At 32.9% G+C, this 57,671-nt stretch carries 35 protein-coding genes and 20 pseudogenes; 27 read left to right on the top strand and 28 right to left on the bottom strand.

Translation table 11 applies throughout. The annotated features are described in order from the left end of the window. Positions 1-245: 245 nt before the first annotated feature. Positions 246-1,367 (bottom strand): IS200/IS605 family element RNA-guided endonuclease TnpB, encoded by a 1,122-nt coding sequence (gene tnpB, locus NHG49_RS30605; RefSeq protein WP_258127153.1) that lies wholly within the window; start codon positions 1,365-1,367, stop codon positions 246-248. A gap of 411 nt (positions 1,368-1,778) precedes the next feature. Here tnpB (NHG49_RS30605) and NHG49_RS30610 point away from each other — a divergent pair. The 3 genes and pseudogenes from NHG49_RS30610 to NHG49_RS30620 all read left to right on the top strand — a co-directional run. After that, positions 1,779-1,951: pseudogene (locus NHG49_RS30610) on the top strand (IS6 family transposase); the annotation flags it as partial. 513 nt (positions 1,952-2,464) lie between these two features. Then, positions 2,465-3,550: a Fic family protein gene (locus NHG49_RS30615; RefSeq protein WP_258127164.1), complete on the top strand. Its 1,086-nt coding sequence runs from the start codon at positions 2,465-2,467 to the stop codon at positions 3,548-3,550. A gap of 339 nt (positions 3,551-3,889) precedes the next feature. After that, positions 3,890-4,062: pseudogene (locus NHG49_RS30620) on the top strand (helix-turn-helix domain-containing protein); the annotation flags it as partial. 203 nt (positions 4,063-4,265) lie between these two features. On the opposite strand, the pseudogene NHG49_RS30625 reads toward NHG49_RS30620, so the two are convergent. Beyond that, a pseudogene (locus NHG49_RS30625) lies at positions 4,266-5,369 on the bottom strand (RNA-guided endonuclease TnpB family protein); the annotation flags it as partial. Between the two features lie 10 nt (positions 5,370-5,379). After that, a pseudogene (gene tnpA / locus NHG49_RS30630) lies at positions 5,380-5,762 on the bottom strand (IS200/IS605 family transposase). A 146-nt stretch (positions 5,763-5,908) separates the two neighbouring features. Between tnpA and NHG49_RS30635 the strand changes: the two are divergent. Then, positions 5,909-6,764 (top strand): annotated as a pseudogene (locus tag NHG49_RS30635) (RNA-guided endonuclease TnpB family protein); the annotation flags it as partial. 70 nt (positions 6,765-6,834) lie between these two features. Here the strand turns inward: NHG49_RS30635 and NHG49_RS30640 are convergent. Next, positions 6,835-7,293, bottom strand: a complete 459-nt coding sequence (locus NHG49_RS30640) for a MarR family winged helix-turn-helix transcriptional regulator (RefSeq protein WP_374987939.1) — start codon at positions 7,291-7,293, stop codon at positions 6,835-6,837. A gap of 1,939 nt (positions 7,294-9,232) precedes the next feature. On the opposite strand from NHG49_RS30640, the gene NHG49_RS30645 reads away from it, so the two are divergent. The 5 genes from NHG49_RS30645 to NHG49_RS30665 all read left to right on the top strand — a co-directional run bounded on the left by NHG49_RS30645 (position 9,233) and on the right by NHG49_RS30665 (position 15,307). Beyond that, a complete protein-coding gene (locus NHG49_RS30645; RefSeq protein ID WP_258127166.1) occupies positions 9,233-10,111 on the top strand; it encodes a VOC family protein in 879 nt (292 codons plus the stop codon). A 458-nt stretch (positions 10,112-10,569) separates the two neighbouring features. Continuing rightward, positions 10,570-11,547, top strand: a complete 978-nt coding sequence (locus NHG49_RS30650; RefSeq protein WP_258127167.1) for a fumarylacetoacetate hydrolase family protein — start codon at positions 10,570-10,572, stop codon at positions 11,545-11,547. A gap of 402 nt (positions 11,548-11,949) precedes the next feature. After that, positions 11,950-12,612, top strand: a complete 663-nt coding sequence (locus NHG49_RS30655; RefSeq protein ID WP_258127168.1) for an isochorismatase family protein — start codon at positions 11,950-11,952, stop codon at positions 12,610-12,612. A 200-nt stretch (positions 12,613-12,812) separates the two neighbouring features. Next, positions 12,813-14,126 carry an amidohydrolase family protein gene (locus NHG49_RS30660; protein WP_258127170.1) on the top strand — a complete coding sequence of 438 codons (1,314 nt, stop codon included), beginning with the start codon at positions 12,813-12,815 and terminating at the stop codon, positions 14,124-14,126. Positions 14,127-14,674: 548 nt separating this feature from the next. Beyond that, positions 14,675-15,307, top strand: a complete 633-nt coding sequence (locus NHG49_RS30665) for a hydrolase (protein ID WP_258127171.1) — start codon at positions 14,675-14,677, stop codon at positions 15,305-15,307. 362 nt (positions 15,308-15,669) lie between these two features. Here the strand turns inward: NHG49_RS30665 and NHG49_RS30670 are convergent. Further along, a pseudogene (locus NHG49_RS30670) lies at positions 15,670-16,510 on the bottom strand (transposase); the annotation flags it as partial. 257 nt (positions 16,511-16,767) lie between these two features. Here NHG49_RS30670 and NHG49_RS31800 point away from each other — a divergent pair. Together NHG49_RS31800 and NHG49_RS30675 are read left to right on the top strand one after the other, a co-directional pair. After that, on the top strand, positions 16,768-16,899 hold the full coding sequence (locus tag NHG49_RS31800; protein ID WP_374987940.1) for a ChbG/HpnK family deacetylase: 132 nt from the start codon (positions 16,768-16,770) through the stop codon (positions 16,897-16,899). 262 nt (positions 16,900-17,161) lie between these two features. After that, positions 17,162-17,446, top strand: coding sequence for a polysaccharide deacetylase family protein (locus NHG49_RS30675; protein WP_258127172.1), 285 nt, complete (start codon positions 17,162-17,164; stop codon positions 17,444-17,446). A 671-nt stretch (positions 17,447-18,117) separates the two neighbouring features. Here the strand turns inward: NHG49_RS30675 and xerS (NHG49_RS30680) are convergent. After that, positions 18,118-18,953, bottom strand: a pseudogene (xerS, locus tag NHG49_RS30680) (tyrosine recombinase XerS); the annotation flags it as partial. 211 nt (positions 18,954-19,164) lie between these two features. Here xerS (NHG49_RS30680) and NHG49_RS30685 point away from each other — a divergent pair. The 4 genes and pseudogenes from NHG49_RS30685 (at position 19,165) to fliB (ending at position 23,515) form a co-directional block, all read left to right on the top strand. Then, positions 19,165-19,632: a cytochrome b gene (locus NHG49_RS30685; RefSeq protein WP_258127173.1), complete on the top strand. Its 468-nt coding sequence runs from the start codon at positions 19,165-19,167 to the stop codon at positions 19,630-19,632. A 95-nt stretch (positions 19,633-19,727) separates the two neighbouring features. Continuing rightward, positions 19,728-20,834 (top strand): tyrosine recombinase XerS, encoded by a 1,107-nt coding sequence (gene xerS, locus NHG49_RS30690; protein ID WP_258127212.1) that lies wholly within the window; start codon positions 19,728-19,730, stop codon positions 20,832-20,834. Positions 20,835-21,064: 230 nt separating this feature from the next. Continuing rightward, positions 21,065-21,737, top strand: a pseudogene (locus NHG49_RS30695) (transposase); the annotation flags it as partial. 1,202 nt (positions 21,738-22,939) lie between these two features. Then, positions 22,940-23,515 carry a flagellin lysine-N-methylase gene (fliB, locus tag NHG49_RS30700; RefSeq protein WP_258127213.1) on the top strand — a complete coding sequence of 192 codons (576 nt, stop codon included), beginning with the start codon at positions 22,940-22,942 and terminating at the stop codon, positions 23,513-23,515. A 1,091-nt stretch (positions 23,516-24,606) separates the two neighbouring features. Here the strand turns inward: fliB and NHG49_RS30705 are convergent. The 5 genes from NHG49_RS30705 to NHG49_RS30725 form a co-directional block, all read right to left on the bottom strand. Further along, complete coding sequence (locus NHG49_RS30705) at positions 24,607-25,185, bottom strand: ABC transporter permease (RefSeq protein WP_258127174.1); 579 nt, start codon at positions 25,183-25,185, stop codon at positions 24,607-24,609. 105 nt (positions 25,186-25,290) lie between these two features. Further along, on the bottom strand, positions 25,291-26,163 hold the full coding sequence (locus NHG49_RS30710; RefSeq protein WP_258127175.1) for an ETX/MTX2 family pore-forming toxin: 873 nt from the start codon (positions 26,161-26,163) through the stop codon (positions 25,291-25,293). 24 nt (positions 26,164-26,187) lie between these two features. Next, positions 26,188-27,009, bottom strand: a complete 822-nt coding sequence (locus tag NHG49_RS30715) for a hypothetical protein (RefSeq protein ID WP_258127176.1) — start codon at positions 27,007-27,009, stop codon at positions 26,188-26,190. 69 nt (positions 27,010-27,078) lie between these two features. Further along, positions 27,079-27,972: an ETX/MTX2 family pore-forming toxin gene (locus tag NHG49_RS30720; protein ID WP_258127177.1), complete on the bottom strand. Its 894-nt coding sequence runs from the start codon at positions 27,970-27,972 to the stop codon at positions 27,079-27,081. Positions 27,973-27,996: 24 nt separating this feature from the next. Then, the gene (locus NHG49_RS30725; RefSeq protein WP_258127178.1) at positions 27,997-28,827 is read right to left on the bottom strand and encodes a hypothetical protein; all 831 of its coding nucleotides are present in this window, start codon (positions 28,825-28,827) and stop codon (positions 27,997-27,999) included. A 144-nt stretch (positions 28,828-28,971) separates the two neighbouring features. On the opposite strand from NHG49_RS30725, the pseudogene NHG49_RS30730 reads away from it, so the two are divergent. After that, a pseudogene (locus tag NHG49_RS30730) lies at positions 28,972-29,180 on the top strand (IS4 family transposase); the annotation flags it as partial. A gap of 1,848 nt (positions 29,181-31,028) precedes the next feature. On the opposite strand, the gene NHG49_RS30735 reads toward NHG49_RS30730, so the two are convergent. After that, a complete protein-coding gene (locus tag NHG49_RS30735; protein WP_258127179.1) occupies positions 31,029-31,196 on the bottom strand; it encodes a hypothetical protein in 168 nt (55 codons plus the stop codon). Positions 31,197-32,173: 977 nt separating this feature from the next. Further along, positions 32,174-32,596, bottom strand: coding sequence for a hypothetical protein (locus NHG49_RS30740; RefSeq protein WP_258127180.1), 423 nt, complete (start codon positions 32,594-32,596; stop codon positions 32,174-32,176). A 121-nt stretch (positions 32,597-32,717) separates the two neighbouring features. Here NHG49_RS30740 and NHG49_RS30745 point away from each other — a divergent pair, with 121 nt between their 5' ends. The 4 genes and pseudogenes from NHG49_RS30745 to NHG49_RS30755 all read left to right on the top strand — a co-directional run bounded on the left by NHG49_RS30745 (position 32,718) and on the right by NHG49_RS30755 (position 35,744). Then, positions 32,718-33,014 carry a transposase gene (locus NHG49_RS30745; RefSeq protein ID WP_258127181.1) on the top strand — a complete coding sequence of 99 codons (297 nt, stop codon included), beginning with the start codon at positions 32,718-32,720 and terminating at the stop codon, positions 33,012-33,014. An 8-nt stretch (positions 33,015-33,022) separates the two neighbouring features. Next, positions 33,023-33,685, top strand: a complete 663-nt coding sequence (locus tag NHG49_RS30750; protein WP_258127182.1) for an IS3 family transposase — start codon at positions 33,023-33,025, stop codon at positions 33,683-33,685. A 44-nt stretch (positions 33,686-33,729) separates the two neighbouring features. After that, a complete protein-coding gene (locus NHG49_RS31805; RefSeq protein ID WP_374987941.1) occupies positions 33,730-33,903 on the top strand; it encodes an IS3 family transposase in 174 nt (57 codons plus the stop codon). A gap of 650 nt (positions 33,904-34,553) precedes the next feature. Continuing rightward, positions 34,554-35,744: pseudogene (locus NHG49_RS30755) on the top strand (IS110 family RNA-guided transposase). Positions 35,745-36,773: 1,029 nt separating this feature from the next. On the opposite strand, the gene NHG49_RS30760 reads toward NHG49_RS30755, so the two are convergent. After that, on the bottom strand, positions 36,774-37,424 hold the full coding sequence (locus tag NHG49_RS30760; RefSeq protein ID WP_308665809.1) for a replication-relaxation family protein: 651 nt from the start codon (positions 37,422-37,424) through the stop codon (positions 36,774-36,776). Between the two features lie 1,154 nt (positions 37,425-38,578). On the opposite strand from NHG49_RS30760, the gene NHG49_RS30765 reads away from it, so the two are divergent. Beyond that, positions 38,579-38,959, top strand: a complete 381-nt coding sequence (locus NHG49_RS30765) for a helix-turn-helix domain-containing protein (RefSeq protein WP_258127184.1) — start codon at positions 38,579-38,581, stop codon at positions 38,957-38,959. Positions 38,960-39,741: 782 nt separating this feature from the next. Here the strand turns inward: NHG49_RS30765 and NHG49_RS31960 are convergent. From NHG49_RS31960 to NHG49_RS30780, 3 genes and pseudogenes are all read right to left on the bottom strand, one after another. Next, positions 39,742-40,105, bottom strand: a pseudogene (locus tag NHG49_RS31960) (ATP-binding protein); the annotation flags it as partial. After that, the gene (locus NHG49_RS31965) at positions 40,059-40,445 is read right to left on the bottom strand and encodes a Mu transposase domain-containing protein (RefSeq protein WP_483861639.1); all 387 of its coding nucleotides are present in this window, start codon (positions 40,443-40,445) and stop codon (positions 40,059-40,061) included. The gene NHG49_RS31965 and the pseudogene NHG49_RS31960, both read right to left, overlap by 47 nt. Before the next feature lie 562 nt (positions 40,446-41,007). After that, positions 41,008-41,328, bottom strand: coding sequence for a hypothetical protein (locus NHG49_RS30780; protein WP_258127187.1), 321 nt, complete (start codon positions 41,326-41,328; stop codon positions 41,008-41,010). 469 nt (positions 41,329-41,797) lie between these two features. On the opposite strand from NHG49_RS30780, the gene NHG49_RS31970 reads away from it, so the two are divergent. Both NHG49_RS31970 and NHG49_RS30800 read left to right on the top strand, forming a co-directional pair. After that, positions 41,798-43,306, top strand: coding sequence for an exosporium leader peptide-containing protein (locus tag NHG49_RS31970; protein WP_483861638.1), 1,509 nt, complete (start codon positions 41,798-41,800; stop codon positions 43,304-43,306). Between the two features lie 342 nt (positions 43,307-43,648). Further along, a pseudogene (locus NHG49_RS30800) lies at positions 43,649-44,194 on the top strand (ISNCY family transposase); the annotation flags it as partial. Positions 44,195-45,175: 981 nt separating this feature from the next. Here the strand turns inward: NHG49_RS30800 and NHG49_RS30805 are convergent. The 4 genes and pseudogenes from NHG49_RS30805 to NHG49_RS30820 all read right to left on the bottom strand — a co-directional run. Beyond that, positions 45,176-45,352 (bottom strand): hypothetical protein, encoded by a 177-nt coding sequence (locus NHG49_RS30805; protein ID WP_258127188.1) that lies wholly within the window; start codon positions 45,350-45,352, stop codon positions 45,176-45,178. 61 nt (positions 45,353-45,413) lie between these two features. Continuing rightward, the gene (locus NHG49_RS30810) at positions 45,414-45,614 is read right to left on the bottom strand and encodes a hypothetical protein (RefSeq protein ID WP_258127189.1); all 201 of its coding nucleotides are present in this window, start codon (positions 45,612-45,614) and stop codon (positions 45,414-45,416) included. Then, on the bottom strand, positions 45,592-45,921 hold the full coding sequence (locus tag NHG49_RS30815) for a hypothetical protein (protein ID WP_258127190.1): 330 nt from the start codon (positions 45,919-45,921) through the stop codon (positions 45,592-45,594). The genes NHG49_RS30810 and NHG49_RS30815 overlap by 23 nt, the downstream gene beginning before the upstream one ends. Positions 45,922-46,081: 160 nt before the next feature. Further along, a pseudogene (locus NHG49_RS30820) lies at positions 46,082-46,741 on the bottom strand (IS4 family transposase); the annotation flags it as partial. Between the two features lie 53 nt (positions 46,742-46,794). Here NHG49_RS30820 and NHG49_RS31820 point away from each other — a divergent pair. After that, positions 46,795-46,893: pseudogene (locus tag NHG49_RS31820) on the top strand (IS3 family transposase); the annotation flags it as partial. On the opposite strand, the pseudogene NHG49_RS30825 reads toward NHG49_RS31820, so the two are convergent. Then, positions 46,885-47,911: pseudogene (locus NHG49_RS30825) on the bottom strand (DDE-type integrase/transposase/recombinase); the annotation flags it as partial. The pseudogenes NHG49_RS31820 and NHG49_RS30825 overlap by 9 nt on opposite strands. Before the next feature lie 180 nt (positions 47,912-48,091). After that, positions 48,092-49,855 (bottom strand): collagen-like repeat preface domain-containing protein, encoded by a 1,764-nt coding sequence (locus NHG49_RS31590; RefSeq protein ID WP_308665813.1) that lies wholly within the window; start codon positions 49,853-49,855, stop codon positions 48,092-48,094. A 1,532-nt stretch (positions 49,856-51,387) separates the two neighbouring features. Between NHG49_RS31590 and NHG49_RS30850 the strand changes: the two are divergent. The 3 genes and pseudogenes from NHG49_RS30850 to NHG49_RS30860 all read left to right on the top strand — a co-directional run bounded on the left by NHG49_RS30850 (position 51,388) and on the right by NHG49_RS30860 (position 53,268). After that, a pseudogene (locus tag NHG49_RS30850) lies at positions 51,388-51,601 on the top strand (hypothetical protein). A gap of 88 nt (positions 51,602-51,689) precedes the next feature. After that, complete coding sequence (locus NHG49_RS30855; RefSeq protein ID WP_258127191.1) at positions 51,690-51,896, top strand: hypothetical protein; 207 nt, start codon at positions 51,690-51,692, stop codon at positions 51,894-51,896. 445 nt (positions 51,897-52,341) lie between these two features. Next, a complete protein-coding gene (locus tag NHG49_RS30860) occupies positions 52,342-53,268 on the top strand; it encodes an Rpn family recombination-promoting nuclease/putative transposase (RefSeq protein WP_258127192.1) in 927 nt (308 codons plus the stop codon). Positions 53,269-53,495: 227 nt separating this feature from the next. On the opposite strand, the pseudogene NHG49_RS31825 reads toward NHG49_RS30860, so the two are convergent. From NHG49_RS31825 to NHG49_RS30885, 5 genes and pseudogenes are all read right to left on the bottom strand, one after another. Further along, positions 53,496-53,687: pseudogene (locus NHG49_RS31825) on the bottom strand (IS5/IS1182 family transposase); the annotation flags it as partial. A 196-nt stretch (positions 53,688-53,883) separates the two neighbouring features. Continuing rightward, positions 53,884-53,964, bottom strand: a pseudogene (locus tag NHG49_RS30870) (IS6 family transposase); the annotation flags it as partial. A 181-nt stretch (positions 53,965-54,145) separates the two neighbouring features. Next, positions 54,146-55,227 (bottom strand): annotated as a pseudogene (tnpB, locus tag NHG49_RS30875) (IS200/IS605 family element RNA-guided endonuclease TnpB). Between the two features lie 283 nt (positions 55,228-55,510). Continuing rightward, complete coding sequence (locus NHG49_RS30880; protein WP_258127193.1) at positions 55,511-56,944, bottom strand: IS4 family transposase; 1,434 nt, start codon at positions 56,942-56,944, stop codon at positions 55,511-55,513. 145 nt (positions 56,945-57,089) lie between these two features. Further along, positions 57,090-57,611 (bottom strand): annotated as a pseudogene (locus NHG49_RS30885) (GrpB family protein). Between the last annotated feature and the right edge of the window lie 60 nt (positions 57,612-57,671).

Below are 57,671 nucleotides of genomic sequence, written 5' to 3' on the forward strand. Positions count from 1 at the left end.
TTGTAAGTAATGTAATCAATTGGGAAAGTTGTTGTTGTGTAATCGGAATTGTTTGACAGCAACTATTGCAACTGTTCGACCCAGATGACGGTGAAAACGGATAAAATCGCTGATTACAAGGATCTTTACAATCCATATATAAAATCTCTCCTTATAGAAAATAGTTTCTCTTGAACTACCCCCACTTTCACTTCGTGTAGAAGAGGGGGATTCCTAAGTAAAGAGTTCTATCGAACTCTAATTTATTAGGCTATCTCCACAGTCCCTGCGGTTAGAAGCCTTATCGCTTCATTCTTTAGATTGATACTTGCGTTAATATCCCTATCATGATGTGTACGACAAGAAGGGCAGTCCCATTCACGTAGGTTTAGATTTTTAACGTCTTTGTTTTGATATCCACAACAAGAACATAATTGGCTGGAAGCAAATGTTTTCGATACGACAATGACTTGTTTGCCGTACCATTTTGCTTTATATTCCAACATAGTTCGAAACTGTGACCATGATACCTCACTAATTGCTTTTGCTAACTTATGATTCTTTAGCATATTCGATACTTGTAAATTCTCTATACCAATAACATCGTGGTTTTTGATGATTTCAGTTGAGACTTTGTCCAAGTAATCTTTTCTAGCATTCGTCATGTATTCATGAATTCTAGCTACTTTTACTCGTTGTTTATTCCAGCGAGAAGATCCTTTCGTTCTTCTAGAAAGAACACGCTGTACTTTCGCCAACTTCTCTTCTAATGATCGAAAAAACTTCGGATTTTTATAGATTGTTCCATCTGACAAAATGGCGAAATCTTTTAGTCCCACATCCATTCCAATATAAGATCGTGTTTTTGGAAGTTCTTGCACTTCTGTTTCAACTAACAATGACACAAAGTATCTACCAGAATGGTTCCGTCTAACTGTAGCATTTAAAATACGTCCCTTTACTTCACGACTTTTGGCAAATCGAACAAGACCTAGTTTTGGCAATTTCATTTTGTTTCCTACAACGGCAATGTTTTCATTTGTTTGTTTTGTGGTATAAGATTGTACGTTGTTCTTCTTAGATTTGAAACGCGGGGCACTGTTTTGTTTTTTGAAAAAGCGTGTATAAGCATCCGCAAGGTTGCGAACAGAAGACTGAATCGCAATACTATCCACTTCTTTTAGCCAAACAAACTCTTTCTTCATGGCAGGAAGTTTGGCAGAGCATGTACCATATGTCAAACCTTTCCCTGTCTCTTTGTATGCGTTATCCCATAGAGATAGGAAATGATTGAATACAAAACGAGAACAGCCAATCGTTTTATTGATTAGGGTTGCCTGTGCTCTATTTGGATAGATACGAAATTTATATGCTTTATTGATTATCATTCGCTTCACCTCCATTTCGATATACATCCATTATACAACAAACATACATTCGATAGGTAGTGAATGAAGTAACACTTTATGTATGTCGAACAATTAAGATGGCATCCTGCCATCCCTTGTCCGAAGCCAATTCATCTCCCACCTACTCACTTCGCGTTCCTTGAGGAAGGAGTCTTCTTGGCTAAAATGATAAAAAAATAAAGGTATAGTATAGAAAATGCTTCGAATAAAAATGCTACTGGTTTAATCAAAGTGATTTTATTACACCTCCAAAATAAAATTATATTTCACCTTTATTTATTCATGAATTTATACTACTTTACTATTCTACAAAATAGTCTTAAGTTTGCTTGTAAAAAATGCCTATTATCATAATTAAAATATTTTAAAGGAAAGCAATTTAAACAGGATATTATTTTGGTAGCCGTTTTTCTTTAAGCTATCGTGATGTCTCTGAAATTTTGAATGAACGTGGTGTTTCAGTCCATCCAACAACGATTATGCGCTGGGTTCATGAATATGGCCACCTGATCTATCAAATTTGGAAGAAGAAAAATAAAAGAGTACACTTATCTTGGAACATAGGCATGTATAACGCTGCTTTTCCAAATTTGCAGGATTTCAAAGTCTTCGCCATGCTTCGCGTACCTTGAAAGGAATCGAAACGATGCATACTATATATAAACAAAAACGTACAATGAATTACAGCAATTACTTACAATTGCATAAGATTTAACTGTACTTACCCTAACTTTCTATCTGTTAAAAAAACTTTGCAATAGAACCCTTCTTAGTGCTAGTTCGAAAACATTCAAATAGGTGGTGGGCTTGTGTATTTTTTGTTTTTTCGGAATTTTCATATCTAATCTCTAGTTGCTGTTATTACCTAATTTTTTGAGTATAGTTTCAAATTATTTCAAAAAGGAATAGCATCCACTTTTAAATCAAATCCTACCTTTTATTACCTAATCTAACAAAAGACATAAAATATTTTAAAATAATATTCCTGTAATGTCATTCTGATAGAATTTACTTTATAATCGATGATGAAATAACTTACCACAAATATAAAGGATTTAATTCATAGGGGGATTAGGATGCAAATATATTTTAATGATAATTTCAAAAGTTTGTTACTAAGTTTGGATTTAGTAAAGTCAATTGGTCAAATTAATGAGTATAAGGGGAAAATTGATGTTTATCATAAAACGTATCCAGGGATTTTTAAAGAATTACAAAAATCCACTAAAATAAAGTATATAGAAACTCAGATTAAAACACATCCAAAAACTAAAATAGTAAATAAAAGAATACAGCAATTGATAAGATCTGAAGTCTTTCCTAAGACAAAAATTGAAGATGAGATATTTTGTTATAATGAAGTACTTTCCCTCATTCATGATAACCATAAAAAACTAAAGTTAAGTTCAGAATTTATTTCAGAACTGCATTTTCAACTTTTTAAATATCATTCTTCAGATAGTGGTAGGTGGAGACAAAAAGATCTAATAATACCTAACTCTCCTATGATTACTTTTTTTCTTCATGCATACAAATTTAAACCTCATGTAGAGATTCAGAGTTCTATAAATCAATTATGCAATGAATATAATGTTTGGGATAAAGATAATCACTTAGAACCTATTACATCAATTTGCAATTTCATTTTGACCCTTGCATATATTATTCCATTTGATTTTGGAAATATTAAATTAGCTCGCTTATTATTTCACTTATTTCTTTTACAAAAAGGCCATATATTTATAAAATATATTTGTCTTGACAATTTTATACAAAAATATGAACGTGAATATTTAAATGCCTTTTATAAATCTTCCGCTAATTTATATGATAAAGAACATAATATTACCTTTTGGTTAGAAGTTTTAGTGAAAATTATTTTAGAAGCTTATGAAGAATTAGTTAATTATATTGAAATATCCTGTTCGAAAAATTGTAAAATCCAAAGAATTAGGGATTTTATTAACCGTCACGAAGGAGCTTTTACGAAAGAAATAATCAGACAAAAAAATCCCGATATTGGAGAAAGTACTATTAATAGGGCTCTTAAATCTTTACAGAATCAAGGGAATATTCAGCTGGTATGTAGGGGAAGAACAGCTCAATGGATGAAAATCCCGGCTAATCATATTGCACTTAAAAGGACAGACGCTGAACTATAAGAAAATTAGCGCTGTGTGTAGAATAATCTTTTGAGCACCAACGACATAGGTATGTCTCCTTCGACCCTGAGGATAAATTCCCTGGATATATGCCCAACCTCTAATCGAGGTTGGGTTGGGGGATTCTTGTATTGTTGTCAAAACAATATCCTTTTTTTCGATTAACATAGAGGACACAAAGATATAGAAGAGCGATAGTGTCCTTTGTTATTGGTAACATGCCTTTTTTTCTGTTTCCTGAAGGGGGAAACACCAATTTTAGGTGGTAGTTGATGTTGGTAGGCGTAAGCCTACTTTTTTATACTATTAAGAAGAATACTAGAAAATAAGGTGTAATCCATGTTAATCAATAAGGCATATAAATTTCGCATCTACCCAAATCAAGAACACCAAGTTTTGCTTGCGAAAATGCTTGGTTGCAGTCGTTTTGTATGTAATCGCTTTCTTGTGATATTTACAAAGAAACAGGGAAAGGATTAACATATCATTATTGCTCTGCTAAGTTCGCTAAATTTTAAAAATAGAATAATACAATATATTTAAAAGAAGTAGATAGTATTGTCTTTCAATCTACAGTGAACTACCCCCCACTTAACGTCCTAACGGACTGTTTGAAGTGGGGGCTTCTCGGTTAGTTGTTACTTTTTATAGCTAACGAATTAGTCTTAAGACAGCCGAGTTAAGTCCCTTGTTCTAAAGGTTATTTTATTGCTATTTACGCTAGCGCTAATTGGAGTATTGCTTCATTTTTGATATTGATAGCTGCTTTATAATCTCTATCGAGATTTACACCGCATACACAAGAATATACTCGTTCAGACAATGACATACTTTTTACATTTCCACAACCGTTACATGTTTTTGTGGAGGGAAACCATTTGTCTATTTTCACAAGTTGTTTTCCTTGTTCGTGTAGTTTATAAGCTAAGAAAGAAGTGAACATACCCCAACCATTATCAGCGACACTTTTTCCAAAATGAAGTGATTGCGACATTCCTTTCATGCTTAGATCCTCAATAGCTACAACATCAAAATGAGTAGCTAACTTTTTAGACTCATGATGAAGGGAATTCTTACGTTGGTTAACTACTTTCTCCTGTAATTTCGCTACACGAATACGTTGTTTGTTCCAACGTTCTGAACTTTTAGCACGTCTTGATAATATTCGTTGTGCCTTTGCTAATCGGTCTAACATGTTACGGTAGAACTGAGGATAATTGGCTTTCTCATCCTCAGTTCTATCGTATAATCCCTCCATTGCAAAGTCTAATCCAACAACTGTTTCTACTTCTTTTTGTACAATTTCTTTTTCGTATGCAGTCAAGATGGACACATAGTATTTACCAGTAGGTGCCATAGAAATCGTACATGACTTAATCATATGGTCTTGTGGTATTTTTCTATGCTGTTTGATACGTACCATTTTCAGTTTTGGCAATTTGATATGACCATTAAGCAACATAATATTTCCATTTACTAGATTCGTTGCATAAGACTTTCTGTCTTTTTTGTTTTTGAATGTTGGGAAGTCATTTTGACCTCTAAAGAAATTATTATAGGCAGTTTGTAAGTTTAGTAGCGCATTTGCCAAAGCTAATGAATCAACTTCTTTTAACCACTCAAATTCTGCTTTGTATTTCGCAGGAGTTGGAGGCTTTTGTTTATTTAATTGTTCCTTATCATCTTTGTATTTTTCGTACGCTTCTTTACGTTCTGCTAACATTCTGTTATACACGAAACGTACACAACCAAAGGTTTTACGCATAAGGGATGCTTGCTCTTCTGTTGGATACAAACGAAATTTATATGCTTTGTCATATCATTTCACCTCATTTTTCACCTTGATTTTCAATATACTTCTTTACCACGTCTATGGGTGAACCACCAGTAGTTAGTAAAAACTTCTTGACAAAAACAGTTCTTTCCAAAGTTTCTTTTTTACTTGTGAAAAATCCCTTTTAATGAGTCGAGAACTTGCATCTTATAAGCATTGACGAATTTTGTCATTTCTGTATTCGGATATGCTTTAAACAACATATGAACATGGTCTACATTATGATTCCACTCATCTAATGTGATGTTATAGTTTTCAGAAAATCGCACGAACATGTCTTTTGCATAGTCTGACCTATCATTAACAAACACATTTTTTCTGTATTTTACGACCATAATACAACAAGAACACTGAATGATTATTACTGTCTAATTTCATTTGTATAACACCCTTTATACATTATAAAACTAATTATATTATGGAGAAAATAATAAGAACAGTTAAGTGCTTTTTGGTTACACCAAACCGAAATTCATCTTCCACCTATCACTGGGCTAAGCCCTTCACACGCTTGAGGAAGGAGGATCCTTTCGAGGAATTCGTTAAAAAATCGAGCAGATGCTTTTTTCGCTTTTTTAAGAAATAGATCGATTTTCCACAATCCAATTCTAAACGGAATAAAATCCAACCTTACACAACAAAACAAACAAATGACAATATTGCTGTAATAGACAATAGAATTAAACTACCTAAATTCGGATTTGTGAAGTTTACAAAGAGCCATGAGATAACAGGGCTTATTTTGAATGCTACTATTAGACAGGATTCAAGTAGTAAATACTTTGTACCTTTGTTAGTTGAGACAGACGTACATGATTTACCGAAAACAGGCTCTTTTGTTGGGGTGGATGTGATATGAAAGGATTTTTCTATTCTTTCAAATGGAACTATACACAAAAAAAGTTAGCAGAAGCACAACGCATTCTTTTCAGAAGAACGAGAGGTTCTTTGAACTGGAATAAACAACGTATAAAGTAGCACGAATCCAGGAACATATTACTAATGCAAGAAAAAATTACTTGGATAAAATCTCAACCAAAATCATCAAAAACCACGATTTAATTGGTATTGAGGATCTATAAGTAAGCAATATGCTAAAAAACGGTAAACTTGCCAAAGCAATTAGTGAAGTATCTTGGCCACAATTCCGAAATATGTTGGAGTACAAGGCAAGATAGTATAGGAAGCAAGTTGTGGTTACCAAAATAAAAATGTTAAAAATCTAATTCTTCGTAAGTGGGATTGTCCGTCTTGTGGCACACATCACGATAGAGACGTTATGCAGGACTTAATCTTAGAAACGAAGTTATTCGTCTCTTAATCGTAGGAAATTCCCACTTCAAAGAGTTCGTGAGGGCGTTAAGTGGTGAGCAGGGATGAATTAGATGCATTAATAGCATTGTATACCAAGGTTTGATACATCTTTTGTATTAGGAATAATATTTTGCAATTACTCTAATGTCTTTTTTTGAATGTGTTGGTTAAGTTTTCGTAAAGTATTTAAAAATTGCTTCTTTTCTTCTTCATCTAAACAATCGAACATGGAAGCTTGGAAGTCGGATTGCTCTGGAAGGGAGAGATTTAAGATTTTTTGTCCGCTGTCTGTTAAAGAAATGAGCTTGGTTCTCCAAGTTTGAGAGCGCTCTATCAGTCCGTCTTTTTCAAGTCTTGCGAGCATTTGTGTAACGCCACCCTTTGTCACTAATAATTTAGCACCTAATTCTTTTTGAGAAATTGGCTGATGGGTCATAATCTGTACAAGAACATCAAACTGAGATACAGAGATGCTGAATTTTCGTAAGTGTAAATGAGACAATTGGTTGCTTTCTTGATAAAACCTAGCTAATCGAAACCAGATTAATAAGCTTAGACGATTTTTGTCTTTCATAAGATGATTTTTTTTGAACATAATTAGTCACTTCTTTCGTTTTATATAAGATTTAAGTATACCATTTTACAAAGAGAAGGTGTTGTAAAATTCATAAACATTCAATACTAGATACATAAAAGAAATCTTTCTTTTTAGAAGAATGATAGTATCATGCTACTTCTAGAGATTATCAATTCAATAGTAGGATAATTAATTTTGAAGAAAATCAATCCCATTTTCACGTTTTATTTGCTTACGTAGACAGTTTAAAATAGAATCTGTTCCCACTGGATAGGTTGTTCAATTACTTGTCGTAAAGCCTTACTCAAATATTTTTTATTAAATTGTTTCTTATATCAATATCCTTTATTTTGCGAAAAATCCATTTCTAATTCATAAACAGGTTCCTAAAGAAATGAATTTCAGAGCTAATTCCTTATGTTTTAATCGATAGCATTGTCTCGCGGAATAGGTTTTGATTATAAGGAAAATGTGGGAAATCTACTCGTAACATTAGTATAAGGGATATAAAAATCATATATATTTTACACCGTAAGGTGTGATTTTGTCATATGGTTTTACAGCAACGAATGTACATGATAGACAGCATATTTATGTGACTGCTGGTGCATAAAATAGCTTATCTGTGTAACCAATGAACCCACAAAAAGGAAACAGACAAAACGCCATTGTTGTGTGCTATCATTTTCCCTTACAAAATTCGGAAGGTAATTGATGGGGGATCGTGGGGGAGATTGAACAACTGTCTAGTTAACTAAAGGATTGAGGGTTGGAAAAATCTCGTTGGTATGGAGGAAATCGCTTTCTATTGCATAGTTATTTTAAATTTTCAATACCCATTATATAAAAATCAAATTTTAATATCACTAGTAAAGGAGTTATTTTGTTGACGAATCGTGTAAAATCAGTTACGATTACATTATAAGTTTATTAGTAAACTTATAATGTAATCGCTCTTATGAGATTAAGGAGGGACAATTATTAAGTAATAAAAAATCTATGGGGGTTAATTATCTATAAATTTCCTATTAATTATTTACCGCCACTAAACAAATCGACTCTAAATATCTAGGCCGTAGAGAATTTAAAATTATAATTACGGGTGTCAGGAAGATTTTGGATAATTGATTTTTATGATTGAAAACTTATGAATTAGTAACATTTAAATCGGGATTATATAATATTTTCCTCTGTAAATCGTAACAATTACGGTTTCGCTAACAACTTCCTTTATTAACATAGTGCAAGTTTAATAGTGCACTTAAAAAAGGACAGATTGCTTTTTACATCCATCGTATGAAACCACTCTTGATTCTTCAAATTTCCGACTATTATCTTTTAATATATTCTCACTGTATTTACTAATATAAATCAAAAATAATATTACATTGATAAAAACTGCTTCTTATTAGAAATATTTTGATACTGGATAACGTATAACAAAAAATACAGGATAAGTTCTTTTATTATTCTTTAGCGTTCTTACAAAAGAAAACTTATGTTTAATTCACCCTAGATTAATTATCTATGATGAGTTTGGTTACTGTATTTTCCAATACTTATTTCATAAACGATTTAGCATTCAAGTATGTTGAAACTTAATTTTCACATCAGTTTTAGAGATTCAACCATAAATTCTTTAAACCCCTAAGTGTTTATTTTGAGTTTAAAAATCTGAAGGTGCTGTTATTGTTAAAGTGAATTTGCTTTAGAGTATAAATAAGTAAATTAAAGTAATTTTATAAGAAGTCAAATTTAATAAGTGTTTATAAATTTGTAATAATCTAAAAACTTTCGGGCAATACAAATATTTTATATCATATTCTTAATTTATGGGTTTTTATAGAGGATAAGAATATTGTATCACTAACATTTAATGTATATATAAATTATGTGTTTAACATCTCCAGTTTTAATCTGGAATAAATTTCATTCATAAAAGGAGGGAACAATTGCAATGGTAAATGTTTTTAAACTTGGATATGTGAATTTTTTTGTGAAAGATTTGGAGGCTATGAAATCTTATTATACAAATATTATGGGCTTCAGTTTGACAGAACAATTAGGTGATGGAAGTATTTACTTTAGTAGTTCTACTGATCATCATAATATTATTTTAACTCCTTCGAATAAGTCTGAAATTAACCAAGTGGGTCTACAGCTTAAAGAGAGTATTTCTATAAAAGAAGCAGCTGCACAATTAAATAAACTTGGTATAAGTACAAAATTTAAAACGGACGCACAGCCAGGAATTAAAGAACAATTAGAATTTATGGATTTAGATGGCTACGTTGTTCAGTTATATTCTAGGATGAATGTAGCTGCTCCGGGTTTTAGAGAAGTTGGAATTACTCCAAATAAATTGGGGCATCTTTCTCTATATGTCAAAAATGCAAAAAAGAGTGTAGATTTTTATAAAAATCTTGGTCTTAAGAATACAGATTGGATTGAAGATTACTTTGGCTTTATGACGTGTAATACAGATCACCATGTTCTTAATTTTTGTACGTCAGAAAAGCATGGTATTCACCATATTGCTTTTGAATTGAGAGACTATACTCATTTAAATAGAAGTTTAGACTTCTTGGGAAAAAAGGGAATACCAATACAATGGGGTCCTTCACGTCATGGAGCAGGGCATAATTTGGCTACGTATCATTATGATCCGGATCATAATATGATAGAACTTTTTACTGATTTGGATGTTTATATTGAAGATTTAAATTACTTCGAGCCGAGACCTTGGCATGAAGATTACCCTCAAAGACCCAAAGTATGGAGTACAGAGGAATGTATTACAAAATGGGGGACGACTTTTGAAAAATCGCTGGTGTAATAAATAAAATGAGAGGTGGTTTAACATACGACTAAATGGAACTACTTCTCTTTTTAGAAATGGGGGACGACGGAGTATCTCGGACTATGATTCAAATGTTCTAGCAAACTTATCCTCATATTTCTTATATTTTTTGTCTGAAAGCTAGCATGTAAATTGAGATTAAGCTCCTTCTATTTTAAATAGATGCGGACACTTTTACGTAACCTTTTCTCTTTAGATTTTAAAGAGAAATAACCAAATATTCGATATGTTGAATCTGAATATTTAATGTACAAGAAGTTATTTCAAGCTTCCCCTTATTTGCGGTGCTTTACACTTTCACGCTAATTGAAGAGAAATTTTCTTGAATAAAAATGATAAAAGTATAAAGAAAAGTTTGAAATTACTAGGAAATAAGTAAATTTATTATAATAAAAAGCCTTTAAAATATGAAAATTATCAAGGAGGAATTCTAAATGGGACTTTGTATTGTTAGATATAATGACAAGGGTGAAAATCAATGGGGGGTATTAGTAAATGATTTGATTTATCCTGTGGAAGGGACTTATGAAACGCTTACTGAATTTTTAAAAGAAGGGGTAGCACGAGCCAAAGAGGCTATATTAAAGACAACGGAAACCAGCTTAAATAATATAAAAATTTTAAGCCCCGTTACACAGCCAGCAAGAATAGTATGTCAAGGAGCTAATTATTCCCAGCATCGGCTAGAAGCTGGGATGGAAGCAAAAAGAGCGGATTTTAATTTGATTTTTACAAAAGCAGACAGCTCTTTGTCTGGGGCATATGATGATATTCTATGTCCGTCTCATGTCGAATTGTTAGATTATGAAATTGAAGTTGGACTTGTAATTGGTAAGGAGATAGACGGTTCTGTTCAAATTACAAAAGAAAATGCACATGAATATATAGCGGGCTTAGTGATAACTAACGATATATCATCAAGAGATATTCAGCTTTCAGAGGGACAATGGTACAAAGGAAAGAGTTATCGTACATTTTGTCCGACCGGACCATATTTATATTTACTTGATCCTACGGAAATTTCTTTAATTCATAGTCTTGAACTTACATTGTCAGTTAACGGGGAGCTTAGACAAACCGCTAATACATCACAATTATTATTTAAGCCTGAAGAGACCTTAAACGAATTATCAACAATTATGGACTTATCTCCTGGAGATTTAGTGATGACAGGAACACCAGGAGGAGTAGCACTTCATTTATCAAGTGAAGAGTTTAGTGAGTTATCAAATCCACTTATATCGGGGAATAAGAAAAAAGATTTGTTACTTGGGACACAGAAAAAAATGTCAAGATATTTAAAAGATGGAGATGTAATTAAATGTGAGATTAAAAGTACTGAGGGGCATATCAATTTGGGAATACAAGAAAATAAAGTTGTATCTGTGTCTAAAATAAGTACAGGGTATTGAAAGAACTAATGTTTATTATTGATATATTAGTTTTAATAGTGTATAAACATTGAATCAATTTGATATTAATTGAAGGGTGTAAGTAACATGAAGACTGAGAGGTTAGTACATGAATAATCCTAATTATAATGAGTATTAGGATATTTTAAAACTTAATAAGAATGTTCGTTTATTTGTGGATCTATTTCTTGAGAAAAACTAATGAAACCTAATATTTCAATGTGGATTTTGTTAATCATTATGTCTAATAGAGTTACTGGCATCCATAAATAGAAAGGGGGTGATATTTATGTAATTTGAAAAATTAATGGTTCTTTTAAGGGGCGAGTATATAAATGACAACTTATATACCACACAAACTACAGAAATTATATTTTAATTAAAGACATAGGAGGAAAAATCATGACAAATAAAAATGTATTTATTGATCCAAAGGATACAGCTCTTTTATTAATTGATCATCAAAGCGGTCTATTCCAAACCGTTAAGGATATGGATGTTACTAGTCTACGCAGGAATGTGATTGCTTTGGCGAAGTTGGCAAAACTGGTAAAATTGCCTACTATTACTACCGATTCTGTACCACAGGGTCCCAACGGTCCTTTAATTCCTGAAGTTAATGAAATTTTACCTGATTTAGTATATGTAGCACGTAATGGTGAAATCAATGCTTGGGATAATCCGAATTTTGTAAAGGCTGTAGAAGCAACTGGTAAAAAGACTTTAATTATTGCAGGTACCCTAACAAGTGTTTGTATGGCATTCCCTACATTATCTGCACTTGCTGAAGGTTATAAGGTTTATACTGTTGTTGATGCATCAGGAAACTGGAGTAAGATGGCTACAGATATAACACTTGCACGTGTGGTACAAGCAGGAGCAATTCCAGTTGATACATTGGCATTGATGTCTGAAATTCAGAAAACATGGAATCGTCCAGATACAAAGGAGTTCGCTGACTTATATGCTGAAGTAATGCCAAGCTACCGTCTGCTGATAGAAAGCCATGAAAGAGCGTTGAGTGAGGGGAAATTTATCGATAATAGTACAAAAGTTGGTATCTAAATCTGGAAATTAAAAATGGAGAATTTATTCAGAGTTATAATTAATAAAAACCGGTCTTTAACAGACTGGTTTTTATTAATGAACTTTAATAACAAAAAATATGCGCTATTATCTATTAAAATTGTGAAAGCACATATGTTTGAGAAATACTATTAATGATTTAATTATGTTTCTACTCTAATATATTAGGAGGTATAGAGATGTCGAAAATATTAATAAAAAACACTCAAATCCTTTCTATGGATGATAAAATAGGTGATATAGCTTGCGGAGACATTCTTATCGAAAACAATTTAATTAAACAAATTGGAAAACATATTAAATCAAATTCTTCTATGGAAATTATTGATGGTTCTAACTATATTACAATGCCAGGCCTTATTGATACACATCGCCATGTTTATCAACAATTATTAAGTCAAGCGTTTACAAATTGGCCATTAAGTGTATATTTTGATCAATTCCATGGAGATATCGCAACTCGGCTTCGACCGCAAGACATATATGTAGGATGTTATATGGGTTATTTAGAAGCTCTTAATACAGGGATAACAACTGTTTTAGATTGGGCAAATGCGACAAACACGTTGGAACATGGTTTAGCAAATCTAAAAGCAGCTAAACAAAGTTCTATACGTACTGTAGTAGCTATTGCCGAATTATTATCGTCTCCAGTTAGTGATGACAATCTCAAAAAAATGGAGAAAATTTCTCAGGAAAATAATAGTTCGATCATTCAAATTGGCCTTGGTATAAATAGTCATCATATAAATCAAATGAAACGACAAATTGTAAAAGCAAATAAGATGAATATACTATCAACAAGTCATATTTTTGGGGATTCCATAGCTGGAGGAGCTGGAATTATTGAGCATTTACATGACGAAAAAATCCCATTAAATCTAATAAACTTCGCTCATTGTAACCGATTATCTCAAAGAGATTATGAAATATTATCGAAAGGAAATATTTCTGTTTCAATTACACCTGAGGTCGAAATGTTAATGGGGCACGGTAATCCGCCTTACCATCCATTGATAACTCAAGGACTTAAGCCCTCAATCGGAGTAGACACAACAGCGGTAGTCGGTTCAAATCTTATCGTACAACTACGTATTGCTTTAGCGTATTATCATAATGTTGAAAATGAAAGGTTGAAATATACTCGAAATGAATCGAATGAAAATCGTTTTAATGCAAAAAACGCTTTAGAAATGGGTACAATAAATGGTGCAAGAGCTTTAAAAATGGATGATGAAATTGGAAGTTTAACACCTAATAAAAAAGCTGACCTTATAATGGTTAAAATTAATAATCAACAAACATCACCAATATATAATCCGTACAATTATATATTAATGAATGGTCATGCTGGAAATATAGATTATGTAATGGTAAATGGTAAATGGAACAAAAAATCTGGTTATTTGTTGCAAAGTTCAATCGATAACGATTTGATAAAGGATAGTATAAATCACATTAAAAAAGAATTATCTCAGTCTTATATGTCTTAAAACCTTTAGGAACAGATTGATATTTTGGGAAATGGACCTTAATATTTTTTCTCGATAGAAGGGACTTAGCTCACCAATATGTAATTACGATATACAATTTTTAGTTAGGAAATGAATATAAGCAGATGAAGGGTAGGGTACTACTCCTCCTATACGCGAAAACGGATTGATTGCTGGTAGCATTCCTCTTTTAATTAAGAGTGAATTTATTTGTAGTAATCAATGATGGATGAAGCCAAGTTAATATACGATGTACTAAATTACCAATTGATAAATATTCTCACATCCTAGAAAGTTAAATAGGGTATCGAATACGGTATTAATAATTTATAGAATTAAAGAAAAGGAGCTCCATTTCAAATACCTTTTCTTTAAGAGTTACCATATTTTTATTGGATATGGCATGCAACTCATATGATAGGGATTGTACAAATATTTAAGTTGTATACATTATCAATATCTTGAAATCTGGAACATCATACGATAGGCTTCTTAATTAAATGATCTAATGGATTGAATAGCTACCTAACAAAAGGAGGAAAATAATTATGTCTAAGAATTCACTTTTAGAGCCTGGCAATCATGCCTTGCTACTCATTGACCACCAGTACCTTCAGCTCTTAGCTGTGCGATCCCACACGAACGATTCCATCGTTAATAACACGACGTTCCTTGCCAAGGCTGCTAAGTTGTTCAAGGTGCCAACACTTTTAACCACAGCGTTCGCCGAACGCCAAGCGCTGTTTCAGGAAGTTCAAGCGGTTTTTCCAGAACAGACCCCGATTGACCGTACCGGCCTAAACTCTTGGGACGACCAACGTGTGCTTGATTGGGTCAAGCGCACTGGTAAGAAAAAACTGGTGATGGCAGGCTTATGGACAGAAGTCTGCCTGAGCATGCCAGTCTTGTCTGCCCTAGCTGACAACTACGAAGTTTATATCGTCACTGACGCTTCTGGTGGCGGTAGCGACGAGGGGCACGAGCGTGGGGTTCAGCGTATGATTCAAGCGGGTGCCCAGCCTCTTACCACCGTGGCTTACGTCAGCGAGATACAACGTGATTGGGGGAGGCAAGAAACCGCTGAGCAAGTAGCCAAGTTGTTTGCTGATCACGGTGGTGGCTTTGGTCAAGGCCTACGATGGGAGTGGCAACTCCTTGACCTCAAAGAAGGCACACGCTAATATCGTTTTGATAGCAGCGATTTTTGATTGGTAAATTTGGAATCTCTTTTATGGGATACAGTATATAATATGGGTATTTTAGCAAAATAATAGTTTAGGTGAAAAAAGACAAAGGAGCTACATTACAGCTCCTTTTCACGCTCTACAAATATTTAAGACGTTACATCAGATGGAAAGAATTCAGCTACAAGCATGGATCTTTGTAAAAGGAATCTAGCAGTGCAAATAAAGGAGTTTTATGATAAGTGAAAAATTAATCTTGCACCATACATCACTATAGAAGCTTCAAGAATCAGTGATACTAGAAATTTGCGATTTCCAAATTGGTGACTCCCCATCATCATAAATATATTCTGTTCTCATAATTTCTTGCAGATATAGCCTGCATCAAGCGCGACTGCTTCAACTTTGAATCCGAATTTATCAATTAGAGATTAGAAGGCGTACTAAATACGGTTCGGAATCTGCTATATCTTCAGCCGTTATATAAGTATCGGCGACCACATTGTACTTCGCATCAGTCGTACGATGATATAAGAAATGAAAATCGTTTGTTTTTCCATCCCTCATTAAAAATCCACTATCTGGATTAGTTATACTTATCCGAGTTTTTTTAGTAGGGGGCATCACGTTCCTTTTTAGAGTTTAATTCTTTTTTCATGTATCTCATACTCTTCGATAACCGCAATTTCTAGTTCATCTATATAAAAATTTGGCTTTTCTTTTTTAAATTAATGTACAAACTTATTTTTATTGGCATTAGCCTTAATATGTTTAGAATCTGTCATCAATGCACGGCCACCCACCATTCGTTACTCTGCTGCTTGACGTACAATCTCATCAAAAATTTCTTCAAAAATATTTGTATGAATGAAATGAGTAAGACGATTTCAACTGATTATAAATTGATCTGGAATCACATCTGATAGGGAAAATCCTAAAGACCAACGGTAAGCAATATTTGTTTAAATATCTTTTTCAAACTGACATTCGGAGCGAATACCATAAAAATATCCAATAAGCATCATCTTAAATAAAATAATAGGATGAATAGTAGGACGGCCATTATTTTCACAGTAATAAGGGCGTAACTTCTATTCAATAAAACCAAAGCTAATTGTCGCTTCAATCGCACGAAGAAAATAACGCTTCTACAGAAACTGATACACGTTCATCACGATGATTTTTGAATACAACCATTATAAGAAAGCTCTCTTTTTCATACTTCATAAAAAATTAGGAGAATCAAATTTTAAATTCGAAGAAATAATAAATTATTTATAAATAACCTTCAAAACGGAGCTGTACCGAAAATAGTATTCTAAAAATCAAAATTAACATAAAAAAGTACAAGATATTCAAAGTGGAAACATTATCAGTCAGATATGATTTGGTGGTGCTTTTTTCTCTTAAATTGCATATATGTAAAATATAATTGAAATTATATTTATAAGTAGGAAATGAAAAAATATCTAATTAAAAACGCGGATGATTTTGGATTATCCCCCAGTATTAATAAGAGTATAATAGAAGCCATTGAAGCAGGAAATATTTCTAGTACAACAATAATGGCAAATATGCCAGGGTTTTAGATGCGGTTGAGCGAATATCTACATGCCCAACATAAGGAATAGGGATGCATTTTAATTTAACATATGGTAGTCCTGTTAATTCTCATGAACATGTATCCTCACTTGTGAATGAAAATGAAAAATTTTCATATGACCTTCATAACACTTGGGACGAGGCGGATGTTTTTATGGAGCTTCATTCTCAATAGAATCGATTAATTCAATGCGGATTAAATCCTACACATATTGATTCTCATCAACATATCCAAAAGTGTATAAACAATTGGCTTCATTTGCGAATTTAAATCATTTATATATGAGAAAAACAATTTTTAATCTGGTAATTAGAGTTAATCATCCTAAAAGCACAGATTACTTTATTATGGATACTTATTTCGAAGGAGATGGTATTTCTCGTTTGGAACGTCATTTTCAAAATCTTAAATTCGGTGTAACAGAACTTTTGTGTCATCCTGGATACGTCGATGAAATCGTTACAGCTGTTTCAGACTGGACTTATGTAAGGGAGATAAAGTTTAATTATGTGCATCACTTTATAATAAATTAACTCTTGTTGTTTTGCATAATAGGATTTGTCTCATTGTAGACATAATAGAAAAACATAATTAGATATTAATATGTTGTCCAAAAATGTTGCCTTCTAACCCATGTTGCTTATTAAATTTACGGCGATTAATTAGAAATTGAAATTTCCATAGTTAGTTCTACTGCCAAATTTATAAACAAATAGTCAAGGGAAATAAAGTATAATAAAAATCACCTTGGCCAAATTCAATTATTAATTTCTGGAAATTGTAAAATGTGTCTAGAACTTGGTGAAGGAATTATGACAAAGTGCACCTCAGAAGATGAATGCTAGCTCTTGTTAAATCCGACAATGAGAGTGCAACTATTCCTGGCTAGTATTTTGAATTAAGAACCGCTTCATTTTCTATCCCACCTAACGTAAAAAGTACCTTATAACGAACAACTACCTAGTCTCTTGAGACTTGAGTAATAACCTTATCAATACAAAGAACTATACTAAAAATTAGAGTGCAGGCCGAAGTATTGGTTTGCACTCTAATTTTTAGTATTTATGAATGTGTTGGATATATACATTCTAATATTATTATATCTAATAAAAAAGACAGCCCTATTTTATCTACAAAAACCTTCATTCGATGATATAGAAGCCTCGAAAATTGAGAAAAACCGCCAATAAAATAAGCAAGCTATATAACAATATTTATAATTCGTTACAAAAAGAATATCTTCATCATCAGGACACTTATAACCTAAAGTACGTACTTTAAGGTATTCTTGAACATCATCTAGGGCTGTTTGTGTAGCTAAGATAGATGATTTTTTATCTCCTTTACGTATAATTTTAATGTAACGAGTACGAAAATTAATACTAGAAATAGTCAAACTGGCTGTTTCTGATACACGAAGACCTGTACCTAAGATTAAACTTAGAATAGCAATATCACGCTCTCTATCACGTTTAAAGAATCTTAATTTTCCAGGGGCGGTTTCTTGCAGCATCTGCTCATATTCATTTGATAAAAAGCGCATAAATTTAATGTCATCATTATTATGGAAAATAACTTCTGAAATTTCTTTTGCTCTTGCTGCGGCATCAATTTTTTCCTTATGAATCTCCATTTTGGCCATAACATTTCTATAAAAGTAACATTCTCCATTATCATCTTCAGTATTACTTGTTAAATAGTTAAATAATGACTTTAAAGCCGAAAATGTCCGTATAACTGCCTTTGTTCTATTACCTTGTCTCTCTAGATAACTTTTAAATCGTTTTACTTGTTTAAGAGGAAGGTGTTCCAATGTTTCAATTGGAACCTCATGTATTTTCGTTACAACTTCTCCATCTGCAACAGCAAGACGAGAGGAGATCAACCATTGTAAAAACATTTCATATTCAATTAAATATCCATACAAAGTAGCAGGGGAGAGGTTGTTTTCTCTTCAATATATTCAATGATATACCAGGGCATTTTTTCTTTATGGCGTTCTACACGCGCTTGATACACTTGTTTTTCTCGATTGCTCAATTTTTTCACCTCAAACTTCAAAAATAGTACATAGATTATAATCTCTTTGATTTTACATTAAATCCGTGTTTAACTTACAATTGATACAGAACCTTATTTATTGTATAATTTTTATATTAAGACGCAAATATAAAAATTATAGTATGTGGATCTAATTATTATTAATGAAGAGCAGCATTCTAATATAAATAACTTTTAGGAGTGATTGAAATTGAATTTGAATACAAATAAAATAGATAAGTACTTATTTTGGTTTATTGCATGTTCCTATGTCAGCATACATATCTTAGTATATAGTATTTGGTCTAATGAAGGTTTATATTCTAGTAGTGAAGGCACTAAAATTATGCAAGAATACATAAAAACATTTGCGCAAACTAACTTATCTGTCATTTTTGGACTTGCAGCTATTTTAATAGGAGCAGCGGCATTAAATTATAAGAATGTAACCCAAGTATCAAATACAAAGGAAAATTTTTTTACTGCCATAACTACTATGATGCTATTTATTTTAGTTAATGCACTTATAATTCCACTAAGCTTTACTAAGTTGCTTACGGAGAATAAAATTTTACAAATGTTTGTTATTGTTTTTATTTGTGCTTTATTTGTAAAATTACTACATAATATTATTGTCTTAATTGACAAAATTCTAGGGATATCTAAAAAGAAAAAATAATTATCAATTAAAATTGTATTTAATGTAAAATTAGACAAAACAGTACATTGATTATAAAAAGTCAATGTACTGTTTTGAAGTTTGAGGTGAAAAAATTGAGCAATCGAGAAAAACAAGTGTATCAAGCGCGTGTAGAACGCCATAAAGAAAAAATGCCCTGGTATATCATTGAATATATTGAAGAGAAAACAAACCTCTCCCCTGCTACTTTGTATGGATATTTAATTGAATATGAAATGTTTTTACAATGGTTGATCTCCTCTCGTCTTGCTGTCGCAGATGGAGAAGTTGTAACCAAAATACATGAGGTGCCAATTGAAACGTTGGAACACCTTCCCCTTAAACAAGTAAAACGATTTAAAAGTTACTTAGAGAGACAAGGTAATAAAACAAAGGCCGTTATACGGACATTTTCCGCTTTAAAATCTCTATTTAACTATCTAACAAGCAATACTGAAGATGATAATGGAGAATGTTACTTTTATAGAAATGTTATGGCTAAAATGGAGATTCATAAGGAAAAAATTGATGCCGCAGCAAGAGCAAAAGAAATTTCAGAAGTTATTTTCCACAATAATGATGACATAAAATTTATGCGCTTTTTATCCAATGAATATGAGCAAATGCTGCAAGAAAACGCTCCTGGTAAGTTAAGATTCTTCAAACGCGATAGAGAGCGTGATATTGCTATTCTGAGTTTAATTTTAGGTACAGGCCTTCGGGTATCTGAAGTAGCTAGTTTAACTATTTCTAGCATAAATTTTCGTACTCGTTACATTAAAGTTTTACGAAAAGGAGATAAAAAATCCTCTATTTTGGCTACACAAACAGCCCTAGATGATGTTCAAGAGTATCTTAAAGTACGTGCTGCTCGTTACAAGTGTCCTGATGAAGAAGATATTCTATTTGTAACGAATTATAAAGGATCATATGCGCAGATTTCTGTTAACGCAATACAAAAATTCACAGAGAAATATACTCGAGCGTTTGATGAAAAAAAGAGCCCTCACAAGTTGCGCCATACATACGCAACTAATCATTATAATGAAAATAAAGATCTTGTTCTGTTAGCGAATCAAATGGGACATAACTCGATGGAAACAACATCTTTGTATACAAACATTGATGATTCTAAACGACGTGAAGCTATCGAACGTTTAGAAAAACGTCAATTAGAAGAAACAAGTGATAGTGATACATGACATGAATTATTGCATTTAGAGATAATTTTCCAAGCATCAATCTATCCAATAATAAATACAACCTACTAATTATTCTCAAGATAAAAATATAATTTTATATAACAATCACTTCAACGTAAGTACGGTTATTTTTCAGGCTGTGGAGAAAGTCTTCTCCACAGCCTATTTTTGTGTTCGAACCTTTTTTATGTGTCAACACTGATAAAAAAGAGGAAATGGAAAGATTTCTTATGATGGGTGCCTTAAAAAATCATTGTGAAGAACGCGTATTAGTTTCTGTAGAAGAGTTAGTTCCGCAAGACCATTTTCTCCGTACGATTGAAGCGACAATTTGTTTTGATTTTATTGAAGAAAAGTTACGTCCTTATTACTGTGAAAATAGTGGACGTTCTTCTAGTCATCCTATTGTTTTATTTAAGATGATGTTTATTGGGTATTTTTACGGTATTCGTTCAGAGCGTCAATTGGGAAATTAAAGCAAAGATTTCCTACCGTTAGTTTTTAGGTCACTCCCTATCAGACATGATTCTAGATCACTCTACAATTAATTGGAATTGTTGTACACGTTTCATTCATAAAAATATTTTTGAAGAAATCTTTGATAAAATCGTACATTAAGCGACGGAACACTATATCGTGGGAGATGGGCATGTATGGTGACCCCTGATGACAGATTCTATACATATTAAAGCCAATGCAAATAAAAATGAATTTGGACATAAATTCAAAAAGGAAAAGCCTAAGTTTTATATAAATGAGTTAGAAGCTGCCGTTATAGAAGATTGTGAAATATATGGAAAAAAGAATTAAAACCTAGAAAGGAAAGTTGATACCCCTACTAAAAAAAACGCGTATAAGACAACTGATCCAGATAGTGGATTTTTAATACGAGATGGAACACCAAAGTGATTGATTTATCTACACTTGATTAACCTCCATTACTCAAATTTTATATACATGTAAAAACTTATTCATTCTTGCAGCCTTAGCTGTTTTTGAAGCTTTTCCTTCTAATTCTTTTCGCAAAACATATTGATACGCAGTGTTACCTTTTGAAGATTTTACTATTTTTTAAACTTTGGTCAATTTCATAGAGAACTTTCCTCAAATTGGCCAGCTTGATATAGGGATATATCAGTCCTGCATATGACACTAATGCTTTCAATGTACGAAAACATCTAACAGCCCCTATTTCTGCTAGTAACCTTGGACCTGTACGATCTTCTAAAACAGCTATTTCTCTTGCTATCCTATATTCAGGAAGAGAAGCTGCTATTATTTTCATTTGTGTTAAAATAGATACGGTTAGATAGTTTGCACATCTTGTATTGTTAATTCATATATTTGCATTATTTTTTTCTCCGTAATTCTATACCCTTTTACAAATGGGTTAAATAAATCTCTTTTACCCCAACCTTGAGATATGATTTATGGTTGGATACTTCTCTAATACATCTAATAAAGATCCTTCCATGTTATTATTATAGAATTTTTTATACCTGAAAAACATTTATTTATCAGTCAAGTTAACTCATATTTTTTCACTTTAATTTCCATACTTTTATGATATTTCCTATTATAAAATCGAAGCTCTTAATATTTTAAAACTTCTTCTTTATGCTTTATAAGTTAATAATGATTATTTAATAAGTATTCTGCAAGATTGATAGTATTTTATTTGTCTAACTTTACTTGACGAAGCTTCATATCATTATGCTTTTTAATAACTAGCGCTTTTCCCATGTATACTTTAAATAATTTAAACGTGAAATTTATACATATTAAATTTTAATGAATTCTATGATTGTATTAACTTCTTCATTCCCTCGAAAAAAGATTGAAAATTCGGTAAATTCACTCATTTCGCTTCTTACGGCAGGAATTATCTCTATTCTTGTAGAAAGTGTTAATATCCGAGTAGTTAAAGTTAAATAATAGTCTCTTTTAAATTAAATATCAGTATTCTTTGTAATTAATACAATAATTAGGAGTAGGTAAAGGGTAACCTATTTTTATTTATTAAACAGCAAATATATCAGAAATCAGGTAATAGTAATTATGCCCTCAATATGTTAGTAGGTACTATATAACGAAAAAAATTTTGGATAACAGAATCTCTCTCTAAATTCTCTTGCATCGGATCTGAATGCGAGGATACATGTTGTAAGGGATGGAACATAAGTGTAGATAAAGAACATTATGATTTCTATAAAAGTGTTAGCCATACCGAATTAACACCATTATTTCAAAAGTATATTGAGAAAAAAGAACCCGCCCTTTCGGATAAGTCATATGGAGTTATTCAATTACAATCATCTGGAAGGTGTCCTTTTTTAACCCCAAAAAACTTAAGTAAAATACAAAGTGAATATTGTATGAAAGCATTGAGTAAAACTTGCGAAATCTATCCACGAGTTACGAATAAAATAAATGAGGAATATTATCAAACAGCGAATTTATCCTGTCCTGAAATAGCTAGATTGATATTACTATCCAAAACACCTGATAGGTGGAAACTAGCGTTGAATAAAGATGTTGATTGTCAATTCATTGATAAAAATGTATCTATAAATCAAAATCATCTAAAAAATATTCATAATATACTAATAGATTTATTGCAAAAAAAGAATACACATTATCAAAACGCCTTTGGCTTATCGCAATATTTATTGAAGAGCTAAATTTACGGACTCCAGAACATAATAAAAAAGCTATAAAACTAGCTATAAAAAAAACAGAAGAACTCAAGAAACATTCACCTATCAATTTCATAGAACTTAAACTACCTTTTTTAATCCAAGGTATACTTCGTATCATCCATGATTATCAAAATAAACAATTTAAAATAAATGACAGACTAAAAGAATGCATTGAACTTTTTCGAATAAATATGAAATTAGATTTTGAAAAAAAGTATAAAATACAAAGTGTTTTCAATCATTATCATTTTATACTTAACAACTACTATAATCCTAGAATTAAATCATTAGAATACATTTTTGAAAATTATTGTATGTATTACTTTATGAAACATTTATTCCCTTATAAATTCCCAGATATTTCGATGAACTTTTTGCAGTTTATCATGAATTTTTCTGTTATCAAATTCATATTGATTGGTATATTAGCTTGTTCTCAGAATTTAAGCGAAGATATAATTATTCCAATCTTATTCTAAAGATTTCGAACATACTACTTACTTTTATAATACCTATATTTGAGGTATGTATAAACAATTATTAATTGATTATCCTACTTATAATAAGTCTGTTTCTATTTTATTAAGTCAATAATGTTTATAAACTTAAAGCCATAGGCAATACTATTGTATTTTTACATTGAAACTCTCATTCTTAAAGGGCCTAGGAATAAATCTGTTAGGATTATCGCACCTAACAATCAATTTTATTTTCAGTATAGCAGAATATAGTGTACCATCAGGCCTTTTGATCTGGTTTTATCGAATATTTGAAATTTATTTGATAAAACTTATTGAAATGTTAGTACTTGATAAAAGACATTTTTTCGTCTTTTATCAAGTACTTATAATTCGCATCTGATATAAAAACTACAAAATACCTATTGAAATTAAAACCTTTTTTCTAAGAAAAATCCTCTATAAATAGTATTGTAACATAAATAATCTTTTTACACAGTTTAAATAAAGGGGATATCTTCCTTAAATTTTTAATTCTGAAGTTCCCTGTCGTAATTCAAAGGATGAATAAAGTACAGTGTGCTACATTAATCCCCTATATAGTTTTAAAACATGTTATGATAAGCATTGTGAAAATTCGAGATTACCAGTAAAAACTATATAAACACATCCACAATCATTCTTCACTTCATAATTTAAATCGGAGACCTTTAAACTATCGCAAGATACGCAATAATCAGGTAATTTACACGTGCTGCATTTTAGTACATTATCAACACAAATAGTATCCTTACAACACGTGTATACTGTATTCTCACAGGATAAACCTGAATGATAGTCATAATGATAGGTACAATCACTTTTCACTTGAACATTTATCAACATAGCAATACAACCTACTATTTTCAATACATTTACATCTATTTCCACTGGTCCACAATCATCCACTTGAACATTTTTTATACAATGATCTTTTACAACGGATAAGCAATCAATATTATATCCAATTTTATAATTTATTTCATCAGGTAATCGAAAACCTCTTGGAATTTGTACTGTGCAACAAAACGGAACTTTGAGTTCAATTGGCTCCACACAATTATATTTTGCAGACGTATTTAGCATCTCATTCGTATAGCCCCCTTTTTTTTCTTCATTAGGATACGGTATTTCACCGAAATCAATATTATCCAATATTTTCATCTCCTTGTGGATTTCGCTAAAATATTTGTAAAATAATTCATCTCCAAAAGTCATTTTAGTATATTGAAATACCAATTTCTAAGAGATTAAATTGTTCTATTTGTTAATAATTGGTATATTTCTACCGAGTGTTCCTGGCTTGATAATTCTGTTTTTGTTCGATAGTATGATTGGAGAATAATATGTTCTTGTTTGCCCTAACTGCCCCGGTAAAGGGGCCTCATCGAATTTTACTACACTAAACAATCCAGCCTTCCCCTCAATAGAAGCAGAACCTTGAAAATTTAAGGAACCATCATCGTTATTACTGATAAATACTTCAGGTCTGTCTGGCCAATCAGAATCTGCCATATACCCTGCTGGACCATGCCAATAATTACCATCACCCTCTCCTTTAGCGAGATCATCGTAATGGAAGTCAACGTTTCCTTGCCCACGTATCACAGCTGTAACATCTGGCGTATATGAAAACGAACCTGTATAAATTAATAATTGAGTAGTTACTTGAGAATAGGGTGGTACAACTATAGGTTGAGTAAATTCCCACAATCTCTCTGTAGTTTGAGTATCTATATCAGTTGAGTTAAAATTATATTCGCCAATAGTAGTTATTTCTATCTTATTAGTACCACCATCTATAAAAAAGGAAAGTGGTATTTTTTGGGTAAAAGGGAATTTACTATCACCAGCAATTTTTAATCCGTTTATTGTTGTTGTTGATGTAGTATCGGTTGTTTTTTGACTCAAAGTTGTAGTTTGGGTTTGATTTATACCGGTATTATTTGTAAGGACTTGTATTGAACTTGCTTCTAGCACGGGAGTGGTCTCAAGAGCATCCGGCGGCGATGCTACCACTACATCTTCTAGGGTATAAGGAAACAATGTAAATTTATCCATCGAGTGATCATTTTTCTCACCTTCATATTGCCAACGGCTTCTTACAGACGATTCAAAATCAAAAATTGTCATATATTGATGCCTCCCCTGAATTTTTTAGTTCCCACACAAATCACCATCTGTTTGCTGAGGTATTTCTTCTATTATCATACCGGAATTATTTGGGAAATACAGGTTGTATTCTTCTGTTAAATTAGGAATATCCAGACTAGATGCTACCACATGAATATATGGTTCAGTAAAATATGTTCCTTCAAATGAACCATTATTAAATAACGTAACGTCTACACCGTCTATTTTAAAATAAGGACTATAATATCTCTGTAGAATAGCTGCAACATGATGAAATGATATTTGAACTGATCCATTGGGTTTCTTTAATAAAACAGCTACATATCCTGATAAATCCCTTGCTACCTTAAACGTCCGCTTTATCACATTCATTTTAACCATCAAGTTAGCTGTTATCTTAAAACGTGGTCTAATTACATGGGGGTAATTAAACTCCCAGTTTACTAGATTTTTCCTAGTAGTGGACTCTCCTACCCTTAGTGAAAAGGAAGACTTATCTACATTTATTGGATCATTTGAAGGGAATATATCCACTAAATTTTTCCCAAACGTACTAGCTCCATTATCAAGCGTCCATTTACCTAAATAGTTTACATCTCCAGACATTTCAATATTAATCTCTTTTGGTGTTGTACCTGTATTACTATAAGTTTCAGATGCTAATTTAATTTCTGTTTTTACTGGCGAAGTCGGTTCTGAAAATTCAATGTTTTTAAAATAATCCTGAACTGCATAATATTCATAATTGGGTAGGATTAATGAAATATTATTTTCTCCCCCTCCCTGCTTCTCACTCCATTTGTTTGCGTAATTTCCAAACAATTCAACAATATCTATGGTAGTCATTTAATTGCTCCTTTCTAAATTGGATTCAACAAAAGTTAGTTAAATCTATAAGGTATAACTAAATATATTTTATTTGTTAATAATTGGTACGTCGTTTCCGAGAGCTGCTGAAGGAATAAGCCTTTTGTTATTTGCTAAAATTAGTGGTGAATAAAATGTTTTAGTTTCACCATTATGTCCTGGTAGAGGACGTTGTTCAAACTTAATTTGGCTGAATAACCCCATTGTCAAATCAGCTCTTGTGGAACCCGTGTAATTCAAGGATTCATCAGAATCATTAGAAGATACATAATTTTCTGGTTTGTCAGGCCAACTATTATTAGCTAATTCCGAAGCAGGTCCAATCCAATAGTCTTTACTTCCATTAGATTTATAACCTGATTCTTGTGCCAGATAATTTGTATTTCCATTATAACTACCATTTCCATAAACAGTACCACTTAAATTTATTGGTATAGACGCTGTGCCATTATATATTTGTAGTGTTGCTACTACTGTAGAATAAGGCGGCACAATTACTGGTTGTGTTAACGACCATAGTTTCTCCGTTGTTTGTGTATTTGCTGTACTAGTACTGAAATTATATTCTAATGCGGCGCCGATCTGCGCTGAATAATCCTTACCTGCAAATGAAAAATGAGCTGAAAAATCTACTTGGATAGTATCTTTCACAGCGACAATAAACTTTATTCCATTTGTAGTAGTTGAAGTAGCTGTGTCAATCGTTTTCTCACTATATTTAAGCGTTTGACTTTGATTTACCTCTGTATTATTCTCTAATACTTGAACAGAGGTTAATATTATTTGTGGTTCAACTTCTCCTGAACTAACCGTTTGTTCTGCATTTAAATTACCTACACTATAATCATAAATATAGAAATCTACAAAGGAACCAAACCCATTTATTTGTCCATAATAATCCCAATAAGATTTAATAGAATCTGAAAAATCAATCATTGCCATATCCCGATGCCTCCCTTAAATTTTTTAGTTCTCACACAAATCATCATCTGTTTGCTGAGGTATTTCTTCTATTATCATATTATAGGGATCTGAATTATTTGGGAAATACAGGTTGTATTCTTCTGTTAAATTAGGAATATCCAGACTAGATGCTACCACATGAATATATGGTTCAGTAAAATATGTTCCTTCAAATGAACCATTATTAAATAACGTAACGTCTACACCGTCTATTTTAAAATAAGGACTATAATATCTCTGTAGAATAGCTGCAACATGATGAAATGATATTTGAACTGATCCATTGGGTTTCTTTAATAAAACAGCTACATATCCTGATAAATCCCTTGCTACCTTAAACGTCCGCTTTATCACATTCATTTTAACCATCAAGTTAGCTGTTATCTTAAAACGTGGTCTAATTACATGGGGGTAATTAAACTCCCAGTTTACTAGATTTTTCCTAGTAGTGGACTCTCCTACCCTTAGTGAAAAGGAAGACTTATCTACATTTATTGGATCATTTGAAGGGAATATATCCACTAAATTTTTCCCAAACGTACTAGCTCCATTATCAAGCGTCCATTTACCTAAATAGTTTACATCTCCAGACATTTCAATATTAATCTCTTTTGGTGTTGTACCTGTATTACTATAAGTTTCAGATGCTAATTTAATTTCTGTTTTTACTGGCGAAGTCGGTTCTGAAAATTCAATGTTTTTAAAATAATCCTGAACTGCATAATATTCATAATTGGGTAGGATTAATGAAATATTATTTTCTCCCCCTCCCTGCTTCTCACTCCATTTGTTTGCGTAATTTCCAAACAATTCAACAATATCTATGGTAGTCATTTAATTGCTCCTTTCTAAATTTAGCTGACTTAAAGAACTACAAGATATCATATTCACAAACGTTTAATTTGAGAACAAGATTTTTATAAAATAAACGCGGATTTTTGTGATTTCAACGAATCTCGCCCTATTATTGGAATGTAACAAAAGCTTCCTACAAGACTCATTCTATATAAATTAACTGAAACAAAGATGAAACAGGGGCAAAGGAGTTAACATTCAAAGAACATAAAAAGCAAAGTGCCTATTAGGAACGATGTAAGTGGCAAAGTGCAATTAACTTTCACATTACAAATATCCCCTTGGAATATCTACCGAAGGAGCGATTATACGATTTTTACTCCTTACGATGGTGACAGGATATTTTTCCTTCAGCTTAACTAACGTTTTCATACAATAGCGATTCAAAACAATATGACCTCCAATCTTTATAATCACATTTTCATCATAAGATGTGGAAAATTGGTATTCTGTAGTATAGCTTGGTTTAATGAATCCTAACCATTTAACAGAAAGAATTTTTTGTTTTTTTATATTTGAAATACTCGTTGTTTCGTCAATTGTAGATTACCATCTTGTACAGGAAAGGTTATTACTGGCTCTCGAAAATTATTATCAATAAAATAGTGTCCCATTAATCTTTTACATAATTTATTGGTTCTAGATTGTTAAAATTCTGCTATAGCTGTGCAATTTTGTATGATTTTTTTCATATCATACAATCCTTTTAATATAAAGTACCCTGGCATATATGCATTTTCATTCCCTGTAGCTAAGAATAACTCCTCCTTCCCATAATCCGTAGAGTGGTAAGTTAAATTAGCAAAACTATTTATTTTTGATTTTCGACTCGCAGCTCTAATTTATTTACAATTGAATTCTCATTAATATCCGTTATCGTTTGATTAACACTACTTTTATGCATTAGGTTTTATATAGAAGTTGACATACAACAACTTCTATATAAAAAAACGCTTTACAAAATACGGCTTTCACTCTCGATGTATAATTGACATTCAGATGACATTTGAAGAAATTCTTTTATGGATTGGAACAATTTTATTTTGACCAATCCTCTAAATGCTTATGGTCTCCAAAATAGTAATACAACCCCTTATATTCTTTGGGATTAATTAGTCCTAGAAAACCTTTAGAGCCTGTGGCGATAACAGCTCTTTCACTAGACATAGCTTCTAAAGCTGCTCTTCCTGTTTTGACTACACAGTCGCTCATCGTATAAAAAGAACGAAGATCTGATTTTCATCCTATATAATAAATTAATTTTTTTCCCTATTTTCTTTTCTATACTTGATATACACTGCTGGATATAACTTTCTCGCTCACCTGTTCCCATAATAACTAGTGCCAGACCTTTGGAATATGTTTCAAAAATATTTTCTCATGCATGGATAAGTTCTATACAAATAGCTGCTTTTATCCATGATAATCGCGAAGCATATAAAATTATCTTTGAATTTGAAGGAATACCGATACGACCTCTCAAACTTTCTTTTTCCTCATGGGGACAAAATTCAATTGTTATTCCATTAGGAATAACAATTGAAAGAATATCAGTTTTTTGTAAACAATCTTGAACGGGATAGTTAACAGTAATAAAGGGTTCAAATCATAATAGGTCCCATGAATAGTGAGAACGAATAGCATATTGAGTTTCTTTGCAATTAATCAGGCAAATTGTGCTGATGGAAATTGATGTGCATGTATAATCATAATTTTTTCACGCTCTATTATTTATTTAAACTGGTAAAAAAACTCGTAAATATAACGTTGAATTAATAAAAGAAGCATGAATTCTCTTATAGATATCAGTTTTTTTAATACAATACGTTATAAAGGGGGACTTAAACCTGAATTTTGAATAGTTGAAGAGTGTAAGCATGTATAATAATACTTACCAATTCAATACTTTCAGGGTTGTACACAATAATATTATTTTTTCACGTTCTTGTATTCAATTTAAATTATGAAAAAATAGTGAATTAGAAACTGAAAAATTGTGTTTCGATTTAAAATGTTTAAATTATTTCTGTTGTTTAATGCCTGATGCAGACAGGGTACAATCCTAAAATCTTAGTTTGATAGATAGAGACCATCCTGTTAATAATGATTATTATTCGGCAAAAATCAGGGGATTCTTCCTGTGAGACTAACCTTTCTATATTTTTCAAAAAAAGAACATTTCAATCAACCAAATAAGAATCATCCTTATATTGAATCTCTGTTGAATGTGTTTCTAAAATCATTTCGTCACTACCGTAAATATCTTGGTTTATAACAGGATACACACTAAATGGAACAATGCATATATATTCACTCGTTGTTTCAGACTGCACAATTTCACTTACCACAATATTATTTTTTTCCTTCCTCTTTTTTGGTATCCGTAGTTTATACTTGAAATGTATAATCCTTATATAATGATTATATTTCGAATTGATACTGTTCTATAACTCTTTCATAAATTCTTGCCTAGAGGCTCCCTTTTTCACAGGAACCTTTTGAAGACCTAACCGATTCACATACAGTAATTTATATCCATTTTTTATTATTTCATAATGGACATTCTTTCAGCCGGCGTATTGCAATTTTTTCGTTCACTACTAATAGGTTATGATTCTTCAGCTCTTTATGCTATATCCCAATCAAATTACATTGATTCACATCTAAGCATTGCGTACCATTCTTAAAAAAGCTAATTTTATCCACTATCTTTTTTTCCCTCGGCTTTCACCGTATAATAACTATCTACTTTTCGATTGGTATTTCTCTGATCCTAGGTGCAACATTTATAACTGATATTAAAGCTTACCTGAGTAATGCTTATAAAGTACATTGTTTTTCGCTACTGTTAACCGGCTTTGTGATGAAGAAAACACTTATCATTTTCATTATGGAACGTAAAATTTCCAACTGAAAAATTCAAATTTTCTCTTAAATTAATTGTATTTTCCCATTGCACTTTTACTGAGGTTTCACAACATCACGGCTCTTAATAATAAGGACTTCCCCTATATATAACAGATTAACAAAGTGTTTTTTACAAGTACAACGGATGAATCTTTGTAATCAGTATCGATCATAAACTGAATCACTATTTTCTTTTAACTTTGTGTACAATTTATTGTAGCATTACCATACTTCTTAAAATATATGTCTCACGTTTGTGTTCATTTCACCACAGGAACTTCTTAAATTTAATGTTAATTAGCATTATACATAAGCCTTTTATTTAGGTTTTCGAGATATAAAATGGGAAGTAAACATCTTTTAATAATATATACAAGAATACGGAATCGCATATTCCATATTATATTTTTCTGAATTTTCATTCGTGATAGAATACAATATATTGATTGTTAGTTCGGAACCATCCACGGTAAGACCAACTTCCCTTGTTATTATTATTTTCGAATCTATCATGCTCAAACATCCAAATGCTGTACTGGGGGCTATTAAAAATTGTTGAGCCATTAAATTTAATACCATTAAAATTATATTTGTAGTCAGAATTAGAAGTGAAAATGATTACATTATAACGGTTACCTGCGAAAAAAACTTCTATGTTTAAAGTTAATTTACTATTTTCATTCGAAAGACTCTCTTGAGCATTTATTACTTTGTATTCATTCAACTTAGATGGCTCTTTAGTTTTCCTTGCTTTAACACTTGTCGTTATCCAAGAGCTAAAAATATTTATCCCCATCGTACTTGCCAAGGAAAATACTGCTAATCTATAAATATTTCCCATTTACGCTGTACCTAATTAGTTTTAAGATATAAGAAAGCCCCTAGCGGACTGATATGATCCCCTTATAGTAGACAGGAAAAAGAAAGCACATTAACCTGTTTACTATGGAGGGGATTTTTTTATGGGAAAAATTAGAGTCACTTACGATGTAGAATTTAAGAAACAAGCTATAGATTTATACTTAAAAGAAGGCATGAGCTATAAAACCATTGCGAAAGAATTAGGTATTCATCACTCGGTTGTAAGTCGTTGGGTGAAACACTTTGAAACTGAAGGAATCAAAGGACTAGAAGAAAAACGCGGTAAAGCGAAAGGACCAGGTTTAGGTAGACCAAGGGTTAGATCCGAAGATCCTGAAGCTAAGATTCGACGATTAGAAGCGGAAAATGAAATGTTAAAAAAGCTCTTAGGGATGTAAAAGGAGGAATGAAAGTCGTATCCAAAACGAAAAAATTCGAAGTCATCCATGAAATGACAAAAATAGGCTATACAGTGATCATTCTATGCGATATTGCTGGTGTAACTAGAAGTGGGTACTACAAATGGATAAAACGGCATACGACGCCTTCAAAAAAACAATCAGAGGATATCGAAATTAAGAAAAAGATATTGGAGTGTCATAAAAAATTAAGAGGAATTTATGGATATAGAAGAATACAAGTGTGGCTGAAAGCCACATATAACCTTCATTTGAATCATAAGCGCATCCAAAGATTGATGAGTGAACTAGGTATCAAAGCCGTAATTAGGAAAAAACGACCTTATTACGGAAAAAAAGAAGCTTATGTGATTTCAGAGAACCATCTAAATAGGGAGTTTCAAGCTTCAAAACCGAATGAGAAATGGGTAACTGATATTACCTATTTGATTTTCAATGGACAGCGCTTGTACTTATCCGCTATTAAGGATTTATACAATAATGAAATTGTTGCCTATGAAACCAGTCGTAGAAACGACTTAAAACTTGTGTTAGATACACTTAAAAAGGCAAAGAAAAGACGAAATGTGAAGGGAATCCTCTTACATAGTGATCAAGGGTCCCAGTATCATCTCGTCAATATAATCAATTACTTAAAAAATATCAGATGAAGGCAAGTATGTCTCGAAGAGGCAACTGTTGGGATAATGCTTGTATGGAAAACTTCTTCAGTCACTTTAAGGCAGAGTGTTTTCATTTACACTCCTTCCGTAAAGCGAATGAGGTCAAACTTGCCGTGCGTAAATATATGCACTTTTATAATCATCAAAGATTTCAAAAGAAATTAAATAACCTGAGTCCATATAAATATAGAACTCAGGTTGCTTAGTTGCGCTTTTTAAATACTGTCTACTTGACAGGGGTCACTGCAAACTCTTGTCCGCCTTTATGCATGGGATGAAAGTATAAATTCCGATTAATAAAACATATAAAATTATAAAAAGATTCTAAAATGATAATATTCTCTGATAAATGAATCTTGTATGAGGTTGTGCAGATCAATTGTGTTTCATGTGTAGAACTATATATGGAGTTAAAAACAAGCACTAAAACATAATGGGAGCTAATAACTTGTCCGGTATGGTAACAGTACCGTAGCTCACGGGCCCATAAATAACAAGTAATTTCATACAATATAGACGTATTAAGTGTAGCATTTCTAATAGTTTCTTGGACGCTTAAGGATATTCCTAGATAATGAAAGTAAGAATCATTTGGGGTAATTCTTTCACCTCCTGTAGGCCTAACTATAAAATTAGAGTGTTTCCCAGTGTTCGAATTATACTTCATACTCCCAAGCTGTTCCCCTTGGTTCAAACCTAATTGTTAGTAGCGCTGGGGCGGCTTTTGAAACAAGGACGAGTTCTCCTACACGAGGATGTTGGTCAGCGATCACAACTAGGGGTATCCCTCAAACATCCAAGAAAGAGATTTTCCAATGATTCTAAACGAAAGGGGGAATTATTTGTTGATTTAGATGTGAGTTCTCAAGATGTAAAAGTTTGCTTTTTAAATAGTGAAGGAGATCGTTTACGATCATTCATTATTACAAACGACTTACCTGGAGCTATGACCTTAAAGGAAAACATTCTAAACATGGTTTCTAAGTCCACCTGTGAAGTCATTAAAATCGGATTAGAATCTACATCTATTTATAGCTATCACCTAGCGATGTTTCTTCACAATGATAAAAATCTGAGAACCTACAGTTCGCAAGTATTTATAATCAATTCAAAACAAATTGCAAACTTAAAAAAAGCTATCCAGAGATGGATAAGACAGATGCCATAGATGCATTTATCATTGCTGACTGTGTTCGTTTTGGGCGCTATACGATATCGACTGTAAATTAAGAACAATATATGGACTTACAATAACTGACTCGTTCTCGTTATCAACTCATACATGCCTTAGCAAAAGAAAAACAACATTTCCTTCAATATATCGGATTGAAATGCAGCCAATTCACACAAGGCGTTGAATCTTCTGTATTTGGAAATACCATGATGGAGTTATTTTTAGAGCGGTTTAGTTTAGAAGAGCTCGCCCAAATGCCTTACAGGAGTTAGTTCTTTTCCTTCAGAAAAAAGGTAAGAATCGCTTTGGTAATCCAGAAGAAGTTGCAAAATCTATTCAAAAAGCTGTTAGAGGTTCGTATCGCTTAAGTAAGGTAATGGAAGATTCCGTTGATCTTCTACTCAGCACCTCTATTCAGATTATGCGCACCTATCAAAATCAAATTAAAGAGGTTGATAAAGGCATACAAAATTTAATGCCTACACCACAAATACTAGAAAGTATTCCTGGTGTAGGTCCTGTATTCGCAGCCGGTATCGTCGCTCAAATTGACCGATTTGCCGATGAAACACGTATCGCGAAATATGCAGGTTTATTCTGGAAAGAATATCAGTCTGGTCGCTTTACTGCAGAAAACACGTCATTAACACGAACAGGAAATCAGGATCTACGTTTTTACTTAGTTGAAGCCGTCAACTCAGTAAGACGCCATGTACCTGAATATCGTGATTATTATGCAAAAAATCTGCAGAAGTACCTAAGCATAAACACAAGCGAGCCTTCGCATTAACTGCAATAAAATTTGTGCGTTTGGTGGATGCGCTACTACGCAACAACCGAATTTACACGCCCGGAAGGAGCGTTTATAGATGATGTCTACTGACATTCTTTATTCTTGTAAATTTCATTAATTTACAGTATATTAGTAGTTTAGTTTCATATTGTCTTTTTTAGGCTATACTACCCAAACTCCAGTCATTATCACTCAAACAGCCACTTGACATCACACCACAGAACTAACTAACTTTTAGAGATGCTGAGTAGTTAAATTTTTTTATTATTTGTAAAAAAATTCAGGTATTAGAATTTTTCGTATAAACATATAATATGGAGATACTTACCACTTAACGTTCTGACTAAATTCCCTGAAAAAGAAAAAATCAACTGTTTCTGAATAATTAAGCAATCCACGTAGTTCCTATGGCTAGAAAACAATTGGTTTAGTTTCTAAGATTTAGTCTTACGTAAACAGCGATGTTTATTTTCGGTAGTTCTTGTATTTTTGTTTCAACTAACAAAGATCAAAAATATCTACCAATTAGATTAGGTCTTACATTAGCATTCAGAATACGGCCATCCGCCTCACAACTCTTCGTAAATTATACAAGTATAATTTACGAAGAGTGATTGTTTTGTTTATAGTAGAGAGACTGCCATTTGTTTGTTTCTTTGTCTACGATTGTACGTTATTATTTTGGATTTAAATTGTGAAACATCATTTTGCTTAAAAAACTTGAAAAAGTATAGACCTAATCTTTAAATGTAAATTGGAAAGTAATGCTACCCACTTCTTTAAGCAATAGTGAAACAGTTCGTTTTTTAATTAAGTGAGCTCAGTAAAGCAAGAATAACCTTTTCTGTTATTTATTAGAAAAGACACGAAACTTGATATTATCCCCTTCTGTCATTCAGCTCTCACTAAAAATTTCTTTTTTTCTACTCATATACTTGTGGAAGAAACCTTCTGTCTAAAAAGTAAAATTAGCATACAACAACCTTTAATCTCCTTTATTCTTTGATTGTTTAAAACTTAGCGTCTGAGATTCCTACTAAATTGGTATATCCCTCCAAAATTAATGATTAAAATTAGTATAAACGACCTATTCACTGAATATATTTATGCTATACACACCCTTGTTTGTTTTGAAAAAACATTTCTACATTAGAGGTTTGAATGATTTGAATGTTATCGCTACATATACAATAAGGTGCTTTAGAAACGATCCACAAATATGGGGATTTTGAAATTTCATATGGTTCTCCCTGAATCCTCCAACTTCCAGATTGTAAATAATTTGTATATCGTTTGATTTTTTCTTCTATTAAGTTTAGTGCGTATCGTGAATTTTGAATTTCAACGAAATATGCTTTTTTGCGCCAAATCATAAAAATATCTGGTTGCATAAATCCAGACCCATATCTTTTCTCAACGTTAAAAATTATCGGTTTTTCATGCTGACATACACTTAAATAAAAATCTACAATTGCCAAATAATGATTCACTTTCTGAGAATTTTTTTTTATAAGAGTAGGATCTGGAAAATAAATATATGGCTGCTTATTTGTATTAGCATCTATATATTTTTCTCGTCTTAACCTTTTTAAAACAAAATTAGCTGAAGTTATAGGGTTTTTCACATGATTAAAAAACATTTTTGCAATTTGATCTCTAGACATACAGCGAAATAGATTTAGAGCTTTTATTATTTCTCGATCTCGTAAGCGCAACAAATATATCCCTCCTTGTGTATTTATTGTTTCTAATAGAAACAATTTCAGAATCTCTTAATCTACAAGTAGCGTGAGCCCAAAACAAAAGTAGGGGTTACTTTTGTTAAAATATACTATGAAGATCCTGTACAATTTATTCCTAGATCACTGTTTTGAATTTAATGAATATAAAAAGATATATAGAGAAGATAAATTAAAATCATTTTCTCTATATATCTTTTTATATAACTATACGGTTTTCTATTTTAACTATCCGCCTTTGGTGACTTATTATCATTACCAACTTTTAGATTCCATAAAATATGAAAACAAAAATCCCCTTTAAGATTTAGGATTGAAGGGTCGCTAGTTTACACACGAATATTCCATAAAGATACTGTTCTTAGGGCTCTTAATTTAGATACAATCGTCCAAATAACTTCCGGTTAGTCCTCTTCCTTCAGGGAAAAGTTACAAAATCCACTTAAACGGTTTTAGGAAATTAATATCCTTTAAGTAAGATAGAGGAATATTGTACTGCTCATCTCCCATCTCTATTTATAGCTATTATATTCTGGAAAAGCAGCATTCTTGTTATTTTACTGCAGAAAGTACGTAGGTAATTAATACTTACGTTATTGCTTGTTGGAAATCGACAAGTTCGTTATACGCCACCGCGCTGGATCTCATTATTTGAAAAATTCTGTACAATAATCTAAACTAAAACATAAATGAAAATATGCATTAGCCACAAGAAAATTTATACAGTTAGTAGAAGCGCTACTACGCAAAAAATAAATTTACAATTCCGAAAGGAGCATTGACGGCTAATGTTTATTGGCATTCTTCCTTCCCTTGTCATTGGACTATGTCCTTTACACGATTAAAGTTAAGGAGGAATTGGTGAAAAAAACTAATGAATAAGAGACAGTTAAGTATAAGAGCATACGTGAAGAGTTGGTTATTATCTGCAGTAAAGAGCATTTTTCCAATATACTTGCCTTTAAGTTTACAATCATCCACGAAATGGATAAAATTCCCAATTAACCTATTAAAGTGGTAAACGAGGAAAAGAAGCGGCAAATGTAATTCTAAAAATTGTTCTTTTTACCAATTTTTATATATGGTTTTCTATTCTGACCAAAATCACATATAAAATGCAATTTGATAAGTAAATTTGATAAACTTGTTTTATATGTAAAAAAAGGTGGGGGGAAATGAAATATAAAATTAAAGAACTCAGAAAACAAAATGGAGATACACTAAAAACATTAGCAGAAAAAATAAATTATGATTACAGCAATCTTTCTAAAATCGAAAGAGGTATTTATACTCCTTCTTTAGATTTATTAAAGAACATTAGTGAGGTATATGGAGTCGAAATATGTTATTTACTAGGGTCCGAGAAACAGGAATATTCTGAAATATCAGGGTCTAAATCTATAAATAAAATAGATCTAAATTCCCCAGAATTATTGCAGAGATATATTTTAATGTTAGATGGAAAAACTATTACGAAATCAGAACATGAATTCATGGTTGAAATAATTCGTAAGTTACGTAAAATGATTATGGAACAACAAAATAATAGGGATTGAAAAGACACATAGTACAGTAAATCTCTTATTTGTATATTATTTAATCTTAATGTTACACAATACAAATAATTTTCTTCATTAGAAAAATTTCTTGTTATACATATGTAAATATCCATAAATCGGTTGGCCTCGATTTTAGATAGGAAATAAATTCCCATATAACTATAGGTGAATGAGATCATTATGTTGACCAATTTTATATCTGGTTCAACACGACCCAAAATACAAAAATCATAAATTTTTTCATTTCGTATAACAGTGCCAGTTCTCAATTGATTAAGAATTACTTACCGAAGGGTTAAAATAAGCCTAAGTAAAGAATGGTTTTAGTCCAACCGCTTTGGTTTGCTAGCTACAGGCTGCTCAACGGTAGAGATAGTTAAGAATAGATTCATGCTTTCACTGATACCTGTTGGCCTCTCTTTTCTCAATGCGACTGTTATAATACCCGCCTCAAAAACGCAGTAAGCCTGCAATCTTTTTTGAAGGATATTTTACTGAGATAAAGGTCAGCCCTGTTTCCTTTGGAATTCATGGCACAATATAAATAAATTCATTTACCTTTTACTTTAATATTCAACCAATCACCTCTCCATGAATCATTGGTTTCCTAAAAACATCTACGAATTCATTCATCTAATTCAATTTTATATTGATGAAAATTACGCTTAATTATTGTATGAGCTATCGATAAGATTAGTTCTTACACTTTGATTGTACTGTTTTCTGCAACTAAAAAGTGGTACGAAATACAATTTTTTTTGTTAGCACCCCAGCTCGTTTTATAAAGTCATATAAGAATGTTTTAATCTATAACTTTCTCCTGTAAATATTAGCAAGTAGCTATGATGAATAAGACGATTTATCATAGCTGTTGTTAAACGCTCATCGTGAAAAATACTATTCCACCTACTAAACTCTAAATTTGTTGTAATAACAATACTTTGCTTTTCATAACATCCTGCAATTACTTGGAGGAGGAGCGCTCCTTATTGAATTACCGGTATATATCCCCCATTCATCACAGATTAAAACATCTATTTTTTCTATTTGATTAATCATTTTATACAAACGATCTGCGTTTTTGGCTGCAATTAATTCATTTACTAATGTAGCAGTTCGATAAAATCGCACGCTTTTTTTCTGCTGTCTGCGTTAAGTACACTTTCCATGGATGTAGCAATTCTTCATAAAAAGCTAAATTTTGAAGCGATTTCGGCCGTTGTGCCATTAATTTTAAATAGGGAATCCACTTCATTGACTCTAATCCTTCTCCATATAAACGTGGATGGCAAATGATTTTTTGATAGTTCTCATTTAAAACTTCAATTTGGTTATAAGTAATTTTGAGCCATACTTCTTTTTGAGAAAAATCAGGTGCGGTAGAATAGCGATTTTTGGCATAACAAATCTTTCCGTACTTATCTGATTTTACTTTTTGTAAGCGATGGACATCAAACGTTGTTTTTGGTAATCTATTTGAAATAGCTTTTCAATCTGTTCTTTTTTCGATAATGTTTACGGTTCATATCATTATCACAACGCTGTAATAATTCTTAATTATACGCTTCTATATCTGGCAATAGATGGTATAGGAACAAAAAATTACGTCGGATATAACCAACTTTATTTTCTACATGCCCTTTTTCATGACCACTGTTTGGGTTGCAAAATATATGTTGGAAGTTATAATAATATGCGAAATTCTAACATTATTTTGTAAGTGTACGCTGTTCATTTTTATGAATGCTTGTTACAGCGGTAGATAAATTATCAAACCAGATTTGTAGAGGTACACCTTCGGTGTACTCAAATATTTGCTTTAACCCTTGTAAAAGACGCCCTTGGTTTTGAGCTGATAAAGCTTGTACATAACTTGCATTACTGTCCGGAAAGGATACTGCTAAATAAGAACCTTTTGTTTCAATTCTTTGTTCATTTAAATAAACAAGATGTCCAAAATCTGCTTGCGCTTATACTGGATAATTATGTAAATAAAGATAACCTTCACATTTCTGATATAACTCTTTCTTTTTATGCGATACATACTATTGAACAGTTTGTATAGACACAGGAAACTCTCCACCGTATATCTCTATCAATCGTTTGTATACACGGGCTCCTATATGCCGTTCTTTTATTGGAGCCTTCCTATCTTCCTCTAACGATTGATTAATTTGTGCTTTATAAGGATCTAATTTGGTTCCTTTTGGTTCTCTCAGTGTAGGAAGTAGATTATGATTTTCTAAATACGCATATTTTCGTACAGTTTGAAAATTATGTCCAGTTTCTTTAGAAATGGCTCGTAGAGACATCCCTTTATATTGATGTAAATATTTGATATGATGTTGTTGAATCATTGTAAGCATCCCTTCCCCTCCTTCTAATTGTCTTTTCTCACAATTAGAAGGCTAGTTGGAACGAGAGGGGTGCTGGCAATGATTTTTTATTTATATGTACTATCATTCCGTTCGTCCTCATTCAGCATTAAATGGATTGACTCCTTACCAATACTCAAAATCAATTGCGTAATCTAATTTGTGTTTCAGTTTTTCTTGACCAGGTCAAACTTACAGTCCTAATTTAACTTCTAAAGAATATTTGGTCATAGAAAAAACTGCACCCAAATTGTTAAGTTTATCTAAAAATTAAGGTGCAGCTCAAAATATATATAACATCTTTTTTCTTTAATAGCAGGTAAATATATGTCACTCCTATTCTATGTAGTATGATTCAAAAAGTGTTTTTTTTATAATAAAATATCTGGATCATTTTATTACTTTTATGCATTTATTATAAAGCAAAATTACTTTTAAAGGATAGATTGGAGGACAATATATGTCATGTGAAAAAGATAAAAAACAAGTTCATTCAAATGGAATTTTGTTTACACCTGCCTTAGATCCTAGTTTAATAGGACCTACTTTCCCGCCAATTCCACCTTTTACGCTATCCACAGGACCTACAGGACCTACAGGACCTACAGGGCTTACAGGATCTACAGGGCTTACAGGACCTACAGGACCTACAGGACCTACAGGGCTTATAGGATCTACAGGGCTTACAGGACTTACAGGACCTACAGGATTTACAGGACCTACAGGGCTTACAGGACTTACAGGACCTACAGGACTTACAGGACCTACAGGACCTACAGGACCTACAGGGCTTACAGGACCTACAGGACTTACAGGACCTACAGGACTTACAGGACCTACAGGATCTACAGGATTTACAGGACCTACAGGGCTTACAGGATCTACAGGGCTTACAGGACCTACAGGGCTTACAGGACCTACAGGATTTACAGGACCTACAGGGCTTACAGGACCTACAGGGCTTACAGGATCTACAGGACTTACTGGATTTACAGGACCTACAGGACCTACAGGACCTACAGGGCTTACAGGACCTACAGGGCTTACAGGACTTACTGGATTTACAGGACCTACAGGACCTACAGGGCTTACAGGACCTACAGGGCTTACAGGACCTACAGGACCTACAGGGCTTACAGGACTTACAGGACCTACAGGACCTACAGGACCTACAGGACCTACAGGATTTACAGGACCTACAGGGCTTACAGGACCTACAGGGCTTACAGGATCTACAGGACTTACTGGATTTACAGGACCTACAGGACCTACAGGGCTTACAGGACCTACAGGGCTTACAGGACCTACAGGGCTTACAGGACCTACAGGGCTTACAGGATCTACAGGACCTACAGGGCTTACAGGATCTACAGGGCTTACAGGACCTACAGGACTTACAGGACCTACAGGGCTTATAGGATCTACAGGGCTTACAGGACTTACAGGACCTACAGGATTTACAGGACCTACAGGACCTACAGGGCTTACAGGATCTACAGGACTTACTGGATTTACAGGACCTACAGGACTTACTGGATTTACAGGACCTACAGGATCTACAGGACCTCTGATTACCACGAATAATGCTACAATATATCATTCAGGTAACAACATTATGGCAACACATACGCCTATACCGTTCAGTTCTAATTTGGTGATTAATGGAACCGCTATCTCTCATACACCTGGAAGTACTGATATCACATTAAATCCGAATCAAGTGTATTTGGTGATATATTCCATGACAGGTTCATCAACTGGTGCGGGTTTCAATTTGGCTTTGGCATTAAATGGGACATTAATTGCTGGATCTAATTCTGGGGTCGATCAGTTAGGAATATATACAGTTGCAAAATCCTCAATTATTACTACAGGTTCCGGAGTGAATACGCTTACTCTTGTAAATGGTTCAACAGCAGCAACATACTCTGGACAATACGGTAATATAACAATTGTTGCGTTACAATAATAAATTAGTCCTGTCAAAATTTACTGAATACTAAGTTAAAGCTACCACTACATGAGCAGAAACTTAAGATTTTGAATTTCTCCAAAAACGAAATTTTTGCCCCTATAGAGTCATTTATGAGAATTAAATTCATTTTTTAACGTGATGGAGATAGGGGACAAAAATATAAATTTCATCGCTGAAAAAAATAAAAAGAAAAAACGATTGCTTGGACCCTAAGGGGCAATCGTTTTTTCTTTTTAAGCTGTTTGTAATGACCAATTACAGATTCAAAATATTATTTAGTGTTATTTTTGTTTTCCGAAACTGTCTTCATATTATTGGTCGTCCATTCCTTAATTTTTAAATGTTTTATTTGCTTATGTAAACAGTTTAACAATCGGAGGCGTTTCGCCTAAGATAGGTCAACCACCAATTTGTAGAAAAATATTGTTAAACTACTTCTTTTAGAATTGATTTCTTACGGAAATTAACTTATTTTCTACAGGTATATCCTTTTTTTACGAGTTTTGTAGTACCGCTACTTTTCACGTGTAGGTGCTTGGTTTCGTGAAGAAGGAATTCCTTTAATTCATGAACAGATATTAATTAAGATGGATTTTGAGTCAATCCTTTCTGTGTTAATTGATTGTACTATATTTCGGAGTAGTTTGTATGATTCGTGTAAACCATGTGGGGAAAATCGGTTTGTTATCGTTGATATAACGATTATAAAGCCCATATTTGTTCTGCACCGACAGATTTGATTTTACAACGGTAAATATATATGATAGCTAGATGATTTATGAAGTTGCGGGCACGTATAATATTTTTTCTGTAAACCTTATTAATCTGAGAAATGGTTTACAAATCAAAAGTATACATCATCGTGTGCTATCAAATTCTGTCATAGGAACACTTTAGTCTAGTCTACTTTTCTTTCTTGTAAATATTTAGCTTTATACAATACTCTCCTTAAAAGAAACCTAAAGGATTGAGCCAAATAAAAGCGCTTTTGTTTATGTTCCAACATTCCACTTATCCTTACGTTTATTGTTCGATGACTTGTTATTTCTGATGCGTATTAAACCATTGGAGCAAAAAGAATTAGAATCCAACGCATGAAAAGAAAATAACTTTTCATATGCTCCCCTATAGAATATCCTACCTTTCGTTTTCGAAAACAGATAATTATTTTACTTCCAATCCATCCATTTTTAATGCTTTGAATTTTAAAGTCATTGTATAGTCAACATTTTGTTTCTGTGTCAACCTTAACAGTAAATTTCAAACTTACTTCTTTTTGTGCCTATTTTCCATTTAATTCCCCTTCTGCTGCGAATGTATTTATTCCGCTTCCGAATGTCATGATACCTAATATTGTAATATTTTTTTCAATACTTTCATATGCAATCCTTTTTTTCGTTTATATATATATTAAACTATTGATTTATTTGTAACATTTATTCCATTTTTTATTACTTCACAATAATTCGTATTTCAACTGGTGTTGTTCCTTTCTTTTTCTTATTTTGTGGTTCAAATATCTCTACATCTGCTGTTACTTTATATTCTCCTGCTTTGAGAGGTTTTTCTAATGTAACTAACCTCTTTAATTTCGCGGCCAGGATATATAGAGCTCACGTTTCATAGATACCCTTTTTGTGTGATCACTTATTAATCGGGTACGCTTTTCTTTCTTCATTACGAATATAGAGGGAGCCTTTTTCATTTTTTTCTTTCAAAATAGCCTCTGGATAAATACACATAATGGAATGTTATCGTCTTATTTACTGTACCTATTTTTTCTTTTTGTGGAACATCTCTGCCGGATTTTGGAGAATTTAATAACCAGCCTTCATATTTAAATTTGACGCCATCTAATTTAAGCTAATCTTTTTGATCAGCCAAATAAGAATCGTTCCCAAGCTGAATCTCTGCTTGTTTTGTTGCTAAAATCGTTTCGTCATTACTGCAAATATTTTCGACTATAACAGGATTCACACCAAAAGAAACAGTGTATAAATATTCAACCTTTTCCCCAGACTGTAAGATTTCACTTACCACAACATAAACTTTTTGTTCACCATCTTTTTTAGTTTCCGGTAGTTTATCATTAAATTTTATATTATAATATAAAATTTAAATCAATGCTGTTTTGTAGCTCTTGCATCAATTCTTGTTTAGAGTCTCCATTTTTCACAATAATCTTTTGGGGACTTAACTGATTCACATGCAGTGGGTTATATCCATCTTTTATTATTTCATAATAGACATGATGTAAACCTGCGTGTTGCTCCTTTTCATTATGAAGTGTAGAGGCTCCCACTGAAAGGTTTATATTTCCTCTTAAAAAAATTGTACTTCCCCATTTCACTTTTAACTGGGACATCATACTTTTTCACATTAGCATACTTATCTATTAGAGTAATCTCTATACTTGAATCACCTACGACATTCGCAAGCCATGAATATGAAAATTTTTTTAATTTCACATCATCACCGCTCTTAATATTAAGAAATCCACTTAAATTATCATTTGTGATTTTAATTTTCTCTTCCAAACTAACTGTTTTTGTTTTTGGAGTTGCATCAATCGTTTGAGGAATTGTTTTAAATTTAACAGATTGACTCATGTGTTTTTCACTAACTAGTAGGGATCTCACCCCATCACTATCAAGCTAAGCTCATACAACGTCAATTATAGTAGAGGTTGTTTCTTTTTTCTAAAGGCTATGCGTAGGGAATTTAAAGATTCGCATACGAAATAAACTCTAACGGGTTTCCTTTTTTGAATTAAGCCGCTTGATTATCAGATATAGTACAATTGTAAACGACACCTAATATATCAAAGACTGTCTTTTTCTCATATCGATGGGATTTCCATCCGTTTTTCTGTAAGAAGTCAAACAGGCGAAGGGAAATTTTTGAGACGTCTTGGGTGTCTTTTTGTATAGCTTCATATACTAAGTACAGATGATCTTGAATCATATAAATTGCTTTATATTCACTTAATTCTTTTTGTTTTTTCTGTAGTAGCAGCTGTCGCATTTTGAACATAGTGGAAGAACAAAGAAAAATAGCGATTAACTGTCCATAAAGATGACATTCTAGACGCTCTCGCTTATTATTGTGACAATGATTGATACCAAACAGAGATTTCCATGTTTTAAATACAATCTCTATTTGCCAACGTAGTGAGTAGAGATTATGAACCTGTTCCATCGGAACAATTTCCCATGGTATGTTGGTAATATAAACGTTGATTTCTGTTAATCGTTTACTTTCTTCAGAGTATGTAACTCCTTTTTTCTTTTCAACATAGGTTTGCTGTTTCCTACGTTTATGAGTTTGAATCGATGTCAGTCTGTATATTACAACTCGTGAGGGTAATTTTTATTGTCTAATATAGGCATTACAAATTTCATAAGTATCTCCTGGTTTTATCTGATCCAGATATAAATGGTAGCCATGGTTACCGAAGAATTTGTATATGACTCACAAAGTATTATGGTTTACAAGTAAATCACAAAAGAGTATATCGTTTAATGAGAAAAATGGGGATACAAGCTAAGATTCGAAAGAAAAAGTGGAGGCATTTTGACTAGCTTTTGATAGGTAGGACTTGTGTAGTGGGCCCCTTGATCTGAATGAATATATGCACCTTCAGTCAATCGAATCCTCTGATTCCTTTTTAGTTTATGAAGGGTTGTCGTTACGATGTCTAACGTCAGCTGTTCTGAAACATGGTAAGCTAAAATTTCATTGGTTGAGCCATCTAAAATTGTAGACAAATAGCCCCTTTTATTCTTACCATAAACTAAATAAGTGATATCTGTAAGAGGTGTTTTTCCTGGGGGGGGTGTTTAAATTCCCGATTTAATCGATTTGGTACTACTCGATGTTCTTTTGTGGCTTTCAGCATTCTTTTATAAGAATTCGCTTTGCGAACCGGGCAGACAATCTTATATTTTTTCATGATTCTATGGATACGCTTTAAATTGTAGACAACTTGAAACTGACCCGCCAATGTCATCAATCGCTCTTTTGTTTCTGTTGTTCTTGAGATGAAATTGAAAAAAATTAAAGTATCCCCAACGGGATACACTAGCTACTTTACACAAATGACTGACCATATTCCTTAAACTGTATTTTATGATGACAGGACGAATCAAGATGAATTTCTGACTAGGTGGTAACGTTATCTCCTTCTCATCCTCCCCTCCATAAGTTTGGTTTTTTTTAATAATTCATTTTCCACCTTTAGTAAGTTTCGTTCGGCTTCTAAACGGGCGTACTTCCCTTCTAACGTAAGCTCTCTCTCAAGAGTTCTTCTAGCATTTTCGGTTCGTGTATCCCGCAAACCAAATACACCATTTTTCTATAAGCAGCCCGCCATCTACTTCCTGATGACATAACTCGTTTCATTCCAATCATATCTATATCAAAGCCACATTCTTCAAAAATATTTCGAAGTAGCTTTCCTTTTTCGTTTTCCTCAATAAAAACACACCTAAATTCCTCTGTATAAGTGATACCTTTCTGACCTACAGATTTTACGTATGGGTTACTCGATAAAATTTGAATTTCTCTTTCTGTAAATAGCTGTTTGATCATTTTGAACATTCTCCGATCCCAATTCCCCTCTTATTATACCAGAAATATCCTATAGAATAGACTTTTTTTAAGTGTCTATTCTATAGGGTACATTTTATTTCGAACCATCTCTTCTCTTATTACCAACAAATTCGTATTCTAGATGCTATCCCATGTCTGAAATTGCATATTTTTAGTTATAAATTCACATTAAAATATTCTAAAAATACTTAAATTCGCTAATCTTCTGCTACCTCCATCCGATCCCGATGCAGCTATTAGAGTTCTATCAGCACCGCTAAGATTTACTAATTGGATTATAGTTCCAGCTGTTAAAGGTAATATGATAGTGGTAGATATTGGGCCTCCTGTTGTTGGAAGAGAAGCTGAGATTGCGTAACCAATAGATGGAACTCCATTCAAATTAATACCAAATGCTGTATCGCCACCTGTCGTGATTGCTCCTACATTTACAGTAAAACTAAGAACGTAAGTTCCGGTGCTACCAATGGTAAATGCTGTATTATCATTTATAGTAATATTAGTAATTGCACTATCACTTTCAAAAGTTACTGGATCAAATGGTGCAACAGTCATTGTTGTAGTTGTTGAGGAGTCTCTAAATAATGAGGCAACAGCAAAATTAGGTCCTGTAGGTCCAGGAGTACCGTCTAATCCCGTAGGTCCTGTAGGTCCAGGAGTACCGTCTAATCCCGTAGGTCCTGTAGGTCCAGGAGTACCGTCTAATCCCGTAGCCCCTGTAGGTCCAGGAGTACCGTCTAATCCCGTAGGTCCTGTAGGTCCAGGAGTACCGTCTAATCCCGTAGCCCCTGTAGGTCCAGGAGTACCGTCTAATCCCGTAGCCCCTGTAGGTCCAGGAGTACCGTCTAATCCCGTAGCCCCTGTAGGTCCAGGAGTACCGTCTAATCCCGTAGCCCCTGTAGGTCCAGGAGTACCGTCTAATCCCGTAGGTCCTGTAGGTCCAGGAGTACCGTCTAATCCCGTAGGTCCTGTAGGTCCAGGAGTACCGTCTAATCCCGTAGGTCCTGTAGGTCCAGGAGTACCGTCTAATCCCGTAGCCCCTGTAGGTCCAGGAGTACCGTCTAATCCCGTAGGTCCTGTAGGTCCAGGAGTACCGTCTAATCCCGTAGGTCCTGTAGGTCCAGGAGTACCGTCTAATCCCGTAGCCCCTGTAGGTCCAGGAATGCCGTCTAATCCCGTAGCCCCTGTAGGTCCAGGAATACCATCTAATCCCGTAGGTCCAGGAGTACCGTCTAATCCTGTAGCTCCTGTAGGTCCTGTGGACCCTGTACCTGCTATCAAAGTATAATCAGGTGATGATCCAGGAGTACCATCTGGACTCGGGACATTTACAATATAAGTGCTTCCATCAATTGTAACTACTTGACCTGCTGGATACCCTGGTGCATCCGCTGGATTAAATGGTACAACTCCAGATAAACCAACCCCCGTAGCCCCTGTAGCCCCTGTAGGTCCTATAGGTCCTGTAGCTCCTGTTGAACCAGGAGTTTCGATAATTAATTGGATTAATAAATTTAAAAGAAGTTGTAAAGTGCTAGGATCCATTTTTAAACAGAATAAATAAGAACCTAATGCGTTGTAAAATGGAGGTAATAATGACAGTAATTGCGCTGTATTTGAGGTAGGCGATTGTAAGACAGTGATAATACTTTGAATGAATTGTTTGACGTAGTTCCCTTCAGGAGAAGGGATTAAGGAGTTGAATAAGTCTAATAATTGAGTAAATACATTGAGTAATGCTAATCGATTTTCATCTGACGGATCAGATACATAAGCTGGTATTAGAGTCTTTAAACTTGTGAGTACTGTAATCAATTGGGAAAGTTGTTGTTGGGAAATAGGAATTGTTTGACAACAACTGCCACAACCATTCGAACTAGGTGATGGTGAGAACGGATTAAACCGCTGATTACAAGGATCATTGCAATCCATATATATAATCTCTCCTTATAGAAAATATTTTCTCATGAAAAATAAAGGAATAGTATAGAGAATGCTTCGAATAAAAATGCTACTGGTTTAATCAAAGTGATTTTATTACACCTCTAAAATAAAATTATATTTCACCTTTATTTATTCATGAATTTATACTACTTTACTATTCTATAAAATAATCTTAAGTTTGCTTGTAAAAACACATATTTTACTAATAAATAGGCATTTTTTACGAAAAATATAAAATTTAATTTTTATATTTTAACGAATTCTTCTTCCTCAAGCGTGCGCAGGGCAATAGTCCAACGGTAGATGGGGGATGATTTTCGGTTTGGCGTAGCCAAAAGACTTTGCTTTTTATTTTGTCTCTGCCTTCGTATAAATAGCAACAAAATAACCTTTGGGGTAAGGGAGTTAGCTCGGCTGTCTTAGGACGAATTCGTAAGCCATCAAAAGTAACCACTAACCGAGAAGCCCCCACTTCAAGTAGCCCGTAAGAGCTACTAAGTGGGGGAAGTTCACTATCTGTTATATAATACAGAGGTCCTAGTACTCTTAAGATATAGTAATTCCTATTTTTGGTAATAAGATGTTTTTTTGCCCTTCAGTTTATATTATCTAGAAAAGAACTTGTAATTTTTTTTACAAGTTCTTTTTGTTTTCCTACAAAAATGAAAGTAAACTATTAGCTATTAGTTTACTTTCAATTCTTCTGAGTCATTGATTAAAAAAACATAAGCAAAAAATAAGTATCTCAATAATATCGATATATTCATCTGAAAAAAGTATGAATTAACTATTAATAGCTCCAGACTACATTTCTTTACAAAAAATTCATCATTAACGTAATACTCCCTACACTCAAACCAAGGAATTGATCTAATGAAATTAAAGCAAGAAAAACCCAATGTATAATAAATCCCACACCAAATACTGATATAAGTAGAAAACTTAAATATCTTAACCTTCCATATATGACTCTCATACCCACACGTCTTGTAGCTTCATAAATTCAGTACACCATGTCATGGAAGTAAGCAATTAAATCACTTAAACCACATAGCACATATATAGCTAATTACATTTGCAAATCCTTCTTTTTAACTTTTTAAATCTCTTCCAAAATATAAGAAATGTATATGGGTTTTCTTATTACCTCACAATAAAACTATTCAATTTCTTTTTATGAAAGGGGAAAATTCAAATGTATACGGTATTGAAAGGTTCTCTTCCACCTGCATTATTAAGCTATATAGTGCTGTAGAAGAAAAAGATTTTAAATTTTTAGCCCCTATTAGGGAATGTCTTACTCCCATTAAGTGTAACTAGGTTTTATTTGTATAATGAGATACGTGTGTTTCCAATTCAGAGAAAATGATGTTGTAGATTCGCTTGTAATCGAATTTTAATGAGTCATCATTTTGTATTGAATGAGATTATCTTTGTTATTCGGTATTTTAGATAGCTTAAATAGATTTTTAGGGGGAAAGGGGTGTGAGAATCATTTTTTTAAGGTTCTCGCATATATTTTGCTAAGTTTAGGAATTTGTACATTTATTTTGGCAGGAATAGACGCCATTGGAAAGAAACAAATGATAAGCGCTGAATTTATTATTGGCCATGTCTTACTTTTTCTCGTAGTCTGCTTTATTTATGCATGTTGTGGGAAACACAAGATATTTTCCTGCAAGCCTTTTTGATATTGTAATTATCCGATTAAGAAAAATCCGCTATATATCATAGAGACGTACCTATCTTCAAGAACTACAGGAGCAAGCGATAAATAAAAATGATCTGTGAATGAACTCAGGGGAAAGGGAGTGAAGAAACCATGATACATCGATATAAATTAGAATTTTCAGTGATGTATGGTGGCAAGATAACAGGCTCACAATCTACGATTATTCCAGCACGTTTTTTAGGGGAAGCAAATGAGAAACTACAATTAAAAGTAAAGCGGCGGTTAGGGAAGTGTAGTATAAAAATTAATACCACAAGTTTATATGTGTCAGAGAATAGCCGATATATCATTGAATAAGATAATAAAAAAAGTTCCCTTTCTAGGGGGATTTTTTCTATCAATCCCACATAATAGGAGTGTATGGTGATTAATCTTTTTTATTATACCGTAAGAATAGAAATGTTGCATTTTTTATATGTAATGTTAATAGTAATTCAAAAGAATGAAGTAGACAATCCTTCATTTGGTTAATAAATGAAGAAAAATGGTGCTTTATCTTTTGAAATGAATCGTGTTGTATGAATTTGTATATGGGTTTTCTTTCTAGTATTTTGTATACAAAATGTGAGTTTTTCTTAACGTAGGCAATTTTTCAATCTCTATGAAAGCCAACTAATTTGTTAATTATGTATGGTGTAAAACAAGCTCTTATGTCAATGTACATAAGAGCTTGTTTGCATGTTTACCACCTTTTTATGTAAAATGAAAGAAAAACATCATATGAGATGGGGAGGTGAAACTCATGCCCAATCAACAATTAGTTAATTTACGTATTGATTTTGCTTTTAAACAATTATTTGGTACAACTGGAAATGAAGATATTCTCATTGCCTTTTTAAATGCAATGTTACAAGATTCATTAGAATCACCAATTGTTTCCTTACAATTAGAAGACCCACACTTGCATCGAGAACACGAGGAAGATAAATTATCGATTTTAGATATTTCAGCCACATTAGATACAGGAACAAAAGTAAATGTAGAAATCCAACTCAATAATAATCATGACATGATTAAAAGAAGTTTGTATTACTGGGGAAGGTTATACACTTCTCAATTACAAAAAGGGATGCCTTATAGCTTACTTCATAAAACAATCACGATTAATTTATTAAACTTTGTGATGTTTCCTGAATATGAAGCATTTCATACAACAGGAATCCTATGGAATCAGCAACAACAAAAAGTATTAAGCGATGACATAGAAGTCCACATTGTAGAAATTCCTAAATTAATGCAACAGTGGCGTAATGAACAAGTAAATCCGTGGAAGGATTCCTTTGTACGTTGGTTATTATTACTACCAGCGAACGAAGATGAACGACTTACTCAAACATTGGAGGACATTGCCATGAATCAAGACCCAATTTTACAAAAAGCAATGAGTAAATGGGAGCGTATGAGCCAAGATTCTTCTTTCCGTCAAGCATATGAAGCAAGAGAAAAAGCTTTAATGGATGAGGCTGCGAAGTTTGCGCACGCTCGTAATGAGGGGAAAAAGGAAGGGATTCGAGAAGGGATTCAAGAAGGGATTCAAGAAGGGGTTCAACAAGGGAAAATACAGATAATCAAAGGTATGCATGAACTTGGTGTGCCACTTGAAACAATTGCTAAAGCAAGCAAGTTAAGTGTTGATGAGGTTGAACGTATTCTAGAAGAAAATAGTTAGCAAATAATAAAAGAATTCAATTTGACTTTTGTTCTTTTTAAATTTTATTGAGTGAAAACAAAAAAATCATAGAAAATAGCCCTTCATATTTTTACAGACTGCTGTGAGCTATGCTTCCATTTTGACATACTTAAGCCCTCGAAATCGAGCATATGAATCGCCATGTAGTTCTTTGGGCACATATTTTAAAATCCCATCGGACAAGCAAATACATTTGTTTTTTTCTATTTAAATTTATTTTTCGGAATTTCTTGATTTCATTTTCCAAATCGGCGATACCCCATCACCATAAATATATTCTGTTCTGATAGTTTCTTACAGATATAACCTGTAAAATAGCCTGCATCAAGAGCTACAGCTTTAACTTTGAATCTGAATTTATCAATTTGAGCTTGTAGTCGTGCTAAATACGGATCGGAAGCGAGTTCTCCCAAAAGAGAAGGTGTTAAATGTTGGCGGAGTTTTTTCGCAAAAAGTTTGAATTCATCTTGGATTAAAAGATTCATAAAAAAACGTTATTCTTCTATCTAGCTTGTTTAGAAAGAATAACGTTTTTTACACTTGAGGGAGTAAAGATTCTTAAGTGGGTGGGGGTATGTATGGTGATCCCTGCTAACTTAAAGAAAAACGATAGTAGTAGCTGACGGCTACCAAAATATTATCTTTTTTGAAGTGTTTCCTTTTAAAATATTTCATCTGTGATTCTCCTTATTCTTTTGTCTAGAGTGTGCTCTCATTTAAAAAACTTTGCAACAGAATCATCAGACGGATTGGAAAGAGCAAATGGAAACAAATCGTTTGATTGAACTACCCCCACTTTCACTTCGTTTAGAAGAGGGGGATTCCTAAGTAAAGAGTTCTATCGAACTCTAATTTATTAGGCTAGCTCCACAGTCCTTGCGGTTAGAAGCCTTATCGCTTCATTCTTTAGATTGATACTTGCGTTAATATCCCTATCATGGTGTGTAAGGCAAGAATGGCAGTCCCATTTACGTAGGTTTAGATTATTAACGTCTTTGTTTTGATATCCACAACAAGAACATAATTGGCTGGAAGCAAATGTTTTCGATACGACAATGACTCGTTTGCCGTACCATTTTGCTTTATATTCCAACATGGTTCGAAACTGTGACCATGATACCTCACTAATTGCTTTTGCTAACCTATGATTCTTTAACATATTCGATACTTGCAAATCCTCTATACCGATAACATCGTGGTTTTTAATGATTTCAGTCGAGATTTTATCCAAGTAATCTTTTCTAGCGTTTGTCATGTATTCATGAATTCTAGCTACCTGTACTCGCTGTTTATTCCAGCGAGAAGAACCTTTCATTCTTCTCGAAAGAACACGCTGCGCTTTCGCTAACTTCTCTTCTAACGATCGAAAAAACTCCGGATTTTTATAGGTTGTTCCATCTGACAAAATGGCGAATTCTTTTAGTCCCACATCCATTCCAATGTAGGAATGTGTTTTCGGAAGTTCTTGCACTTCTGTTTCAACTAATAATGACACAAAGTATCTGCCAGAAGGGTTCCGTCTAACCGTAGCATTTAAAATACGCCCCTTTACTTCGCGACTTTTGGCAAATCGAACAAGACCTAGTTTCGGCAACTTTATTTTGTTTCCTACAACAGCAATATTTTCATTTGTTTGTTTTGTGGTATAAGATTGTGCGTTGTTCTTCTTAGATTTAAAGCGCGGGGCACGGTTTTGTTTTTTTGAAAAAGCGTGTATAAGCATCCGCAAGGTTGCGAACAGACGACTGAATAGCAATGCTATCCACTTCTTTTAGCCAAACAAACTCTTTCTTCATGGAAGGGAGTTTGGCAGAGCATGTACCATAGAGATAGGAAATGATTGAATACAAAACGAGAACAACCAATCGTTTTATTGATTAAGCTCACTTGTGCTTTATTTGGATAGATACGAAATTTATATGCTTTATTGATCATCATTCCTTTCACCTCCATTTCGATATGTTTCTATTATACAACAAACATACATTCGATAGGTAGCAAAGTACCACTTTATGTATGTCGAACAATTAAGATGGCATCCCGCCATCCCTTGTCCGAAGCCAATTCATCTCCCACCTACTCACTTCGCGTTCCTTGAGGAAGAAGTCTTCTTGGCTAAAATGATAAATTGTGTATGTTGACATATATACTTGATATTTTGTTTATTTGTTTTTAAAAATACGCATACCAAATAAACCTTGATCAGGTATATTTTTAAAGATTATGCAGTTTTCTGCTTTAGATTGGATGTAGTGTACTGATAAATGACGCCTAAAATATCAAAGACTGTCTTTTTCTCATATCGATGGGATTTCCGCCCGTTTTTCTGTAAGAGGTCAAAAAGGCGAAGGAAAATCTTTGATACTTCTTGGGTGTCTTTTTGTATAGATTCATATACTAGGTACAAGTGGTCTTGAATCATATAAATTGCTTTATATTCACTTAATTCTTTTTGTCTTTTCTGTAGTAAAAGCTGTCGCATTTTGAACATAGTGGAAGAACAAAGAAAAATAGCTATTAACTTTCCATAAAGATGACATTCTAGACGCTCTCGCTTAATCTTGTGACAATGATTGATACCAAATAGAGATTTCCATGTTTTAAATACAATCTCTATTTGCCAACGTAGAGAGTAAATCTCATGGACATGTTCCATCGGAACCTTTTCCCATGGTATGTTGGTAATATAAACATTGATTTCTGTTAAACGTTTACTTTTTTCAGAGTATGTAACTCCTTTTTTCTTTTCAACATAAGTCTGCTGTTTCCTACGTTTATGAATTTGAGTTAGTGTGAGTCTGTATATTACAACTCGTGAAGGTAATTTTTGTTGTCCAATATAGGCATTCTGAATTTCATAAGTATCTCCTGGTGCTATCTGATGCATAATATCTTCAAGGTTAAGTAAAACATATAAAGATTGCTTTTTTACTGTCCCATCCCGAAAAAATTCTGGAGATTCATTTTTTACATACACTCTATTATTTAATTTCAACCGTGAAACATAGAATACCCCTCGTTGATCCATCTGGTCTAAATCTTTTAGAGAAAAGTATCCTAAATCTCGAATACATAAGTCTCCTGGGCGTAAGGTATCCAAACAATCTGTACCAAAGGTTTTATCATTATTTTTACCCGGTTCGATTTGAAAATTGAGGAATTTCCCACTATGTAAATCATACTCTAGCTGAATCTTAATACCGGCTGTTTGTGCACATCCTCCTGAACCAGGATAAATAGGGGCCAAATGATTGGGTACTTGAAAAATAGTAGCATCTAAAATACGTATACGTTGAAAATAAGAGGTGTATTGGTTTGTGATTTGAGACGAATCGTTTAGTTTGCTTTTGATTAAAAGGGAAAATACACGCTGTAGAAATAAAACAGCGCATCTGTTAAAACGTTGATTAAGTCCTTCTGGACTTATAAGTGTGGCTGTATTTGCATAAAGCTGACTACATAATCGAGTAAGAGAATCGCTTGCTACCTGTTGACTAATCCAGATACATAAAGCAGCCAAATCTCGTGCACCATACTTACTTTTACGTTTTACAAAACCTGTCTCTAGTGCAAGTTGTTGAAGAATATGAGGAGATAAATATCGCTGTAGTTCTTCAGCGAACAAATGAAACTCATCCTGAATCGATAGATTCATACAAAAACGCCATCCTTTCTGTATATTTCTACAAAAAGAATAACGTCTTTTTTACTTAATGGATAGTGTAAAACTTTATCTTTATGGTGATGCGACGGTACCTCATATAGTCGTTTGATAACTTTATATATTTACATGATTTTCGTTAGCGGAAGTTAATTTCATTTTTAGCTTTCTGAATAATATCTGTTATAAATGGCGCTTTTTCATTTGTGTATGCGACTCTATCATGATGATGTTTTTCAGCTAATTTTTGTTTTAATTGATAATACTGTTGGAGTGTATCAGGATGGTTTTTTAGATAATCTCTAAATAAGATATTACTGTTCCATTCTTCACTCCCTAGTTCATAAACGTGCAAATGATGTGTTCCCGCTCTCCATCATCCCTTTCTAAAAAACCTTCTGTTTGGAAACTCTTTATGAAATACATATTCATATGCAATCTTTTTTAAAGGTTCAATAAACTCATCTACTTCTTTTAAATTATGAACTCCAATCATAATATCTAATATTGGTTTAGCTCCTAATCCTTCAACAGATGTACTTCCAATATGTTCAATTGTAATAGCTTTATCTCCCATTGTACCTTTTATAAGCCTTTGTTCTTCTTTAAATTGTAGTGCCCAATTCGGTGTATACTCCTCAATAACAACTGGTCTTTCCATATTCCTAATCCCCCTTATGTATTTTACGCTTGAACATAATATCAAATTTAGATGAGCAAA

This window comes from Bacillus sp. IBL03825 (genome assembly GCF_024712505.1).
Lineage (GTDB): Bacteria > Bacillota > Bacilli > Bacillales > Bacillaceae_G > Bacillus_A > Bacillus_A wiedmannii.

What these genes read in the sequence shown, in the direction of transcription:
- tnpB (WP_258127153.1), bottom strand. Translation starts at nt 1,367, where the DNA reads ATGATAATCAATAAAGCATATAAATTTCGTATCTATCCAAATAGAGCA.
- NHG49_RS30645 (WP_258127166.1), top strand. Translation starts at nt 9,233, where the DNA reads ATGGTAAATGTTTTTAAACTTGGATATGTGAATTTTTTTGTGAAAGAT.
- NHG49_RS31970 (WP_483861638.1), top strand. Translation starts at nt 41,798, where the DNA reads ATGTCATGTGAAAAAGATAAAAAACAAGTTCATTCAAATGGAATTTTG.
- NHG49_RS30650 (WP_258127167.1), top strand. Translation starts at nt 10,570, where the DNA reads ATGGGACTTTGTATTGTTAGATATAATGACAAGGGTGAAAATCAATGG.
- NHG49_RS30745 (WP_258127181.1), top strand. Translation starts at nt 32,718, where the DNA reads ATGGGAAAAATTAGAGTCACTTACGATGTAGAATTTAAGAAACAAGCT.
- NHG49_RS30740 (WP_258127180.1), bottom strand. Translation starts at nt 32,596, where the DNA reads ATGGGAAATATTTATAGATTAGCAGTATTTTCCTTGGCAAGTACGATG.
- NHG49_RS30880 (WP_258127193.1), bottom strand. Translation starts at nt 56,944, where the DNA reads ATGAATCTATCGATTCAGGATGAGTTTCATTTGTTCGCTGAAGAACTA.
- NHG49_RS30815 (WP_258127190.1), bottom strand. Translation starts at nt 45,921, where the DNA reads ATGAGTCAATCTGTTAAATTTAAAACAATTCCTCAAACGATTGATGCA.
- NHG49_RS31590 (WP_308665813.1), bottom strand. Translation starts at nt 49,855, where the DNA reads ATGGATTGCAATGATCCTTGTAATCAGCGGTTTAATCCGTTCTCACCA.
- NHG49_RS30660 (WP_258127170.1), top strand. Translation starts at nt 12,813, where the DNA reads ATGTCGAAAATATTAATAAAAAACACTCAAATCCTTTCTATGGATGAT.
- NHG49_RS30725 (WP_258127178.1), bottom strand. Translation starts at nt 28,827, where the DNA reads ATGACTACCATAGATATTGTTGAATTGTTTGGAAATTACGCAAACAAA.
- NHG49_RS30665 (WP_258127171.1), top strand. Translation starts at nt 14,675, where the DNA reads ATGTCTAAGAATTCACTTTTAGAGCCTGGCAATCATGCCTTGCTACTC.
- NHG49_RS30715 (WP_258127176.1), bottom strand. Translation starts at nt 27,009, where the DNA reads ATGACTACCATAGATATTGTTGAATTGTTTGGAAATTACGCAAACAAA.
- NHG49_RS30765 (WP_258127184.1), top strand. Translation starts at nt 38,579, where the DNA reads ATGAAATATAAAATTAAAGAACTCAGAAAACAAAATGGAGATACACTA.
- NHG49_RS31800 (WP_374987940.1), top strand. Translation starts at nt 16,768, where the DNA reads ATGAAAAAATATCTAATTAAAAACGCGGATGATTTTGGATTATCCCCC.
- NHG49_RS30710 (WP_258127175.1), bottom strand. Translation starts at nt 26,163, where the DNA reads ATGACAATTTTTGATTTTGAATCGTCTGTAAGAAGCCGTTGGCAATAT.
- NHG49_RS30855 (WP_258127191.1), top strand. Translation starts at nt 51,690, where the DNA reads ATGATACATCGATATAAATTAGAATTTTCAGTGATGTATGGTGGCAAG.
- NHG49_RS31805 (WP_374987941.1), top strand. Translation starts at nt 33,730, where the DNA reads ATGGAAAACTTCTTCAGTCACTTTAAGGCAGAGTGTTTTCATTTACAC.
- NHG49_RS30655 (WP_258127168.1), top strand. Translation starts at nt 11,950, where the DNA reads ATGACAAATAAAAATGTATTTATTGATCCAAAGGATACAGCTCTTTTA.
- NHG49_RS30780 (WP_258127187.1), bottom strand. Translation starts at nt 41,328, where the DNA reads ATGCTTACAATGATTCAACAACATCATATCAAATATTTACATCAATAT.
- NHG49_RS30720 (WP_258127177.1), bottom strand. Translation starts at nt 27,972, where the DNA reads ATGGCAATGATTGATTTTTCAGATTCTATTAAATCTTATTGGGATTAT.
- NHG49_RS30615 (WP_258127164.1), top strand. Translation starts at nt 2,465, where the DNA reads ATGCAAATATATTTTAATGATAATTTCAAAAGTTTGTTACTAAGTTTG.
- NHG49_RS30860 (WP_258127192.1), top strand. Translation starts at nt 52,342, where the DNA reads ATGCCCAATCAACAATTAGTTAATTTACGTATTGATTTTGCTTTTAAA.
- NHG49_RS30640 (WP_374987939.1), bottom strand. Translation starts at nt 7,293, where the DNA reads ATGTTCAAAAAAAATCATCTTATGAAAGACAAAAATCGTCTAAGCTTA.
- NHG49_RS30750 (WP_258127182.1), top strand. Translation starts at nt 33,023, where the DNA reads ATGAAAGTCGTATCCAAAACGAAAAAATTCGAAGTCATCCATGAAATG.